General features: G+C 58.1%; 49 protein-coding genes. 23 read left to right on the plus strand and 26 right to left on the minus strand.

Features of this window, described 5'->3' with window-relative positions; genetic code table 11:
- Nucleotides 1-221 precede the first annotated feature (221 nt).
- The 4 genes from BLR20_RS11840 (at nt 222) to BLR20_RS11860 (ending at nt 4806) form a co-directional block, all read left to right on the plus strand.
- Complete coding sequence (locus BLR20_RS11840; protein WP_054993484.1) at nt 222-1538, plus strand: MFS transporter; 1317 nt, start codon at nt 222-224, stop codon at nt 1536-1538.
- A gap of 486 nt (nt 1539-2024) precedes the next feature.
- Nucleotides 2025-2294 carry a helix-turn-helix domain-containing protein gene (locus BLR20_RS11845; RefSeq protein WP_074594727.1) on the plus strand — a complete coding sequence of 90 codons (270 nt, stop codon included), beginning with the start codon at nt 2025-2027 and terminating at the stop codon, nt 2292-2294.
- Between the two features lie 181 nt (nt 2295-2475).
- Nucleotides 2476-3174 (plus strand): hypothetical protein, encoded by a 699-nt coding sequence (locus BLR20_RS11850; protein ID WP_054993485.1) that lies wholly within the window; start codon nt 2476-2478, stop codon nt 3172-3174.
- Between the two features lie 762 nt (nt 3175-3936).
- Nucleotides 3937-4806, plus strand: a complete 870-nt coding sequence (locus BLR20_RS11860; protein WP_054993486.1) for a hypothetical protein — start codon at nt 3937-3939, stop codon at nt 4804-4806.
- Nucleotides 4807-4810: 4 nt separating this feature from the next.
- Here BLR20_RS11860 and BLR20_RS11865 read toward each other — a convergent pair whose 3' ends face one another.
- From BLR20_RS11865 to BLR20_RS11885, 5 genes are all read right to left on the minus strand, one after another.
- Nucleotides 4811-5887 carry a diguanylate cyclase gene (locus BLR20_RS11865; protein WP_054993487.1) on the minus strand — a complete coding sequence of 359 codons (1077 nt, stop codon included), beginning with the start codon at nt 5885-5887 and terminating at the stop codon, nt 4811-4813.
- Nucleotides 5888-6184: 297 nt separating this feature from the next.
- A complete protein-coding gene (locus BLR20_RS11870) occupies nt 6185-7387 on the minus strand; it encodes an MFS transporter (RefSeq protein ID WP_032614733.1) in 1203 nt (400 codons plus the stop codon).
- A 204-nt stretch (nt 7388-7591) separates the two neighbouring features.
- On the minus strand, nt 7592-8179 hold the full coding sequence (locus tag BLR20_RS11875; RefSeq protein WP_010436041.1) for a DcrB/PsbP domain-containing protein: 588 nt from the start codon (nt 8177-8179) through the stop codon (nt 7592-7594).
- Nucleotides 8180-8313: 134 nt separating this feature from the next.
- The gene (locus BLR20_RS11880; protein WP_010436039.1) at nt 8314-9126 is read right to left on the minus strand and encodes an MlaA family lipoprotein; all 813 of its coding nucleotides are present in this window, start codon (nt 9124-9126) and stop codon (nt 8314-8316) included.
- Nucleotides 9119-10417 (minus strand): serine protein kinase PrkA, encoded by a 1299-nt coding sequence (locus BLR20_RS11885; RefSeq protein WP_010436036.1) that lies wholly within the window; start codon nt 10415-10417, stop codon nt 9119-9121. Before BLR20_RS11885 ends, BLR20_RS11880 begins: the two co-directional genes overlap by 8 nt.
- A 1179-nt stretch (nt 10418-11596) precedes the next feature.
- On the opposite strand from BLR20_RS11885, the gene BLR20_RS11895 reads away from it, so the two are divergent.
- The 3 genes from BLR20_RS11895 to BLR20_RS11905 all read left to right on the plus strand — a co-directional run bounded on the left by BLR20_RS11895 (nt 11597) and on the right by BLR20_RS11905 (nt 14651).
- Nucleotides 11597-12451 carry a glycine betaine ABC transporter substrate-binding protein gene (locus tag BLR20_RS11895; RefSeq protein ID WP_003412711.1) on the plus strand — a complete coding sequence of 285 codons (855 nt, stop codon included), beginning with the start codon at nt 11597-11599 and terminating at the stop codon, nt 12449-12451.
- Between the two features lie 233 nt (nt 12452-12684).
- On the plus strand, nt 12685-12996 hold the full coding sequence (locus BLR20_RS11900; protein WP_003314526.1) for a DUF485 domain-containing protein: 312 nt from the start codon (nt 12685-12687) through the stop codon (nt 12994-12996).
- Nucleotides 12993-14651 carry a cation acetate symporter gene (locus BLR20_RS11905; RefSeq protein ID WP_054993488.1) on the plus strand — a complete coding sequence of 553 codons (1659 nt, stop codon included), beginning with the start codon at nt 12993-12995 and terminating at the stop codon, nt 14649-14651. Before BLR20_RS11900 ends, BLR20_RS11905 begins: the two co-directional genes overlap by 4 nt.
- 118 nt (nt 14652-14769) lie before the next feature.
- On the opposite strand, the gene BLR20_RS11910 is transcribed toward BLR20_RS11905, so the two are convergent.
- Entirely contained in the window at nt 14770-14928 is a 159-nt protein-coding gene (locus tag BLR20_RS11910) for a DUF3309 family protein (protein WP_002552554.1), read from the minus strand.
- 315 nt (nt 14929-15243) lie between these two features.
- On the opposite strand from BLR20_RS11910, the gene BLR20_RS11915 reads away from it, so the two are divergent.
- The 4 genes from BLR20_RS11915 (at nt 15244) to csrA (ending at nt 17477) form a co-directional block, all read left to right on the plus strand.
- Nucleotides 15244-15621 (plus strand): DUF2784 domain-containing protein, encoded by a 378-nt coding sequence (locus tag BLR20_RS11915; protein ID WP_054993489.1) that lies wholly within the window; start codon nt 15244-15246, stop codon nt 15619-15621.
- A gap of 103 nt (nt 15622-15724) precedes the next feature.
- Nucleotides 15725-16540 (plus strand): SDR family oxidoreductase, encoded by an 816-nt coding sequence (locus BLR20_RS11920; protein WP_010435549.1) that lies wholly within the window; start codon nt 15725-15727, stop codon nt 16538-16540.
- Nucleotides 16541-16779: 239 nt separating this feature from the next.
- Nucleotides 16780-17112, plus strand: coding sequence for a YnfA family protein (locus tag BLR20_RS11925; protein WP_032613774.1), 333 nt, complete (start codon nt 16780-16782; stop codon nt 17110-17112).
- A 170-nt stretch (nt 17113-17282) separates the two neighbouring features.
- A complete protein-coding gene (gene csrA, locus BLR20_RS11930) occupies nt 17283-17477 on the plus strand; it encodes a carbon storage regulator CsrA (protein WP_010426835.1) in 195 nt (64 codons plus the stop codon).
- A gap of 79 nt (nt 17478-17556) precedes the next feature.
- On the opposite strand, the gene BLR20_RS11935 is transcribed toward csrA, so the two are convergent.
- The 4 genes from BLR20_RS11935 to BLR20_RS11950 form a co-directional block, all read right to left on the minus strand.
- Nucleotides 17557-17784: a YheU family protein gene (locus BLR20_RS11935; RefSeq protein ID WP_003314533.1), complete on the minus strand. Its 228-nt coding sequence runs from the start codon at nt 17782-17784 to the stop codon at nt 17557-17559.
- A gap of 67 nt (nt 17785-17851) precedes the next feature.
- Nucleotides 17852-19048 carry an osmoprotectant NAGGN system M42 family peptidase gene (locus BLR20_RS11940; RefSeq protein ID WP_003314534.1) on the minus strand — a complete coding sequence of 399 codons (1197 nt, stop codon included), beginning with the start codon at nt 19046-19048 and terminating at the stop codon, nt 17852-17854.
- 80 nt (nt 19049-19128) lie between these two features.
- A complete protein-coding gene (ngg, locus tag BLR20_RS11945; protein WP_054993490.1) occupies nt 19129-20877 on the minus strand; it encodes an N-acetylglutaminylglutamine synthetase in 1749 nt (582 codons plus the stop codon).
- Between the two features lie 3 nt (nt 20878-20880).
- Nucleotides 20881-22653, minus strand: a complete 1773-nt coding sequence (locus tag BLR20_RS11950; protein ID WP_010426833.1) for an N-acetylglutaminylglutamine amidotransferase — start codon at nt 22651-22653, stop codon at nt 20881-20883.
- A 284-nt stretch (nt 22654-22937) separates the two neighbouring features.
- On the opposite strand from BLR20_RS11950, the gene BLR20_RS11955 reads away from it, so the two are divergent.
- Both BLR20_RS11955 and BLR20_RS11960 read left to right on the plus strand, forming a co-directional pair.
- Nucleotides 22938-23120, plus strand: a complete 183-nt coding sequence (locus tag BLR20_RS11955; protein ID WP_003393216.1) for a type II toxin-antitoxin system HicA family toxin — start codon at nt 22938-22940, stop codon at nt 23118-23120.
- A gap of 36 nt (nt 23121-23156) precedes the next feature.
- Nucleotides 23157-23561, plus strand: coding sequence for a type II toxin-antitoxin system HicB family antitoxin (locus tag BLR20_RS11960; protein WP_025990771.1), 405 nt, complete (start codon nt 23157-23159; stop codon nt 23559-23561).
- A 16-nt stretch (nt 23562-23577) separates the two neighbouring features.
- On the opposite strand, the gene BLR20_RS11965 is transcribed toward BLR20_RS11960, so the two are convergent.
- The 4 genes from BLR20_RS11965 to mnmC form a co-directional block, all read right to left on the minus strand.
- A complete protein-coding gene (locus BLR20_RS11965; RefSeq protein WP_054993491.1) occupies nt 23578-24657 on the minus strand; it encodes a lipocalin-like domain-containing protein in 1080 nt (359 codons plus the stop codon).
- The gene (locus BLR20_RS11970) at nt 24647-27127 is read right to left on the minus strand and encodes an ABC transporter permease (RefSeq protein WP_054993492.1); all 2481 of its coding nucleotides are present in this window, start codon (nt 27125-27127) and stop codon (nt 24647-24649) included. Before BLR20_RS11970 ends, BLR20_RS11965 begins: the two co-directional genes overlap by 11 nt.
- Entirely contained in the window at nt 27127-27795 is a 669-nt protein-coding gene (locus BLR20_RS11975) for an ABC transporter ATP-binding protein (RefSeq protein ID WP_003418247.1), read from the minus strand. Before BLR20_RS11975 ends, BLR20_RS11970 begins: the two co-directional genes overlap by 1 nt.
- A 148-nt stretch (nt 27796-27943) precedes the next feature.
- Nucleotides 27944-29968 (minus strand): bifunctional tRNA (5-methylaminomethyl-2-thiouridine)(34)-methyltransferase MnmC2/FAD-dependent 5-carboxymethylaminomethyl-2-thiouridine(34) oxidoreductase MnmC1, encoded by a 2025-nt coding sequence (mnmC, locus tag BLR20_RS11980; protein WP_054993493.1) that lies wholly within the window; start codon nt 29966-29968, stop codon nt 27944-27946.
- A gap of 148 nt (nt 29969-30116) precedes the next feature.
- Between mnmC and pap the strand changes: the two genes are divergently transcribed.
- The gene (pap, locus tag BLR20_RS11985; RefSeq protein WP_032613785.1) at nt 30117-31613 is read left to right on the plus strand and encodes a polyphosphate:AMP phosphotransferase; all 1497 of its coding nucleotides are present in this window, start codon (nt 30117-30119) and stop codon (nt 31611-31613) included.
- A gap of 38 nt (nt 31614-31651) precedes the next feature.
- Here the strand turns inward: pap and BLR20_RS11990 are convergent, their stop codons facing one another.
- Complete coding sequence (locus tag BLR20_RS11990; protein WP_032613787.1) at nt 31652-32065, minus strand: YbaN family protein; 414 nt, start codon at nt 32063-32065, stop codon at nt 31652-31654.
- 10 nt (nt 32066-32075) lie between these two features.
- Nucleotides 32076-32663 carry a UPF0149 family protein gene (locus BLR20_RS11995; protein ID WP_003314545.1) on the minus strand — a complete coding sequence of 196 codons (588 nt, stop codon included), beginning with the start codon at nt 32661-32663 and terminating at the stop codon, nt 32076-32078.
- A 176-nt stretch (nt 32664-32839) separates the two neighbouring features.
- Here BLR20_RS11995 and recQ point away from each other — a divergent pair, with 176 nt between their 5' ends.
- The 3 genes from recQ (at nt 32840) to BLR20_RS12010 (ending at nt 37803) form a co-directional block, all read left to right on the plus strand.
- Nucleotides 32840-34969 (plus strand): DNA helicase RecQ, encoded by a 2130-nt coding sequence (gene recQ / locus BLR20_RS12000; RefSeq protein WP_010426825.1) that lies wholly within the window; start codon nt 32840-32842, stop codon nt 34967-34969.
- 93 nt (nt 34970-35062) lie between these two features.
- Nucleotides 35063-35497, plus strand: coding sequence for a MarR family transcriptional regulator (locus tag BLR20_RS12005; protein WP_010426824.1), 435 nt, complete (start codon nt 35063-35065; stop codon nt 35495-35497).
- Nucleotides 35498-35592: 95 nt separating this feature from the next.
- Entirely contained in the window at nt 35593-37803 is a 2211-nt protein-coding gene (locus BLR20_RS12010) for a motility hub landmark protein FimV (protein WP_054993494.1), read from the plus strand.
- 32 nt (nt 37804-37835) lie between these two features.
- Here the strand turns inward: BLR20_RS12010 and BLR20_RS12015 are convergent, their stop codons facing one another.
- Nucleotides 37836-38186: a topoisomerase DNA-binding C4 zinc finger domain-containing protein gene (locus BLR20_RS12015; RefSeq protein WP_010426822.1), complete on the minus strand. Its 351-nt coding sequence runs from the start codon at nt 38184-38186 to the stop codon at nt 37836-37838.
- Between the two features lie 649 nt (nt 38187-38835).
- Here BLR20_RS12015 and eprS point away from each other — a divergent pair.
- From eprS to BLR20_RS12035, 3 genes are all read left to right on the plus strand, one after another.
- Nucleotides 38836-41841 (plus strand): autotransporter serine peptidase EprS, encoded by a 3006-nt coding sequence (gene eprS / locus BLR20_RS12020; protein ID WP_054993495.1) that lies wholly within the window; start codon nt 38836-38838, stop codon nt 41839-41841.
- A gap of 91 nt (nt 41842-41932) precedes the next feature.
- Nucleotides 41933-45049, plus strand: a complete 3117-nt coding sequence (locus BLR20_RS12025) for an autotransporter serine protease (protein ID WP_054993496.1) — start codon at nt 41933-41935, stop codon at nt 45047-45049.
- Nucleotides 45050-45509: 460 nt separating this feature from the next.
- Nucleotides 45510-45800 carry a hypothetical protein gene (locus tag BLR20_RS12035; RefSeq protein WP_054993497.1) on the plus strand — a complete coding sequence of 97 codons (291 nt, stop codon included), beginning with the start codon at nt 45510-45512 and terminating at the stop codon, nt 45798-45800.
- A 52-nt stretch (nt 45801-45852) separates the two neighbouring features.
- On the opposite strand, the gene BLR20_RS12040 is transcribed toward BLR20_RS12035, so the two are convergent.
- On the minus strand, nt 45853-46437 hold the full coding sequence (locus BLR20_RS12040) for a BRO-N domain-containing protein (protein WP_054993498.1): 585 nt from the start codon (nt 46435-46437) through the stop codon (nt 45853-45855).
- 509 nt (nt 46438-46946) lie between these two features.
- Between BLR20_RS12040 and BLR20_RS12045 the strand changes: the two genes are divergently transcribed.
- The gene (locus BLR20_RS12045) at nt 46947-47831 is read left to right on the plus strand and encodes an HNH endonuclease (protein ID WP_235810002.1); all 885 of its coding nucleotides are present in this window, start codon (nt 46947-46949) and stop codon (nt 47829-47831) included.
- A gap of 234 nt (nt 47832-48065) precedes the next feature.
- On the opposite strand, the gene BLR20_RS12050 is transcribed toward BLR20_RS12045, so the two are convergent.
- From BLR20_RS12050 to BLR20_RS12085, 7 genes are all read right to left on the minus strand, one after another.
- Nucleotides 48066-49247: a DUF262 domain-containing protein gene (locus BLR20_RS12050; protein ID WP_082429602.1), complete on the minus strand. Its 1182-nt coding sequence runs from the start codon at nt 49245-49247 to the stop codon at nt 48066-48068.
- 17 nt (nt 49248-49264) lie between these two features.
- A complete protein-coding gene (locus BLR20_RS12055; RefSeq protein ID WP_054993500.1) occupies nt 49265-49801 on the minus strand; it encodes a DUF262 domain-containing protein in 537 nt (178 codons plus the stop codon).
- A 76-nt stretch (nt 49802-49877) separates the two neighbouring features.
- Nucleotides 49878-51125, minus strand: a complete 1248-nt coding sequence (locus tag BLR20_RS12060) for a ribonucleotide-diphosphate reductase subunit beta (protein WP_054993501.1) — start codon at nt 51123-51125, stop codon at nt 49878-49880.
- 669 nt (nt 51126-51794) lie between these two features.
- On the minus strand, nt 51795-52364 hold the full coding sequence (locus tag BLR20_RS12070) for a GNAT family N-acetyltransferase (RefSeq protein WP_054993502.1): 570 nt from the start codon (nt 52362-52364) through the stop codon (nt 51795-51797).
- 99 nt (nt 52365-52463) lie between these two features.
- Entirely contained in the window at nt 52464-53111 is a 648-nt protein-coding gene (locus BLR20_RS12075; RefSeq protein WP_054993503.1) for a BON domain-containing protein, read from the minus strand.
- 132 nt (nt 53112-53243) lie between these two features.
- On the minus strand, nt 53244-53693 hold the full coding sequence (locus BLR20_RS12080) for a potassium channel family protein (RefSeq protein WP_054993504.1): 450 nt from the start codon (nt 53691-53693) through the stop codon (nt 53244-53246).
- A gap of 25 nt (nt 53694-53718) precedes the next feature.
- Nucleotides 53719-54471, minus strand: a complete 753-nt coding sequence (locus BLR20_RS12085) for a helix-turn-helix domain-containing protein (protein ID WP_054993505.1) — start codon at nt 54469-54471, stop codon at nt 53719-53721.
- A gap of 251 nt (nt 54472-54722) precedes the next feature.
- Between BLR20_RS12085 and BLR20_RS12090 the strand changes: the two genes are divergently transcribed.
- Entirely contained in the window at nt 54723-55613 is an 891-nt protein-coding gene (locus BLR20_RS12090; protein WP_054993506.1) for a universal stress protein, read from the plus strand.
- Nucleotides 55614-55648: 35 nt separating this feature from the next.
- Here BLR20_RS12090 and BLR20_RS12095 read toward each other — a convergent pair whose 3' ends face one another.
- Nucleotides 55649-56215 carry a GNAT family N-acetyltransferase gene (locus BLR20_RS12095; RefSeq protein WP_412778626.1) on the minus strand — a complete coding sequence of 189 codons (567 nt, stop codon included), beginning with the start codon at nt 56213-56215 and terminating at the stop codon, nt 55649-55651.
- A 194-nt stretch (nt 56216-56409) separates the two neighbouring features.
- Between BLR20_RS12095 and BLR20_RS12105 the strand changes: the two genes are divergently transcribed.
- Complete coding sequence (locus BLR20_RS12105) at nt 56410-57630, plus strand: acetate/propionate family kinase (protein ID WP_054993508.1); 1221 nt, start codon at nt 56410-56412, stop codon at nt 57628-57630.
- Nucleotides 57631-57671 lie beyond the last annotated feature (41 nt).

Genomic DNA, 57671 nt, shown 5'->3' on the forward strand with positions numbered 1-57671 from the left:
ATCGTTCCGCACGCTCCAGCGTGGGAATGCAGTTCTCGACGCTCTGCGTCGCAAGAGGACGCAGAGCGTCCAGAAAGGCATGCGACGCGGAGCGTCTCACGATAGTTGAGATGATCGTTCCCGCTGCAGGCTTCAGCTCCGTATCAGTGCGCCTGCAAGCTTTGCTATTCTTCGCGCCCTGTGAGCGACAGGCGCTCTTTCAGCCATGTTTCGGATGCCTCATGACGGCCATCGTACGTTCCCCCTCCCAGCCCTTCAGCAAATCCGATTACAAGACCCTGAGCCTTGCGGCGCTGGGTGGGGCGCTGGAAATCTACGACTTCATCATTTTCGTATTCTTCGCGCTGACCCTCAGCCAGCTGTTCTTTCCTCCGGACATGCCTGAATGGATGCGTCTGCTGCAAAGCTTCGGGATTTTCGTGACCGGCTATCTGGCGCGCCCGCTGGGTGGGATACTCATGGCGCACTTCGCCGACCGGCTGGGGCGCAAGCGCGTGTTCAGCCTGAGCATTCTGATGATGGCCCTGCCTTGTCTGCTGATCGGCGTCATGCCCACCTACGCACAGATCGGTTACTGGGCGCCGCTGGTCCTGCTGGCGCTACGCATCCTGCAAGGAGCCGCCGTGGGCGGCGAAGTGCCGAGCGCCTGGGTATTCGTGGCAGAACACGCGCCCAAGGGGCACCGCGGCTATGCACTGGGCGTGCTGCAAGCCGGCCTTACGTTCGGATACCTGCTGGGTGCGCTGACCGCGACATGGCTGGCGCGGGTCTTCAGCCCTGGCGAAATCCTCGACTGGGCGTGGCGTATTCCTTTCCTGCTCGGTGGCGTATTCGGTGTGGTAGGGGTGTGGTTGCGCCGCTGGTTGAGCGAGACCCCGGTGTTCATTGCCATGCATGCCCAGCGTGAACATCTTCCGGCGCTGCCACTTGGGCAGGTCTTGCGCGATCACCGCCAATCCTTGCTGCCTGCTGCACTGCTGACGTTTGTGCTGACCTCCGCGGTGGTGGTACTGGTGGTGATTACCCCCACCGTCATGCAGCAGCGCTTCGGCATCAGCGCCAGCGACACCTTTGCCCTGAGCGCCATCGGCATCGTTTTTCTCAATATAGGCTGCGTGCCGGCAGGCATGCTGGTCGACCGCATCGGTGCCTGGCGCGGCATCATGTTCTACAGCCTGCTGATGCCGATGGGCATCGGCGTGCTTTACACCAGCCTCATCGCGCAATGGATACCGCTGGGCATCGCTTATGCCATTGCCGGGCTGGCGTGCGGGATTGTCGGGGTGGTGCCGTCGGTGATGGTCGGACTGTTCCCCGCGAACATCCGTGTGTCAGGCATCTCGTTCACTTACAACATCGCCTACGCCTTCTGGGCCAGCACCACGCCATTGATGCTGATTGCCCTGATGCCCTGGAATATCTGGGTGTGCGTGCTGTATAGCCTGATCATGGGCGCCACGGGCCTCATTACTGCTGCGGTATTCGGCCTGCACCGGGGCGTGATAGTGGATGACCTGGCAAACGGTAAAGCCGGATAACACCGTGCCGGTTGGCGCGGCGCACGGTGGTTGCGGAGAAATCACGACGCTGGCTGCTCACCTCTGCTGTGGGGTGAGTAGCAACTCAAAGATGGATAAAAAGTTCCTGCTGGTAGACACGCTTAATTGTAACAAGTGATTGTAATTCCGTTTCCTCAAGTCTATCTTGCGCCTGTCTATAGTGTTTGCGTTATTTATCTAATGTGCCCTCAGCCCGTGCCTGCGCAAACTGTTTCGTCAGGAGGAACATGCATAGCTTTGATAAATAGATAGGCGTAAGTATTCTGCATTTCGTGTAGGATTTTTCCTTAGTATTTAATTGCTAGAGATTTTTCTTACAGATTTCAGCTTTGTTGGAGGCTTTGAGGGAGGCGTCTCGCATTTGCGCAAAACAAGACTCAATAAAATGATTTCTGTGCCGATTTACTGTTTGGGTCATGGAAGACGAATGTAAGAAACATCCTACAAATTTGTCTGTTAGGCAAAATGATGGCAAGGGGAAGTATCATGTGGGTGACAATGAGAGAGCAAGAGGTTCTTGGCCTGTTGTTGCAGGGATGTACGAACAAGGAAATCGCCAGGCAGCTCAGTATCAGTGACTATACTGTGCGCGATCATGTCTCTTCGCTGCTCAGAAAGAACCAGGTAAAGACGCGTGTCGAACTCATGGCCAGGTGCGTATCTCAATTGCTTCCCGGAAAAAATACCCGACCCCCTACATCTGTCGGATTGCGTCGCGAGCCAGCACATACATAATGTGTCTTGTCGCATTCTGCAACTTGTTAATGTAATCAGCGCTGCTGACGTATAGCAGTGCCATTCATAATACCGTGCTGCTCTGTGAGTGCCGTCAGGCACTGCTTTCTGGCTGTTTGCAGAAAGGAATATCCAAAACCTGCTCGCACGACGAACTGTAAACAATAAAAAGGAGCCACTCATGACTGTTTGTTTTGTTCGGGGCGAGTCAGGGGCCGACACATCGTTGCGGCTGGATCTGCAGCGGCCCGGTTTTAATATGACAACAGACTTCCATCACCTGGCAATCCGACAGTCTGCGCTTTCGGTGACGCAACTTGCCGAGCAGCAGGCAAAACTGTCCGGCCCCGCTGGCCTGTTTGCCAAGCTCTGCCGGCAGCTTCGTTCGCATGGGCGCCAGTCACCCTTGCTCGAAGACGTTGCCCGGCTTGAGGGCCGCAAGCGTCAGTGGCTGGCCGAGCGCGCAGTACAATTTGTGCTGAGCCTGCACGGCCGTCGGCCAGAAGTCGAGAACCCGTTCAAAGGCCGGGTGCGCGAAGACCTGTGCTGCATCGTTTTCGACGATTCATCGCCGCACACGCTGGTCGAACGTTATGCCGCCAGTGAAGCGCTGCGGGCTCAGGACAGTGAGTACTTCGTCAAACTCATTGCCACTACACGCAACACCGTCGAACGGCGAATCGTGTTCCACGGTCTGCTCGAACACTTCGACCGTCTGTTGCCCATCGAGAAGAGCATCTATCCACTGAACTATCGCACTGTTCAGCAAGCTCATCTCGATCATGAGGAGGCCCTCTATGGTGCCCTGATAATGCAGCAGCCCATCGGCACATTACTTGAGATGCATACGCCTGAGTGGTTGTTGAATAACCTGTCTTAATTTGAACTTTCCATTGACCGGGAATGTGTGGGGTAGGTGGTGGCAAGGCGTATCAATCCGGTGTCAGAAGTAATTTGCATTTAGTAGATATATATACCTGTCGGCTGATGGGGTTCTTGCAAGTGGCTTGAGTTTCTCTGACAAAAAACTTTCAAGCTCAGTGCGCGTTAGCGCGTTCGGTGAATGATAAAAACTAGCGGTTCGTGCGGACGTTTCAAGTCTGCAGCTTTCGCGCGGCCAATACATTTGATTTATAAAAAATTGGAATAAAAATTATGAAAAAACTAGCACCGTTGGCTTTGTTGTTAGTGTCAGCTGCCTGCCAGGCGACCGATTATTCGGTTACGACTACGAGAACGCCGACGTCTATCAATGGACCCGGTCACAGTGCGTTTTCCCGACACCAGTTGAGATTGGCTGATTACCCCCGCAGCGCGGCTAATAACTCTCGGTTGAGAAAGATTTCCTGGACCGCTACGTCTTTTCCGGAGAGTACGGGCGAGCAGACAAAAATATGTTTTAGGCGCGAAGGGGTACACGAGTCGAGCTGTATTCAGATTGATCCGGGTATGCCAGGTGATACTGATAAATTTAATAACCTGGGGTTCAGCTATGCATCAGATGTTTTGATAAAACACCAAGCCGTACATGGGCCATGGCAAAGCAACCTGCCGGGCCGGAAACAGTCACCTTTCATCTAACGTATTGATTGTCAATCCCTGGCGATAACCGTCAGGGATCTTGCAGGCAGGAGCCCACGTCATGCGAGTCATAAGTTCCGGAGCAGATGCACTGATAATCGCGCAACAACTTGATGAAAAAAGGGCGGCGAAAAACATGCCCTCAATTGCCAATCCGGCCCTTCGGTCAACCTCTCCAGACTCTGCGGTGACCATCAGCGGCCAGGCCCTCCTGAAACACAGGGTTTTTGGGTTTGCGGACTCTGTTCGTTCTGCGCCCATGCTCGGGAAAGCCGAATGTGGAATGTCCATGCCCGAGGCGTTTTTTTTAACTCGGGACGATCGAAGGTTGCTGAGTGATGTTTACGAGTGGGCGAGTGATCAAGGCGCTGATCTGGTCTATGTAGATGAACTGGCGTTTCAGTTGGCTTCTTATAGGGAGAGTAATAATGGGGGAATAATGAGTCCTCATAACCAGGGCAAGGTATATGACATGGAAGGCCATAAGGTTTTCTACAGTTTTACCGAGCCGCACGCGGCCATTGCCAAGCGTATTACCGAAAGTGATGGGTTAAAAACAACGCGACTGGACCAGGGGTTTGTTCGCTTCATCACTGACAAGGACTACGGGTCTATAGGTCACAATAATTTCGAGTTCATGGAAAAAGTCATCAACAGGTTTGCAACGGCGGGGGAAAGCGCTGAGCAGCTGGGTACAGATTTCGCTACTTATAAAAGCCAGAAGAGTGACTATATAAGAACGCTGTCCAAGGAAAAATACACTCCCGGCGAAGGAGACACTCAAGAAAAGGCCTCCGCAAGGAAATCCGCTAAACCCAAGGACATAACCCTGGAAAGCCTGCGTGCCGACAGGCGCGAGACGTTCCTGAAAGCGATGGGGGTCAAGAGTCTCTCGTCCCTGTTCGACATGCTGTTCAAGAGCAAGCGTTGATGGATCAGGCCTGTGCGCCAAGCGACTGGAGCTCTAGCGCCGCATCCTGAGGGCTGGCGACGCGGTTGCGGCCGGTGCTTTTGGCCAGATACAGCGCCTTGTCTGCCTCATGCAGCCACGAAGAGGCATCCGGCATTTCAGGGGAGTAGGCGGCAATGCCGATACTGAGGCTGACTTTCAGATCGCGTTGCAGGGTATAGGTCATTTCATCTATCGCCAGGCGCAGGCGTTCAAGGATTTCCTTTGCCTGAAACAAGCCGGTATTGGGCAGAATGACGCAGAACTCATCGCCGCCACAACGCCCGATCAGGTCTGAATCGCGCAGGTTTTCTATCAGTGCTTGGCTGATACTCTGCAGCACCGTGTCGCCCATCAGGTGGCCGTAAGTGTCATTGATGACCTTGAAGTGGTCGATATCGATCAGCGCAATGACGCACTCCTGATAGGCGTTCTGACTGCTTGCGTACTCCAGATCAAGCAGGTCCTTCCATGCGCCGTGATTGAGCAGACCGGTGAGGCTGTCGGTACGGCTCACCTTGCGCAGGATGTTGCGGTGCTCCCACAGCTTGAGTGTGACCTGATGGCTCAGCCAGCCAATGAAAATAGGGTAGGTCACCAATACCGGAAGGCAGGCGTAGATCTGCGCCATGTTGCCATGCAGATTGACCACAGGGTCGAGCGCGGCCAGCGAAATCAGTACGCCCAATGCCTGCATGCACAGGCCTTGCAGCATCAGGCGTGGACCGGCCGCTGCCATGTTATGCATGGCCATCATGGCGAGGACCGTGACCCCGGGAACTGCGCTGAAACCCATCGCGCCAACCCAGAAACCGCCCATCATCGAATCGAAAAGCAGATTTCGCCATTCAGCCTGGTAGGGCTCGCGCGACGTTTTTGCCAGCTGGTAGGCAAGGTGCGGCCATACCAGGCTGTAGAGCAGTGCCAACAACCACGCCCAGTGTGCTGTATTCACGTAATACAAAGAAACAGCGACCGTCACAAAGCCAACGCTTACACCGAAGCATCTCGGGGCGTAGATCCGCTTGGCGAATGCCATCCCTCTGCGGTGATAGGTGCTCATAGATTCTTACCGGACATGACTTTCGAATCGGCCAGAAATCGACACCGCTTGACCGAAAGGCTGGAGTTTGAGCGTTCACTAGTGGCAAGGGAAGAGTATTTTGCCGAGGGGTGTCAAATAACTACATATTGATGAAAGGTCACTGTTTAAAAGTCAATTAAATGACAGAAACAGTGATGAAACCTGTTCAAAAATATGACGAAACATACAATCTAATACACCGTGAATAACCGGGACAGGGTGTCTGGTGTTTGCAGACACACTGCCCGGCGAGTTCAATAAGGCGACGTCACTCCGTTACAGCGCTGCCCTGTTTTTCTGCATGCTGGTCATCCATGCAACGGCAATGGACAGCAACGCGACAACAGCCGCGACATACCCTACGGCACCCAGGCCCAAATGCTCGATGGTAAGGCCTCCTATGATCGATCCCAGACCGATGCCGGCATTGGCGGCCGAGACATTCAAGGTTCCTGCCAGTGCCTGGGCCTGGGGCGCTGCTTTCATCACCCTGATCTGGCAGATCGGAAACAATGCGGTATGAGCAATGCCCCAGATCACCAGAACCATGGCCAGCAACGGCATGGAGCCTGCGGCCGGTACGCTTGCGGTCATGCCTAGTGCGAGCAGCAGCGCAAATGCCATGGTCGAGCCGAGCGGGCTGCGGTCCACATAACGTCCACCCAGGGCATTACCGATCAGGCCGACCGCGCCGAAGCCCATCAACCACCAACCCACTTGAGCCGGTTCGATGCCCGCGATGCGTTCCAGCGTGTCAGCCAAGTAGGTATAAGCACCGAACATGGCTGTGAACAGCAGGATGGACAGCAGCAGGTTGGCGAGGAAAAACGGATCCCGGAGAATTTTGGCCTGCTCGGCGAGGCCGACCTTTGCGGTAGGTTCGATACGCGGCATCGACAGCGCCAGCAACAGCGCCATCAACGCAGACAGCAGCGTCAGAGCCCAGAAGGCCCCGCGCCAGCCCACGGCATCGGCAAATACCGTACCCAGCGGGATACCGAACAGCATGGCCGCCGAGATGCCGAGGTAGACCTGCGCAACGGCTTTGCCTGCGCGCTTTGGTCCGGCCAGCAGGCTTGCCGTTTCACTGGCGGTGCCCCAGAACACCGGCAAGGCCAGTGCCGGAATGAACCGCGCCAGCGCCAGCACCCAGATATTGCTCGATACCGCTGCCAGTGCGTTGGAGGCGGCGAAGATCAGCAAAATGACGATGAACGTGCGCTTGCGGTCCAGGTGCGAGAGCATCGCCGTCAGCGGTGGGCCAAAAAGCATCACCGTAAAGGCGAATAGCGTCACCAGCAAACCGGCAGTAGAGATGGAAATTCCCAGATCGCGGGCCATTGAAGGCAACAGACCGATGATGAGAAATTCAGTGGTGACGATCACGAAGCCGGCCAGGGCCAGAATCGCGATGGACAAGCCGGCGCCGGTCGAGCTTTCGCTGCGGGCGCCGGAGGCAGTGGTTTCCAGAGAAGGCATTGTGCAGACCCATTAAAAATAAGTCCGCCAGCTTATTGCAGAAAAGAGCTTCTATCTTTGCCAAGTTTTCTCTTTATTGTGGACTGGAATTCACTAATAAGGAGGGTGTGAGTCTTCTGCCCAAGGTTCAGGCTTTGGTCAATCGATTGTCCGGCGTGTCGCAGGCGGATTGAGTCGCATCGCACCGGCTGGCCGCTCCGCAGATCATTGGCCGATGACAGTCTTGACCAGCGCGGCGTGCTCTTTCGGATTCTTTGCATTGGAGACCACGTTAAGCACGGCTGCGCGGGTACCCGATGCAGCGACGATCGACGTGCTCAGCACCTGAGCGTCGCTCATGGTCGCCGAGGTGTCCAGTTGGCGCACACCAAGACCGTTCTTCTTGACGATCTTCTTGTCACCCAGCTTTTTGAAATCCTTGTAGCCGGTACTCTGTTGGGCAAGGATGCCGGTGACCAGCCCATCAAGTACCGCGCCGTCATTGTCGTTGGCCTGCACGCCCATTGGCATCGGCGTTTCGGTAACGATCAACACACGCTTTTCAGCTGCATTGGTGTAGAGCGATCCTGTGACACCCTGAGCCTTGGCTTTTGCGTCAATCTCGGGCATTTCGCCCTTTACGTAGCCCGCAGGAATGGTGAAGGCCAGTTTGCCGCCCAGCAGCGAAGCGTTTTGCACCGCAGCGGCGGGCGCAGCGGCCTGCGGCTTGGTGGCAGCCTGAACGCTGACCATGCTCTGACATGCTGCCAGTGCGACACACACAGCCATTGCCTTGAAACCGAAAGAGCGCATGGAAATTCCTTTTTGTCTGTTAATGACGGAGGCGTTTGCGCCTCAGCCATGTGATTGACCAGGCAGGTAAAAGTGCCCATAAAAAAACGACCAGCCCGATCACTCCGGCTGGCCGTCGTTTTGCTGCGTTACGCTTATTCGGCGATCTGCAGTTTGCGCGACTCGGTGTAGACGTAGCGCACTTTTTCATACTCGAACGGCGAGTTGAGCTGGCCGTAACGGAAGCTGGTGACGTAACGGCGGTCAATGGCGCGCAATACGGTTATTTCCGGATGGTCGTTGCTGACTTCAGCCACGTTCAGGAAGTTGATCTGGTTTTCAGCCGTGTAGTCGAACAGCATGCCGCCGGTGTCACGCAGGTTCGATGGGCCGAACAATGGCAACACCAGATAAGGCCCGGACGGCACGCCGTAGAAACCCAGTGTCTGGCCGAAGTCTTCGCTCTGGCGCGGCAGGCCCATCATGGTCGCCGGGTCCCACAGACCGGCGATGCCGATGGTGGTGTTGAGCAGCAGACGGCCAGTGGTGTCCAGCGAGCGCTCGCCCTTGAACTGCAGCAGGCTGTTCAGCAGGTTGGAGACGTCACCCAGGTTGCTGAAAAAGTTGCTCACGCCGCTGCGCACGAAGCCAGGGGTGATGTAGCGGTAGCCGTCCACGACCGGCAGGAATACCCACTCATCGAAACGGTAGTTGAAGTGGTAGACCCGGCGGTTCCAGGATTCCAGCGGATCATAGACTTCCAGTGCGTTGATGGAGGCGCGCTCGAACTCACGCTGATCCAGCCCCGGGTTGAATTGCAGCGACTTCAGCGGCTGAGTGAAACCGTCGGCATCGGTCTGACGGGCCACAGTGGCCGGGTGCTGAGCCTTGTTGCTGGTATCCGCGTCAGCGGCCTGGACTGTGCCGGCACAGAGCAGAGCGGCAAGAAGTAAAAGACGTTTAGCCACGGAAAAACTCCAGCATGGCGTCGGTGTTGACGCGGTAATTAAGGTTGCCGCAATGCCCGCCGTATGGATAAACGGTCAGGCGATCTCCAAAGGTCTTGCGCAGGAAGCCGAGGTCACCCGAGCCCAGGATCACGTCGTCAGCGTTGTGCATGACGGCAATCTTGGTGTTGCTGTGCAGGTAATCCTTGAGTGCGTAGAGGCTGACCTGGTCGACCAGTTGCAGCAGGCTACCGCCGTCGGTGCGTGCGCGCCACATCGGGATGACCTGTTCGGTCAGGTAGCAATCGAAGTCGCACTGCAGGGCACGCTTGAGGAACGGCGTCAGACTGGTGCCTTCGGTGATCGGGAATTTCGGTGGCGTGATCAGACCGCGACGGTTGATCAGGTCGGAGGTGAACGCGATGTCCGCCGACGAGAAGCGGAACGAGGTACCGATCAGCATCGCCATCTGTTCATTGGTCAGGTGCTGCTTGGACTGCTGGAAGTCGAACAGCAGTGCATCGTTGAGGTCGATGTAGCCCTTCTGGCGGAAGTAGCGGGTCAGCTTGGCCAGCACCAGTTCATAGAACGTGGTGGTGTTGTTGATGCCCTTGACGTTGGTTTGCACCAGTTTGTCCAGGTTGCTGATCGACGTGTAGAGATTGACCGGCGGGTTGAGCAGCAGCACTTTCTTGAAGTTGAAGCTGCGGCGGGTTTCATCCAGCTTGCTGACGAATGCAGCATTCAGTGCGCCGAGGCTGTAACCGGTCAGGTAATAGTCGGTTACCGGCAGTTGCGCCTGCTGGGCCCGAATGGCCTGCATGACGCGATAAATGTCTTCTGCGTCGTCGGTGGAAACGCCAGGAGTCGCAAAGCGCGAGGCCGAGCTCATGAAGTCATAGCTGGTGGGCGAAGACAGCTGCACGACGTGGTAGCCCGCGCCGTAATAGAGCTTTTTCAGGAACTCATTGATGGTGCTGTTATACGGCGCGCCGGTGCCGGCGATCAGGAAGATCAGCGGGGCAGCGTGGTCCTGCTTGGCCAGGCGATAGTGCAACTTCTTCACCGCCCAGAAGTTGTCGGGCAGGGTGAACTCGCGCTCGGGATGCAGGTTCAGGGTATAGACATCCTGATCGATATCTTCATCGTCAGGCAGGTCGGGGCGCAGAGCGGGCGGTGTGGTCGCAATGGTCGCTTCAAACGGATTAGTCAGCGGGTAGCCATAGGTGGCGGAGTCGACGTTGGTTGCCAGAGCGGACGCACTTAAACACAAGCCACCTATAACGGTGGCGAGGCGCAGAAAACGGAGCATGACTAAATCCCTTGGGAAAGAAGTGCTGATGAGATACGCAGGCTATGACCAAGGTGTAGTGCCAAAGTGCCCCATCCACCGGTGAACCCTGTAAATATGACGGAACAATACACGTTCTTTGGATTTTGCAATGCAGATATACGGTTTATTTTTGTATGACTAGCGTATTTGCTGCCCCGGAGCGACGTTTGCGCTGCTGGTGATGGTGAGCAGACCATGGCCTGGAAGCGAATTTTCCGGCTTGCGGAAAGCACAAAGGAGAGCCGTAGCTCTCCTCCAATGTGGTTCACGTGCTCTTTTTATTGTTATAGGGCGGCCTGTTATTGTTGTTGGCGACCAGTCCCTTTACAGCGTTGTTGTGCGACCCCATCCGGGGTCAAGAGCAAACGTATTTTTTTGAGCGCTGATTCGCTTTAATCACCTGTCTGCACAACGGGGTGATCCCACCGGTTCTGGAGCTACCTGACGGTAGTTTTATTGTTCTCGGTCCGGTCGCGAGGCCTTTCATTGAAAGGTCCCTGTAAAGCTGATCCACTCCAAAAAAATCTGTTAGCTGCGCCTCTGTCCGTTTTGTTCTTGTTGTGTCAGAGCCGTTACGTCTTGTTTTTATTGGTTTGCCGCATCATTTGTTGTTTTTGTTGTACCAGAGACATAGCAGGACCCGTGCCAGTTTTTAAAATACCTTTTGAATCAGTGGTTTATGGATTCTGATGATTATCGGGGGGTGATAGAGCCGGAAAAAATGTTTCCGTGTTACCCGTTCGCAGTGGTGATCGTAAAGCTGCGGTAACACATCGTGTTCCCTTCGTAGCATGGGCCAGAGTGGTGCGCTGCAGGTCTTCGCCGTCTATACGACGATGGTATGGAGAAGGCGGCTCCCCCTTGGGCATAAAGATGGACCCCCTGTCGTTGATTGCCTGATCACGGCGTTTTTCGCTGTGCGTTGTCGTGGATGGTTCGTTGTTGTCGTTTCCCATTGCCCCAGTGTCGCAGACAGAGCATGCCTGCCTGTCCGTCAGGTCGATGATCAGGGTGGCGTTGCGGTGCGTTTGATTGCGCGTGGCAGCGATAAAAACGTGCAAGGCGCCGCGTGCCCCAAGGTCGGGCGCGGGGGCGGTCTGGAGAACAACGTTAACCATGCCCCGACAACCGTCGGTGCAGACTTCCGGGGAAGCGACAATGATGATGCGAAAAATACTGGGGGCGGGTGCCGCTCTGGTACTTGCGGTCAGCTCCACGCTGGCGATTGCCGAAACCAAGACCCTGACCATTGGCTATGTGGAAGGCTGGTCCGACAGTGTCGCCACCACCTTCGTGGCCTCCGAAGTGATCAAGCAAAAGCTTGGTTATGACGTCAAGTTGCAGTCTGTCGCCGCGGGGATCATGTGGCAGGCGGTGGCAACCGACAAGCTGGACCTGATGCTGTCTGCGTGGCTTCCGGGCACACATGGCGAGTACTACGCCAAGTACAAGGATCAGGTCGTCAACTACGGCCCCAACTTCAAGGACGCCAAGATTGGCCTGATCGTGCCTGAATACGTGAAGGCCAAAACCATCGAAGACCTGAAGACCGATGCTTCCTTCAACAAGAAGATCACCGGGATCGATGCGGGCTCGGGCGTGATGCTCAAGACCGATCAGGCCATCAAGGACTACGGTCTGGACGGCTATAAGCTGCAGGCGAGCTCTGGCGCAGGCATGATCGCCGAGCTGACCCGCGCGGAGAAGGCGAAGAAATCCATCGTCGTCACCGGTTGGGTGCCGCACTGGATGTTCGCCAAGTGGAAACTGCGTTTCCTGGACGACCCGAAAGGTGTCTACGGTGAGGCTGAAACCGTCGACAACGTTGGCAGCCTGGGGCTGGAGAAAAAAGCCCCTGAAGTGGTGGCCTTCCTGAAAAAATTCCAGTGGGCTTCCAAGGATGAAATCGGTGAGGTGATGCTGGCAATTCAGGACGGTGCCAAACCTGAAGCTGCAGCGAAGGACTGGGTCGCCAAGCACCCGGACCGCGTTGCTGCATGGACTGCCAAATAGTCCCAGGTGTCTGAACAGCACTTCTCAAGGCCGTCTGGTGTTATCGCCAGACGGCCTTTTGTTTTTCTGCCCCGGAGTATTTTCCGTGCGGCCGACTGCCGGCGGGTCCAGGCCGTGCGAGAAGAGGTATCTACAGCTAATGTCGTTCTAATACTAAGGTCGTCTGGAGTGCGCGCCGGACCCGACTAAAGTGCGTTACGTGACATCTCATCTGTGCTGCGAGGACAAAAACAATGAACGACAGCATTTACCTCTCGATTCAAAACAGCCCCCGTTTCAAGGAGCTGGTCTCCAAAAGAGAGCGTTTCGCCTGGATTCTCTCGGCGATCATGCTTGGCCTGTATGCGGCCTTTATTCTTTTGATTGCTTACGGACCCCATATTCTGGGGGCCAAACTAAGTCCTACTTCAACCATTACCTGGGGAATGCCAATAGGCGTAGGGCTGATCCTTTCCGCGTTCATATTGACCGCCATCTATGTTCGCCGTGCCAACGGTGAATTCGATGACCTGAACAACGCGATCCTGAAGGAGGCTCAGCAATGATCCGGCGCCTATCAGCAGTACTTGGCCTGACCGCCTTCGCGCCGACCCTCTGGGCGGCAGACGCGTTGACTGGCGCAGTGCAGAAGCAACCCCTGAACGTCGCCGCGATTGTCATGTTCGTGGTCTTCGTAGCCTTCACGCTGTACATCACCTACTGGGCGTCGAAAAAGAACAAGACCGCGTCGGACTACTACTCGGCAGGCGGCAAGATCACCGGTTTCCAGAACGGTCTGGCGATTGCCGGTGACTACATGTCGGCAGCGTCCTTTCTGGGGATTTCCGCGCTGGTCTACACCTCCGGCTACGATGGCCTGATCTACTCGATCGGCTTCCTGGTGGGCTGGCCGATCATCCTGTTCCTGATCGCAGAACGCCTGCGCAACCTGGGTAAATACACCTTTGCCGACGTGGCCTCATACCGCCTCAAGCAAAAGGAAATTCGTACCCTGTCTGCCTGCGGCTCGCTGGTGGTGGTGGCGTTTTACCTGATTGCGCAGATGGTCGGTGCCGGCAAGCTGATCCAGTTGCTGTTCGGTCTGGACTACGCCGTTGCGGTGGTGCTGGTCGGTATCCTGATGTGCCTCTATGTGCTGTTCGGCGGCATGCTCGCCACCACCTGGGTGCAGATCATCAAGGCGGTGATGTTGCTGTCCGGTGCGTCGTTCATGGCACTGATGGTCATGAAGCACGTCAACTTCGACTTCAACATGCTGTTCTCCGAGGCGATCAAGGTTCATCCCAAAGGTGAAGCGATCATGAGCCCTGGCGGGCTGGTGAAAGACCCGATCTCGGCGTTCTCGCTGGGTCTGGCCCTGATGTTCGGTACTGCGGGCCTGCCCCACATCCTGATGCGCTTCTTCACCGTGAGCGATGCCAAGGAAGCCCGCAAGTCGGTGCTCTACGCAACCGGCTTTATCGGTTACTTCTACATCCTGACCTTCATCATCGGTTTTGGCGCGATCCTGTTGGTCAGCACCAATACGGCGTTCAAGGATGCAGCAGGCGCTCTGCTGGGCGGTAACAACATGGCGGCGATTCACCTGGCCGATGCGGTCGGTGGCAGTCTGTTCCTTGGCTTTATCTCGGCAGTAGCCTTCGCCACCATTCTGGCAGTGGTTGCCGGTCTGACCCTGGCGGGTGCTTCGGCGGTTTCCCACGACTTGTACGCCAGCGTCATCAAGGCAGGCAAAGCCAACGAGAAGGACGAGATCCGTATCTCGAAAATCACCACCATCGCCCTGGCGGTCGTGGCGATCTTTCTGGGTATTGCCTTTGAAAGCCAGAACATCGCGTTCATGGTGGGCCTGGCGTTCTCGGTCGCGGCAAGCTGCAACTTCCCGATTCTGCTGCTTTCCATGTACTGGAAAAACCTGACCACCCGTGGCGCCATGATTGGCGGCTGGATGGGCCTGATCAGCGCAGTGGTGCTGATGGTGCTGGGTCCGACCATCTGGGTGCAGATCCTGCATCATGAGAAAGCCATTTTCCCTTACGAATACCCGGCGCTGTTTTCCATCGCCATCGCCTTCGTAGGTATCTGGTTCTTCTCCATCACCGACAAGTCGAAAGCGGCGGAGGGCGAGCGTGCTCTGTTCTACCCGCAATTCGTGCGGTCGCAGACCGGCCTGGGTGCCAGCGGTGCAGTTTCGCACTAAGGCATGGTTGTTATGAACTAAGCAGCCTGCGGGCTGCTTTTTCATGGGCAATAAAAAACCCCGCTTGAAAAAGCGGGGTTTTTTACTGGCTACATGCTCTGCTGCGTTAAGCAGCAGGTCATATCTTGCCGAGCAACACCAGAATCAGCAGGATCACCAGGATCGTACCGATGATGCCCGACGGACCGTAGCCCCAGCTGCGCGAGTGCGGGAATACTGGCAGACCGCCAACTAGCAGCAGAATCAGAACGATGATAAGAATAGTGCCGATGCCCATGGTGAGTTCCCTCTTTCATTAGTGTCAATTAACAGATGCAGTTGAAACGTCACACCAGACGGTATGAAGTTGGCCTGCTTGACTCATCCGACTGTAGGCGTTGAAAAAAGGTTCGATCTATTTTAAATAATTTATTACAAATTTGAAAATCATTGAAAATCAGGGGTTTGTCGTATTTTTGTCCGACAATAACTCGGTCTTTTTTGAATTTTTACGTCTGAATCGATCTTAAAAACAATTGAACTAAAAGCCCTGAAAAGTCTCGCCGCTATTTGCACTTTCCACCTGATGCAGGGGCCACAAGAGGACGCGAGGATGGTTTATCGAATGGCGGCGGATGCCGTGGTCGTGTTTCATCTGTTGTTCATTGTGTTCGTCCTGTTCGGCGGACTGCTGGTATTGAGAAAGCCGTGGCTGGCGTTACTGCACGTTCCAGCGGCGGCCTGGGGGATTGCGGTCGAGTTTCTGCACCTGTATTGCCCGCTGACACCGCTGGAAAATACCCTGCGCAGCAACGCCGGGGGGCAGGGCTATACCGGGGGCTTCGTTGAGCATTATCTGATCCCGCTGATTTACCCGGCCGGGCTTACCCCTGGCCTACAGCTTTGGCTGGGCGGTATCGTCGTGCTGCTCAATGTGTCGGTGTATGGCCTGTTGCTGGTGCGTTATGTAGTCAGAGCCAGGCGTCCATAGGGCTGCGGTTTGTTCCAGGCATTCAGCGTCTTGATGGTGGGGTTGTGGCGCTTCTACTGTGATTACACTCAGGCAACTCCTGCACATCACAAGGCTCTCGGCTATGCAAAACCGCATCATGATTACTGGCGCCGGCTCAGGTCTGGGTCGTGAAATTGCACTGCGCTGGGCGCGCGAAGGGTGGCGGCTGGCACTGTCGGACATCAACGATGCCGGTTTGCAGGAGACCCTTGCACTGGTACGCGAGGCGGGTGGTGACGGCTTTGTGCAGCGTTGTGATGTTCGCGATTACAGCCAGCTCACCGCATTTGCCCAGGCGTGCGAACAACGCTTTGGCGGCATCGACGTCATCGTCAACAATGCGGGCGTGGCCTCCGGTGGCTTCTTCAACGAATTGTCGCTGGAGGACTGGGACTGGCAGATCGCGATCAACCTGATGGGGGTGGTCAAGGGCTGCAAGGCGTTCCTGCCGATGCTGCTGGCCAGCAAGGGCAGGATCATCAACATCGCCTCTATGGCAGCGCTGATGCAGGCGCCGGCGATGAGCAATTACAACGTTGCCAAGGCCGGGGTCGTAGCGCTTTCCGAGAGCCTGCTGGTCGAACTGCATGATCAGGGGGTTGGCGTTCATGTGGTCTGCCCGTCGTTCTTTCAGACCAACCTGCTGGATTCCTTTCGCGGCCCCACACCCGCGATGAAAGCGCAGATCGGCAGGTTGCTGGAGAAGTCGCCCATCACCGCCGGGGATATCGCCGATTACATCTTCAGGCAGGTTGGCGAAGGCGAATTCATGATCCTGCCCCACGAAGAAGGCCGTATGGCCTGGGAGATGAAACGCAAGCAGCCGCAGGCGATGTATGACGAAATGACCGTCATGTGCGCCAAGATGCGCGCCAAGGCGCAGAAGGGGCATGCCTGACTAACCCGGACGCTCTGCGTCCTCTTGCGACGCAGAGCGCGCGACCTGCATTCCAGCGCTGGAGCGTGAGGAACGATAACCTCGACTATCGTGCGACGCTCCGCGTCGGCATGCCGTTCCTGACGCTCTGCGTCCTCTTGGGTGGCGCGACGTTGCGTGTTCAAGGTTATCAAGGTCATGAACGTACTGTTTTCTGATAGGGTTGCGCGCATCTTGCAGCCCTGTCCCGAGAACCTTTCATGCTCAATTACCTGTGGTTCTTCCTCGCCGCCCTGTTCGAGATATTCGGTTGCTATTCCTTCTGGCTATGGCTACGCCAGGGCAAGAGCGCGTTGTGGGTGATTCCTGCGCTTGTCAGCCTGACAGTGTTTGCACTGTTGCTGACACGTGTGGAGGCGGCTTACGCGGGCCGAGCCTATGCGGCATATGGCGGGATCTACATTGTCGCGTCGATTGCCTGGCTGGGGCTGGTCGAGCGGGTCAGGCCGCTGGGTACGGACTGGCTGGGTCTGGCTTTCTGCGTCATCGGTGCGACCATCATTCTGCTGGGGCCGCGTTGGTCCGCCGCTTGATTAACCACAACTGTCAACGACATTTCCCACGGATCTGGCTGGAAAGTAAGACGTTTCCTTCAGTCCTTTCCGATGCTGTTGCAGGACGTTACTGATTTGCCATCAGCGCATTGAAGCGCTCTGCCTGCCGATGCACCCTGCCTCTTTTGCGCAACGCAAGGGTGGGAAAAATGCTGGTACTGACGCGGGAAATTGGCGAAACGTTTTCCATCGGTGATGACATCACCGTGCAGATTCTGGGGATCAACGGCAATCAGGTCAGGCTCGGGATCAATGCCCCGAAAGACATCAAGGTTCACCGCGCCGAGGTCTACAAGCGAATTGCCAGGACGCTTGCGCAACAGGCAACAACGCCGCTTCAGTGAGCGGCGTTGTCAGCGGGCGATATTTTCGCTAAATGACCTGACTCGCCCTGTCGAAGGCCCGACTCAGGCGCTGAAGGGGTTATTCGAAAAACTCCTTGGGCACGTCGTGCTTGAGCATCAGTTGGCACTGCTGGCTCTCAAGGTCGAAAAAGATCACCGCCTGGCCCTTGGTCAGCGCATGGCGCACGCGCAATACCCGGGTTTGCAGAGGCGTTTCGTCGCCATTATCGGTCCCCTCACGGGTGACGAAATCCTCGATCAGGCGAGTGAGGGTGTCAGGTTCCAGTTGGTCGTAGGGGATCAGCATGGCGGTTCTCGTGTCGATGAGCGGCGATGATAGAACTGCGGTGCCACGCACCGCAATTCACAGGGCCTCAACTCTCTTCGCGATTCTGCCCGATCAGGCTGTCGACGGGTGGCACGCGGGTATCGGATTCCATCTGCGCGTCATGCTCGATCTGATGGCTGAAGCGCTCCAGCGAGCTCTGCGCAGGTTTGGCATCGCTGGCGAATACCGGTGGACTGAGGATGTAGGCCCCCAGCAATTTGCTCAGCGCTGCCAGACTGTCGATGTGCGTGCGCTCGTAGCCGTGCGTCGCGTCACAGCCGAAGGCCAGTAGGGCGGTGCGGATGTCATGCCCCGAGGTAACCGCCGAGTGCGCATCACTGTAGTAATAGCGGAACAGGTCACGACGTACCGGAAGCTCGTTGTCCACGCCCAGCCGCAGCAGATGGCGGGACAAGTGGTAGTCGTAAGGACCGCCCGAGTCCTGCATGGCCACGCTGACGGCGTGCTCGCTGGAGTGTTGACCCGGGGCAACCGGCGCAATGTCGATGCCGACGAACTCGCTCACGTCCCAAGGCAGCACACCGGCTGCGCCCGTACCGGTTTCTTCGGTGATGGTGAACAGTGGGTGGCAGTCGATCAATGGCTCGGCACCGCTTTCGACAATAGACTTCAGGGCGGCGAGCAGTGCTGCCACACCAGCCTTGTCATCCAGGTGACGGGCACTGATGTGTCCGCTCTCGGTGAACTCCGGCAGCGGGTCGAAGGCCACGAAGTCACCGATGCCGATACCCAGCGACTCGCAGTCGGCGCGGGTGGTGCAATAGGCATCCAGACGCAGCTCGACGTGGTCCCAACTGATCGGCATTTCGTCCACGGCGGTGTTGAACGCGTGACCGGAAGCCATCAGCGGCAGAACGCTGCCACGGATCACGCCGGTGTCGGTGAACACGCTGACCCGGCTGCCTTCGGCAAAGCGGCTCGACCAGCAGCCGACCGCAGCCAGCGCCAGGCGGCCGTTGTCTTTGACTTCCCGAACGCTGGCACCGATGGTGTCCAGGTGCGCCGATACGGCACGGTCGGGGCTGTTCTGCTTGCCCTTCAGCGTGGCGCGGATCGTGCCGCGGCGGGTCAGTTCGAACGGGATACCGAGCTCTTCGAGTCGCTCGGCCACGTAACGCACAATAGTGTCGGTAAAGCCGGTAGGGCTTGGGATCGCGAGCATTTCCAACAGAACTTTCTGCAGGTATTTCAGATCCGGATCGGGGATATTTGCAGGGGTCATGAATGCTCCTTATGGAACAGTTGCAAGCCACAGGCTGCAAAGGCGGATGCGCCGTTTGCAGCCCGTGTCCGCAGCTGCGATCAGATATGCACAGGCAGGCTGTGCGGAAACAACAGATCGACGAAACGTTCGGCGGTGGGTTGTGGTTCGTGATTGGCAAGACCTACGCGCTCATTGGCTTCAATGAATACGTACTCAGGCTGATCGGCGGCCGGCACCATCAGGTCCAGGCCGACGACAGGGATGTCCAGCGCCCGCGCGGCACGCACTGCGGCGTCGCTGAGCACCGGATGCAGAATGGCCGTGACATCCTCCAGGCAGCCGCCGGTGTGCAGATTGGCGGCACGGCGCACGGCCAGGCGTTGATCCATCGGCAGAATATCGGCGTAGTCAAAACCGGCCTCGCGCACAGTGCGCTCGGTTTCCTGATCCATCGGAATACGGCTTTCGCCGTCCGTTGCCGCAGCACGGCGTCGGCTTTGAGCTTCGATCAACTGTTTGATGGTGTGGCGACCATCACCAATGATTTCGGCCGGGCGACGTATCGCCGCCGCCACGACCTGAAAGCCGATGACCACGATGCGCAGGTCCAGACCTTCGTGAAAGCTTTCCAGGATCACGCGAGTGTCGAACTGGCGGGCCTGTTCGATGGCGCTCTGCACGTCTTCGATAGTACGCAGATCAACCGCGACGCCCTGGCCTTGTTCACCGTCCAGCGGCTTGACCACAACTTGCCCGTGCTCTTCGAGAAACGCCAGATTATCGTCCGCATTGCCCGCCCGTTGCTGTGCGGGCAAGTGCAGACCGGCAGCCTTCAAGGCGCGGTGGGTCAGGCTTTTGTCCTGGCACAGGGTCATGCTCACCGCGCTGGTCAGATCGCTCAACGACTCGCGACAGCGGATGCGACGGCCGCCGTAGCTGAGAGTAAACAGCCCGGCATCCGCATCATCCACCTGCACGTCAATGCCGCGCCGATGGGCTTCCTCGACAATGATCCTCGCGTACGGATTGAAGTCCGCTTGTGGGCCAGGGCCGAGAAACAATGATTCGTTGATGCCGTTCTTGCGCTTGATGGCGAAGGTCGGCAGGTTGCGGAAATTCAACTTGGCATACAGCGCCTTGGCCTGATCGTTGTCATGCAGCACCGACAGGTCGAGGTAGCTCAGGCCGCGACTCATGAAATGCTCGATCAGATGCCGCACCAGCACCTCGCCCACACCTGGTCGTGTGCATTGCGGGTCGACCGCCAGGCACCAAAGGCTGCTGCCTTTTTCAGGGTCGTTGAAGGCCTTCTGATGATCGAGCCCCATGACGCTGCCGATGATGGTGTTGCTGCTCTCGTCCTCGGCCACCCAATACACCGGGCCACCTTCGTGGCGTGGGGTCAGCAGCTCATGGTCGATGGGCAACATTCCGCGCGCCAGATACAGGTTATTGATGGCCTGCCAGTCGTTTTCATTGTGCGCGCGACGGATACGGTAGCCGCGAAACACACGATGCGCCGGGCGGTAATCGCTGAACCATAGACGCAGCGTGTCCGACGGGTCGAGAAACAACTGCTGCGGCGACTGCGCCAAGACCTGTTGCGGGGCTGCCACATAAAGGGCGATGTCGCGCTCGCCGGGTTTTTCGTTGAGCAGGTCCTGAGCCAGCGCGGCCGGATCAGGGTAGGTGTGACCGATCAGCAAGCGTCCCCAGCCACAGTGCAGGGCCAGAGGGTCTGCATCTATCTGGCTGCCGTCTTCAGCGAGTCGTGCCTGCAGACGTTCGTACGAGGGCGACTGGCCGCGCAACAGGCGCTGGCTATAAGTCGTCGCGTTCTGTTTCATCAATCACAGTCCTTGTTCGCTGAGCCACAGGTTCAGCGCTGCCAGTTGCCACAGCTTGGAGCCGCGCAATGGCGTGAGCTGGCCCTCGGGGTTGGTCAGCAACTTGTCGACCATGGCAGGGTTGAACAGACCGCGGTCCTGACTGGAATCGGTCAGCAGTTCGCGCACCCAGTTAAGCGTATCGCCCTGCAAGTGTTTGAGGCCAGGCACCGGGAAGTAGCCCTTTTTGCGGTCAATCACTTCCGAGGGAATGACCATGCGCGCGGCTTCTTTCAGCACCTGCTTGCCACCGTCGGGCAGCTTGAATTTACCCGGGATGCGAGCCGACAGTTCGACCAGGCGATAGTCAAGGAACGGTGTGCGCGCTTCCAGGCCCCAGGCCATGGTCATGTTGTCGACACGCTTGACCGGGTCATCGACCAGCATCACGGTGCTGTCCAGACGCAGTGCCTTGTCAACCGCAGCGCTGGCGCCTGGCTGGGCAAAGTGATCACGAACGAAATCACCGGCTGCATCGTTGGCGGTGCGCCATTTCGGCTGCACGGTTTCGGCGTATTCCGCGTAACTGCGGTCCACGAATGCGTCGCGGTAGGCCGCAACCGGATCGCTCGCGCCGTCGACTTGTGGGTACCAGTGGTAACCGGCGAACAATTCGTCGGCACCTTGGCCGCTCTGTACCACCTTGCAGTGCTTGGATACTTCACGCGACAGCAGGTAGAAGGCGATGCAGTCGTGGCTGACCATCGGTTCACTCATGGCGCGGAACGCCGCAGGCAACTGCTCGATGATCTCGCTTTCCTGAATACGCAGCTGGTGATGGCGCGTGCCGTAATGCTTGGCGATCAGATCGGAGTACTGAAATTCGTCGCCGCGCTCGCCGCCGGCATCCTGAAAACCGATAGAGAAGGTCGACAGGTCCTCGACGCCCACTTCACGCAACAGACCCACCAGCATGCTTGAGTCGACGCCGCCGGATAGCAGCACACCGACGTCCACCGCAGCACGCTGACGGATCGCTACTGCTTCACGCGTGCTGTCCAGTACGCGGTCGCGCCAGTCTTCGAGGGTGAGGTTTTTCTCGTCTTCGTGGGGGCCGTAGGGCAGTGTCCACCAGACTTTCTGCTCGACCTTGCCGCTTGCGTCGATACGCATCCAGCTGGCCGGCGGAAGTTTTTCGACGCCTGCGAGCAAGGTGCGCGGCGCAGGCACCACAGCGTGGAAGTTGAGGTAATGGTTGAGCGCCACCGGATCAAGCATCCCGCTGATGTCACCACCCTTGAGCAGGGCAGGCAGCGAGGACGCGAAGCGCAGGCGCTTGTCGGTTTTCGACAGGTACAACGGCTTGACGCCGAGGCGGTCACGGGCGATGAACAGCTGCTTGCTGTCACGTTCCCAGATGGCAAAGGCGAACATGCCATTGAGCTTGGGCAGCATGTCTGCGCCCCAGGCGTGGTAGCCCTTGAGCAACACTTCGGTGTCACCGCCGGAATGGAACTGATAGCCAAGGCTTTCCAACTCGGCACGCAATTCAGGGAAGTTGTAGATCGCACCGTTGAAGGCCATGGACAGGCCCAGGTTGCTGTCGATCATCGGCTGCGCCGAGCCGTCCGACAGGTCCATGATTTTCAGGCGACGATGACCAAGGGCAACCGGCCCCTGGCTGTGAAACCCCCACGCATCCGGGCCGCGAGGCGCCAGCTCATGGGTAATGCGTTCAACAGCGGCTAGGTCCGCTGGTTGATGGTCGAAACGTAATTCACCTGCTAATCCGCACATAAGTCCTTACCGGGTTTCCGTTGGGGAGGTGACTGAGAAAGTGCAGTCACCCAGAAACTGACCCAGTGAGGGCATGGTAGTTTTAGATCAAAAAGTTATAAGCGTTTGTTTTCAGCTGGTCTGACTGCATTGGCTGGCCGCTCTGTCGAGATGGGCGAGCACGATCTCTTCTTCGCGAAATAAGTTGTGATGGAATAAAAAAGATAACTCTGGGTGCCTTTTTTAAGTTGTTTTAACATGCGCCCAGGGTTATATTTTTTCACGTCGAATCACTGGAGGTGGGGGTGCAAAGCAGGCAATTGATAAAGGAGCTTGAAGCTGATGGATGGGTTCTTGATCGTGTTTCGGGCAGTCACCCTATGTTCAAGCATCCTGAAAAACTTCAGACAGTCCCCGTGCCGCATCCCAAGAAAGACTTGCCATTCGGAACGGTGCGGGCCATCAAAAAGCTAGCCGGGCTGGTTTAGTCCAGTTTTGCCCTGACACCCTGTTGGAGAAAGAAAATGAAATACCCAATGTGCATAGAATGGGGAAACGACACCACTGCGTTTGGTATCCAGATTCCCGATATTCCCGGTGCCGTAACGGCTGGCGATACGTTCGAGGAAGCGCACGCTGCGGCGGTTGAGATTGCTCATATCATGCTGCAGGAGATAGCAGCCAGCGGTGGAACCATACCCAAGGCCGGAAACGTTGCCGAGCACGCCAGGAATCCCGATTTCGCAGGGATGGGCTGGGGAATGATCGAGATTGACGTAACGCCTTATCTCGGCAAGACGGAGAAGGTCAACGTCACACTGCCTGGTTTCGTGATCAGGCAGATCGATCGCTATGTGCGGGATCACAGCATCAAGAGCCGCTCGACCTTTCTGGCCGACGCGGCGCTGGAAAAACTGGGTCGAGCATGACTGCCAATCGCAGCGCTCAATACCCGGTCATCTCCAGATACCCCACACCTTCCTGACTTCCGCTGAACCTCACCGGCCCCTCCCAGTAGGGAATACTCACGCCCATCCAGGCGGCGGGGTTCAGCGCTTCGGTGGTGATGTCCAGGTTTCTGTCGGGGACCCTGACTCTCCAGCGGGTGGGCACTTTATGCTCCCCGATCAAGGTTTCCTTCAATGGCTCCAGACTGATTTCGTTGGCGTGCAGCATCCGGGTGCTGCCGTCGGCGCTGATCCAGTTACCGGTCAGGTAGGGGGCGCCGTTCTTGTGACGGATGCGATACAGCATCAGGCGATCGCCGTCTGCCAGTTGCAGCGAAAACCAGTCCCAGCCGCTCTGGTTGGCGGTCAGTGGCTGACTGCTCCATTCCCTGTCCAGCCAGGCGTTGCCGGTAACCTGATAGGTCTTGCCCTGTATTTCCACGCTGCCTTTGGCGTCGAAGAAGGGCTGGCTGTAATAGTACGACGCCTGGCCCGCCTCCGATTTCTGGCTGTAGCCCTGTTCGCCCTGCAGCACCAGCGGTTTGCTGGATGTCAGGCTCAGGTCGTAGCGAAAATCCTTGCCGCTGGCCTTTAACTGCATGGCAGTCAGCGGATCAGCGCTGCGAACATTGCTGGTAAATGCCCAGTCATCAATCCATGCCGAGAAGGGGGCCAGGGTCACGTCGGCCTGACCGATACCGCCGCGTGCGTAACGCTCTGCTACATAGTGGCCGCTGCTCGTCGTTGCCGCCGCATGGCCCAGCCAGATCGTGCCGTCATTCCAGCCGCTGCCGGTATGTTGACCGGGGCGCAGGGCATTGCGAAACAACGTCCACTGCACGCCGAACTGCTGGCCTGCGTCATCCTTGAGGGTGGCGGTGATGTACCACCACTCGATACGAAAGCCGGGATGCTGGCCGTGGTCTTGCGGGAATGAAAAGACCTTGCCCGGCGTCACCTGCGCGTAACTGTCGGCGGTATTGCCCAGTCCGGCGAATCCGCTTTCAGGTTGTGGTTTGTCGTCGCAGGCAGCGAGCAGCCCGGCGAGGACCAGCGGCATCAGCCATTTACTGTTCATTGGCGAATGTCCTGAGTAGATCCGCTGGACGGCTGCGGTACAGCTTCAGCAGCGGCCAGGCCGAGGCCAGCAAAGTCGCCAGCATCGCCAGCGCCATCAATTGCAGCAGTTGCAGCGGGAACACCTGCAGCGGCAGACGCCAGCCAAAGGCTCGAACGTTGATCACTGCATCCAGGCACCAGGCCAGCAGCAGCCCGAGTGGCAGCGCTAGCACCAGTGTCAGGACCGCCAGCAGCCAGGTCTGCCCCAGGTTGAGCAGCATCAGTTGCCGTCGCGTGACGCCCAGCGCCCACAACGGGGCGAGCTGCCCGAGGCGGCTCTGGCTTTGAGTCAGCAGGCTGATGAACAGCGCCACGCCAGCGACGCCCAGTGTCAGGCTGTTGAGTGCGGCAGTGGCGGCAAACGTACGTTCAAAAACCTGGCTCGACCAACCCTTGAGCTGGCTCTGATCGATGATGTGATTATCGTCCAGCTTGAAACGCGCTTGCAGCCGGGTGACCAGCGACGGGATTGCCGCCTGATCGACCCTCAGGTTGAAACGCACCGGCACCGATTGCGGCCAGTGAGCGAGCAGGTGTCGGGAGTTGACCAGCAAATGGCCCTTGGGATTGCCATAGTCGGCGTAGATCCCGACGATGCGCGGGGTCCACTTGCCATTGGGTACCGGGATGTTCAGCGTGTCTTGCAACCCCAGTTGGAGGCGGCGTGCCAATTGTTCGCTGAGCATCACCGTGTCTTCATCGCGCAAAACATTCCACGGATCACCGGCGACCGATTCCAGCAACGCCCAGTGCTGGCGATAGGTGCTGTGATCGATCACGCCAAACAGGTCCGCAGGCCAGCCCTGGACTTGCACCGGCACCTGCCAGTTGGGCAGCACGGCGCCGACATCCTGTTGCTGGCTCAGCCAGGTGTTCAGCGGCGCTGCCTGCTCCGGGTTCTGCGGGCTGACATACAATTCGGCGGTCAGGCGTTGCTCCAGCCAACTGTTGAAGGTCTGGCGAAAACCCGAGGTCATGCTGCCTGCGCCGATGTTCGCGGCCATCGCCAGCAACAGGGCCATCAGCGCCAGGCTCAGGGCGGGCAACTGCTGACGACAGTCCGCCAGAAACCATTGCCCGAGCACCGAGCGGCTGCGCTTCAACAGACCGCCAAGCATGGCGTTCAGCAAAACCGGCAGGGCCAGCGCGGCACTGAGCAGCAGGGCGGACATCATCACGAACCCCAGCATCAGACTGGTGCCGAACAACAGCGCACTCACGCCAACCACCGTGCCCAGCACGGCCACCCACGCCTGACGCTGCAACCATCGCGCATGAGCTTGCTGCCATGCCTGGGCATCGGCCAGTGCCAGCAACGGCAAACGCGCAGCCCGCAACAGGCTATTGGCACCGGCCAGCAATGCGCCAAGCAGACTCAGGCCGATACCGCTCAGCCACCACCAGAGACTGAGGTTCAACTGGCCGGCGACTTCCGCGCCATACAAGCCGCGCAAGCTGGCCGCGACATCCGGCAATAACAGGCTGGCCAGCAGATAACCGCTGAGCACACCAAAAATACCGCCCAACAGAGCCAGTGCGCCCAGCTCTACGCCCAGCGCAGCGATCAACAGACGTGCGCTGACGCCACAGGCACGCAGGTTGCGCAGCAGGCCGCGACGCTGTTCGAGGGCCAGGCCAATTGCGGCGTGGACAATGAACAGGCCGACGATGAAAGACAGCACCCCCAGGGCGTTCAGATTCAGGTGGAAGCTTTCGGTCAGGCGCTCCAGATTGTTTTCTTCGCCGCTTTTCTTGATCACCAGCAGGTCATTCAGATCTGCCGGTAGCGCAGGGTTCTGCCGGGCAAAATCCTTGGCCAGCAACAGTGCGGACAATTGCCCCGGCTGACCCAGCAACGGTTGCGCAAAGCCTATGTCAGTGAGCAAAACGCCGGGCGCCATGTCGGGTTTGGCGTGCAGGGGGGGCAACGGTACGCCGGTTTCGGTCAGTGGCTGCTGGCCTTCCTTGAGCCCCAGTGCTTGCAGGGTCTGCGGCGCAACCCAGGTCATGCCCGGTGGTGTGAGGAAGTCCACGACCTGTTCGGCGTTCAGCGTCTGCCCGGCGAGTGCCGAGCCGGTCGGCAAGGTCACTGGCTCGATACCCATCAGTTGCAGGCGACGGTCTTCAAGCCCTTGAAGCACGATGCGCCCTTGCAGCATGGGCGACACGGGCCAGCCTTCGCGGCGCAGCTCGATAAACAATGCCTGCGGGAACAGCCCGCCGCTGCTGGCTGTGATACGGGTCTGTGGCTCGCCGCCAATCAACTGGCTGGCGCGCTGGTAGCTTTCCCGCGCCTGACTATTGAGCGCCTGTACACCGGTGAGCAGCGCGGTGGCCAGCCACAAGCCTGTCAGCACACTGAAAAACTGCACCGGATGACGGCGCCAATGGCTCAGCAGGGCGCGCAGCGTCCAATAGAAAACCCGCATCAGCGTTCGCCTTCGTCAGCCAGACGCCCCAGATGCAGCACCACTTTGCGCGATAGCCGCTGCGCGACGCGCGGGCTGTGGGTGACCATCAGCAGACTGGTGGGGCTGTCGGCGAGGATATCCAGCAGCAGTTGCAGCACCTCGTCGCTGGTGGCTTCGTCGAGATTGCCGGTGGGTTCGTCGGCCAGCAGCAGGCCGGGTCGGGAGGCGAGGGCGCGGCCTATCGCTACACGTTGCTGCTGTCCGCCAGAGAGTTGTTCGGGATAGCGATCCAGCAGCGCGGCCAGGCCCAGTCGCTCGATCAAGTGCGCCTGCCAGGCTGCATCAACGCGCCCGGCCAGCCGGGCCTGAAACGCCAGGTTGTCGGCTATTTTCAGGCTGCCGATCAGGTTGAACTGCTGAAACACCAGGCCGATCTCGGTACGCCGCCAGTTAGCCAGCTGGCTTTCGTTCATCAGGTCCAGACGCTGGCCTGCGACTTCGATGCTGCCGTCGTCGACCTGATCGAGGCCTGCCACCAGATGCAGCAAGGTGCTCTTGCCACTGCCGGACTCACCCATCAACGCCAGGCTTTCGCCCTGTGCCAGATGCAGATCGACACCACGCAAGACATCCAGCGGTCCCTGTGCCGTGGTGTAGCGCTTGAATACGTTTCGCACTTGCAGCATGAGCAGCCCAATTGTTCTGACAGACGTTCAAGAGTAGCGCCTGAGCGTGCTCGTAGGAAATACCGTGCGACGCGCCGCGTCGTCATGCCGTTCAGGACGCTCTGCGTCTTCTTTTTGATCCCACGCTGGAGCGTAGGGAACGATAATCTCAACTAGCGTGCGATGCGCCACGTTGGTCCTGCTTTTCAGGCTGCTTCCCGCCGCCGCGAATCAGCGCGCGCAGGGCAAAGCGGTTGGGGTGACAGGCCTCGGCCACGCTGCGTGGCAAGGGCAGTGGTTCGTTGTCGAGCCAGGCGGCGATCAGTTCGCCACACAGCGGCGCGGTGATCAGCCCGCGCGAACCGTGGCCGCTGTTGACGTACAGGCCGTCCAGCCACGGGCAGGCGATGTCCGGCACCTGACGTGCGTCCTTGCCCAGCGCGGCATAAGCCTGCATGAACGCCTCGCGGTCTGCCAGCGGTCCGACGATGGGCAGGTAATCCGGGCTGGTGCAGCGAAACGCCGCGCGTCCCTGCAATTGCTCGGGCGACAAATCGGCGGCTTCAAGGCGCGAAGTGAGGTCTTGCGAAATCTCCCGCAACAGCCCCAGATTGTCCAGGTGATCGGCGAGGTTGGGCGTCAGATCGGTACTGTTGAAATCGAAACTGGCGCCCAGCGTATGTTCGCCCAGGCGCGCCGGAGCCACATAACCTTCGGCACACACCACGCTGCGCAATGCCGCGCTGGCCTGAGTCTGCGGCAAACGGGTGATCTGCCCACGGATACGTTTGAGCGGTAAGTTGGCGCTCTGCGAAAACTGCCGGATATCAGCTGCCCCGGCCAGCACCACGACCGGTGCGCTGTCGATCAACTGCTCGTTACTCCAGACCTGCCAATGATCATCGACACGTCTCAGTTCCAGTGCCTGCTGATGAGTGATCAGGCGGATATTCGCGTGCGCGGCCTGTGCGTGACACAACGCAGGCGGATGAACCCAGCCGCCCTCGGGGTAAAACAGCCCGCCACTGTTCAGCGCAATGCCGCTCTGCGCTTCTGCCGCAGGCTGGTCCATCAGGTGCAGGAGTGATTCGGGGAACGCATCGGCCAGTTGTTTCTGACGCAGCGCTTCCTTGTCGTCGAAGGTCAGTTGCAGCACCCCGCAAGCGTCCCAGTCGACTCCGCGCTGCAAGCGTTCAAGCAGCCTTCGCGTATGGCCGAAACCGCTGAGGATCAACTGTGACAGCGCCGTACCGTGCGCCGACAGTTTCAGGTACAGCACGCCCTGCGGATTGCCCGACGCTTCCTGCGCCGGTGCGGCGTGGCGCTCCAGCAGGCTGACCTGCCAACCGCGTTGCGCCAGACTCTGTGCCGTGGCGCAGCCGGCCAGGCCCGCGCCAATCACCAGCGCTTTGCGCTCGCCGCCCATTGGTGCGGGGCGGGCGAACCAGGGCTTGGCAGCAGGCGGAGGCGCCACGTCCTCTGGCCAGGCGATAAAAGTGCCGCGCAGCACTTCCCATTTGTGGCCGATGCCCGGCACGCGCTTCATCTTGAACCCTGCCGCATTCAGCGAGCGGCGCACCCAGCCGGTGCTGGTGAAGGTGCCAATCGTGGTGCTAGATGTGGACAGGCGCGCCAGTTCGGCAAACAGCTCGGGGGTCCACATTTCCGGGTTTTTCGCTGGCGCAAAACCGTCGAGAAACCAGGCGTCCATCTGCCCGTCCAGTTGCGGCAGCATCTGCAGTGCATCGCCGATCAGCAATGTAAGCGTCACGCGGCCGCCAGCGAACACCAGACGCTGAAAGCCTTCATGCACAGCCACATATTGATCGAGCAATTGACCCGCGAACGGCGACAGCTCTGGCCACAGCGCGAGGGCTCGCTGCAGGTCAGCGCGGCTCAACGGGTATTTCTCGACACTGACGAACTGCAGGCGTGCATTGGAGGGTGCGCACTCGTCGAACAACTGCCAGGCACAGAGGAAATTCAGCCCGGTGCCGAAGCCGGTTTCACCAATGATCAACCGGCCGCCGTCCGACAACTCGGTGAAGCGCCGACGCAGGTCGTTCTGCACCAGAAACACATGGCGCGTTTCGTCCAGACCGGACTCGGTGGAAAAGTACACGTCGGAGAAGTCGCGGGAACGCGGGTTGCCGTGTTCGTCCCAGTCGATCTGGGCGTGGCGGGTAATGGTCATGTCGGGCTCAGCAAAGGCAGTGGCGGCATTTTAGCCGTCTGCGCACAGAAAAGTGCTATCAAGGATGTGCGGATTGACCGATGCCTGCAATCAATGGTCACAATCCCCATCAGGCGTTCTCTGAGCCAACATCAATCAGGAGCTGTGCATGTTTGAATCCGCTGAAATCGGTCATGCCATTGACGATGAGACTTACGAGGCTGCGTTGCCGCAACTGCGCGAAGCCTTGCTGGAAGCGCAGATAGACCTGCACGAGCAGGCCGGTCGCCAGATCATCGTGTTGATCAACGGCATAGAAGGCGCAGGCAAGGGCGAGACCGTCAAGCTGCTCAGCGAGTGGATGGACCCGCGCCTGATCGAGGTGCGCACCTTCGATCAGCAGACTGACGAGGAACTCGCTCACCCGCCTGCCTGGCGCTACTGGCGGCAATTGCCGGCCAAGGGCCGCATGGGTATTTTCTTCGGCAACTGGTACAGCCAGATGCTCCAGGACAGGGTTCACGGGCGCTTCAAGGACGCCGTACTCGATCAGGCCATCAGCGGCGCCGAGCGACTGGAAAAGATGCTCTGCGATGAAGGCGCGCTGATCTTCAAGTTCTGGTTTCACCTGTCCAAAAAGCAGATGAAGCTGCGCCTCAAAACTCTCAAGGATGATCCGTTGCACAGCTGGCGCATCAGCCCGCTGGACTGGCAGCAATCCAAGACCTACGACAAGTTCGTGCGCTTCGGCGAACGGGTTCTGCGTCGTACCAGCCGCGAATACGCCCCTTGGCATGTGATCGAGGGGGTAGACGCCAACTACCGCAGCCTGACCGTCGGCCGCCTGTTGCTGGAGGGCATGCAGGCCGCGCTGAACAAGGGCGAGCCCGAGACCGCTGCGCTGACTGTCGGGCCGCTGGCGATTCACAGCAACGAGCTGACCCTGCTCGACAGCCTCGACCTGAGCCTGAACCTGAGCAAGGACGACTATCAGCAGCAGTTGATTACCGAGCAGGCGCGGCTGTCCGGCAACATGCGCGACAAGCGCATGAAAGGCCATGCGCTGCTGGCGGTGTTCGAAGGCAACGATGCGGCAGGCAAGGGCGGGGCGATCCGACGTGTAGCGGCGGCGCTGGACCCGCGTCAATACGCCATCGTACCGATCGCCGCGCCGACCCAGGACGAGCGCGCGCAACCGTATCTGTGGCGTTTCTGGCGGCAGATACCGGCGCGCGGCAAATTCACCATCTTCGACCGCTCATGGTACGGCCGCGTGCTGGTCGAGCGGGTCGAGGGTTTTTGCAGCGAGTCGGACTGGAAGCGCGCCTACTCGGAAATCAATGACTTCGAAGAGCAGCTCACCGAAGCAGGCGTTGTGGTGGTCAAGTTCTGGCTGTCCATCGATCAGCAGACCCAGCTGGAGCGCTTCAAGGCGCGCGAAAAGATCCCGTTCAAGCGCTACAAGATCACCGAAGACGACTGGCGCAACCGCAAGAAGTGGCCTGACTACCGCCAGGCAGTCGGCGACATGGTGGATCGCACCAGCACCGAAATCGCGCCGTGGACATTGATCGAGGCCAACGACAAGCGCTGGGCCAGAGTCAAGGTGTTGCGCACCCTCAATGAAGCGCTGGAAGCCGCGTTCGCCAGGGACAAGAAGAAGTGACGGTCTGAGTGTTGCGGTGGCGTCGGCTTCGCTCGGCGCTACCTCGTGCGGCGGCCCGGCGGGCGTGTCTTCTGCCTGAGAATATAGATCGTCACCAGCACTGCGCTGGTGAGCATGAAGACGCGTGCCCAGGGTGAGGGCACCAGGTAACAGGACAGGCTGATGCTGAGCCACATCAGACCGATGGCGTATACCTTGCCCTTGAGCGGGATGCCGTTGCCTTCGAGGTAATCACGAATCCACGGACCGAGTTGCGGGTGGTTGACCAGCCAGTCGTAGAAGCGCGGGGAGCTGCGCGCGAAACAGGCAGCGGCCAGCAGCAGAAAAGGCGTGGTGGGCAGCACCGGCAGAAAAATACCGACCACGCCCAGTACCACGCTCAGCCAGCCAACCGCTACAAGCAGATAGCGCACCGACCGGTGACGGCTGGTGCGCGGTGAGCCTTGCGCCATAGGCGCCGACTCAGTGATGGCGGGGCTTGAGGATAGCCGGCTTTTCGTCCGGTGCCTGGCAGAGCAGGTACAGGGCGGTCAGCGCTTCGGGGATCTGCACGATCATGTCGTCCATCAGATTGGCGTCCTGGGCGATGTCGGCAAACTCCGGCTGCTCGTCGAACAGGCCCGAACCGACCATGATCGGCAGGAGCATTTCGCTGACTTCTTCCTCGGCACTTTCGAACCAGGCGTTTTCACGCAGGAACACGCCTTCCATGAAGCCGATGCACCAGCCGCGCAGGTCGGAGTCATCCGGGTCGTCGCCCAGATCCAGATCGCAGGGCAACTCGAACTCTTCGTCCGAGGCCAACTGGCGGGCAATGTGTGCCTTGAGGGCAATCAGCGTCGCTTCGACTTCTGTCTGTTGCGCTTCGCTGGAGTACTGCGGCGGCTCGGAGAACAGCGCGTCGATCCACTCGCGCTCCGGCACCTCTTCGGCGCAGATGGACAAAGCGGTCAGGTAGCCATGCGCGGCCACGTAGTCCAGTGCTTCTTCGTGCAGTTCATCTGCATCGAGGAAGACTTGCAGGCGGGTTAATTGCTCAGCGAAGGACATGGAAGCGCTACCTTGAAAATAAACGATGCTGGATTCTAGGCCCTGAGCGTCCGTGGCGCCAGCGCGCAGGCCAATTGCAGTTAATTTCGACCGCTCATGTCCCAGTCATCCATTGCTCCCGAGCGCTCGGGTATACTCCCCCGTTTTGCAGTGCAGCAGGATATTCCGGGGTTTTTATGCTTGAGCAGGCACAACGCGTACTTAAAGACATCTTCGGTTACGACAGCTTTCGTGGTCGCCAGGGTGCCATTATTGAGCGTGTAGCCAGCGGTGGTGATGCGCTGGTGCTGATGCCCACCGGTGGCGGCAAATCCCTGTGTTTCCAGGTGCCGGGGCTGTTGCGTGACGGGCTGTGCGTGGTCGTGTCGCCACTCATCGCGCTGATGGATGACCAGGTTGCCACGCTGGATGAGCTGGGCGTGTCCGCCGCTGCACTCAACTCGACCCTCAGCGCCGAGCAGCAGCGCGACTTGGCCAATCGCATTCGTCTGGGCGAAGTCAAAATGCTGTACCTCGCTCCGGAGCGTCTGGTCCAGCCGCGCATGCTGTCATTCCTGCAAAACCTAAAGATCGCCCTGTTTGCCATCGACGAAGCGCACTGCGTGTCGCAATGGGGTCATGACTTCCGCCCTGAATACCTGCAACTGGGGCAACTGGCCGAGCTGTTTCCGGACGTGCCGCGCATCGCGCTGACCGCCACCGCAGACAAGCGCACCCGTGAAGAAATCGTCACGCGTCTGCACCTGCAGAACGCCGAGCGCTTTCTGTCCAGCTTCGACCGGCCCAACATCTTTTATCGCATCGTGCCCAAGGAACAGCCGCGCAAACAGCTGCTGGCTTTCCTTTCCGAGCGCCGCAGCGACGCCGGTATCGTCTACTGCCTGTCGCGCAAGAAGGTCGATGAGGTCGCTGTCTTTCTCAGTGACAACGGCTATCCGGCGCTGCCTTATCACGCCGGTCTGCCGTCCGAAACCCGGGCGGCCAACCAGAAGCGCTTTCTCAACGAGGAAGGGCTGATTATGGTCGCGACCATCGCGTTCGGCATGGGCATCGACAAGCCCAACGTGCGGTTCGTCGCGCACATGGACCTGCCCAAATCGCTCGAGGCTTATTATCAGGAAACCGGTCGGGCAGGGCGTGACGGTCTGCCCGCCGATGCCTGGATGGCCTATGGTCTGCAAGACGTGCTGATGCTCAAGCAGATGCTGCAGAACTCCGAAGGTGACGAGCGCCACAAGCGGCTGGAGCAGCACAAGCTCGATGCCATGCTCGCCCTGTGCGAAGAAACCCGTTGCCGCCGGCAGACCCTCCTGGCCTATTTCGACGAAGACATGCCCAACCCGTGCGGCCATTGCGACAACTGCGTCGATGGCGTGCAGACCTGGGATGCCACTGAACCTGCGCGTCAGGCGCTGTCGGCCATCTACCGTACCGGCCAGCGTTATGGCGTCGGTCATCTGGTCGACGTGTTGCTCGGCAAGTCCAACGACAAGGTAGAAAGCTTCGGCCATCAGCACCTGTCGGTGTTCGGGGTCGGCAAGGCGCGCACCGAGGCCGAGTGGCGTTCGCTGTTCCGCCAACTGGTTGCGCGTGGTCTGGCGGACATCGACCTTGAAGGCTATGGCGGCCTGCGCCTCAGCGAGACGTGCCGCCCTCTGCTGCGTGGCGAAGTTTCTCTGGAGCTGCGCAAGGACCTCAAGCCACAGACCACGTCGCGAAGCAGCTCCGGCAGCCCGGCCAGTCAACTGGTGCGTGGCGAAGAGCGCGAGCAGTGGGAAGCCCTGCGCGCGCTGCGCCGCAAGCTGGCCGAAGAGCACGGCGTACCGCCTTACGTTATTTTCCCGGACTCGACCCTGCTGGAAATGCTGCGCAGCAAACCCGGATCGATGGCCGAGATGGCCAAGGTCAGCGGCGTCGGTGCGCGCAAGCTGGAGCGTTATGGCGAAGCCTTTCTCGAAGTGCTCAGCGGCAAGGCCGAGGCGCCACGCGTGGTCGCCGATGTGCGTCACGAGCTGATCAGCCTGGCGCGTGCCGGGATGACCCCGACGCAGATCGCCGGTCAGTTGCAGTGCTCGGAAAAGAATGTCTACACCCTGCTGGCCGAAGCCATCGGCAAGCAGCAGTTATCCATCGAGCAGGCGCTGGACTTGCCGGAAGACCTGCTGGGTGAGGTGCAGGACGCCTTTCTCGATGGCGAAGGAGAACTGCCGCCGGTGTCGGCGATTGCCGAGCAGTTTGCCGGGCGGGTGCCGGAGGGCGTCTTGTATTGCGTACGTGCAGCGCTGCAATCGGAGTTTGAGGTATAACAGCGTGCGACGGAGCGTCACCGTCCCGTGCTTGCTTGAACATAAGGACCATGCTTAGCTCGCTAATAATTAGTTTGAATCACGAGTTTCCTTATGCCATTGACTGATGAACATCGTTTCGGGATGCAACTCGGACACCTCACGCGAGGCTGGCGTGCCGAGCTGGATCGTCGGCTGGCCGATCTTGGCCTGTCTCAGGCTCGCTGGCTGGTTCTGCTGCACCTCGCGCGCTTTACCGAACCGCCTACCCAGCGCGAGCTGGCGCAGAGCGTGGGCGTAGAAGGCCCCACCCTGGCGCGTTTGCTCGACAGCCTTGAAAAACAGGGCCTGGTTCAGCGTCAGGCGGTGCTCGAGGATCGACGTGCGAAGAAGATCCTGCTCAGCGACACGGCATTGCCCCTGATCGAAAAAATTGAAAACATCGCCAATGTATTGCGTATCGAGCTGTTCGAGGGCGTGAGCGAAGAGGATTTGCGCGTCAGCATGCGCGTGCACGCGCAGATTCTGGCCAATCTGGAAAGATCCTGAGACGAAGCTGCGCATTCTCAACCATAATCGTTAAACGGATACTGACGTCCATCTGATTACGTGAGAAGCCTGCCGTGGTTTCCATAAGGGTTCGCATGCTGAAGAGTTCACTGGCTGCTGTCGAAGGTGCAGGCCGCAAGGCGCGCGAGGCGTTTGGCAAGGGCGTGTTGGCGGTCTCGTTGCTGACCTGCTCTACGCTGGCGTCTGCGTTGGGCCTGGGTGAAATCACCTTGCACTCGGCGCTCAACCAGCCGTTGAATGCCGAGATCCAGTTGCTGGAAACCGGCGGTCTGAGCAATGAAGACGTGGTCGCCCGACTCGCATCGCCTGAAGCATTCGCCAAGGCGGGCATAGAGCGTGTGTTCTTTCTCAACGACTTGCGCTTCACGCCGGTACTGCGCGGTGACCGCGGCGTGATCCGGGTGGTTTCCAACAAGCCGGTCACCGAACCCTACCTGAGTTTTCTCGTCCAGCTGGCGCGGCCGAATGGCGATTTGCTGCACGAATACACGCTGCTGCTCGATCCTGCCACGTCGGCACAAGGCCTGGCCGCCACGCGCAGCCGCAACCAGCAGCGCTCGGCCGCCTCGTCTTCGGAAAGCCGCATGCCGGTCGCGCCACCGGCCGCCGTTCAGGGCAAACACTACACGGTGGCCAGTGGCGACACGCTGAATGGTATTGCCAGTCGCTTGCAGGGGCCGGGCAACAAGGTGTCGGCAAGCCAACTGGCGGACGGTATTCGTTCGCTCAACCCGCAGGTCTTCGCCGCAGGTGCCGGTGCCGCGCTTAAAGTCGGTCAGGACCTGTTGCTGCCGGACGTCGCGGTGCTGCCTGTCGCCGCAGCGCCTGCCGCAAGCGCTGTTGCGCCGTCGCCAAAGCCTGCCGAGTTGCAGCGTACCGCCGAGCAGTTGTCGGCCGCTGCCATCGAAAACCAGCAGTTGACTCAGTCGCTCGAGGCGCTAAAGGCCCAGACTCAGGAACTGCAGGAGCAGATGAGCGGCAAGGACAAACAGATCATCGCCTTGCGCAGCGATCTGGCCTCTGCGCAGTCCGCCGCCGCGCCAGTTGCAGCTGTACCTGCAGCCCCCGCACCTGCCACACCTGCTGCGCCTGCCGCTCCTGCTCAGCCTCTTGCTGCATCGGGCGGCGACTCATTCCTCAGCCTGCCGATACTGCTCGCTGCCGTATTGATTGTGCTTCTGCTGGTGGCGTTTGCTTATTCGAAACGGCGTCAGCAGCGCAAGGCGTCAGCAGCACCCGCCGTCACCCCGGATGACCCGCTGATCAAGCCCGCTCAGGCAGCCATGCTTCCGGTGTTCGAAGTTCCTGCCGTGGCGCCGCAACCCCCGGTGCAGAACCCTTCGACACCGGCACCGGCCAAACCATCTCCAGCGCAACGTTCGTCCGGCACTACTCCGGATGCTCTGGATGGCGTCAGCATTTACATCGCCTACGGACGGTTCACCGAGGCGATGGGTATTCTGCGCACTGCCCTGGAAACCCAACCTGAACGCGATGACATTCGCATCCGCCTGCTGGAGTTGCTGGCGGAGCAGGGCGACGGCAGCGGTTTCGTTCGCGAAGAAAAGGCCGCGCTGGAGCATGGCGTCGACCCGCAGACCATTCAGGACATTCGCGATCGGTTCCCGCAGCTCAAGGCTGCCGAGATCGCCCCCGTGGCGGCAGTCGTCCCGGCTGTCGCGGTGGCAGCCAGCACACTGTCTTTCGAGAAATCCGAGCCCGAGCCTACGGCCTACCTGCAGCCAGAGACCGAGCCAAAACCCTCGGCGCAGCTGGATGAAAGCGCCGCTGAGGCGCTGAATCCACAGCACGCTGACGAATTTCAGTTGAACCTGGATGACCTGTCGATGGACGCCGACTGGGATCTGGTCGACCCGTTCGACAGCCCGCCGCCGCGTGCCAAGCCTGCCGCTGCGCCAGCGCCCGTTGAAGTCGACCCCGGTTTTTCTTCGGACCTGACCCAGCTGCCGGAAGTCTTCGAGCTCTCCGACGAACAGTTCCTCAGTGATTTCTCCGAGCCCGAGGTCATTGAGCCTGTTGAGGTACTTGCACCATCTGCCGCTGACGGCTTGAGTGACGATTTCCTCGACAGCTTCATGAACGACGACGCCGATTTCGACCTGCTGGACCTGGAAGAGCCGCCGCTCAGCCAGATCAATCAGGCGCAGGTGCTGATCGAGGACGGCGATCTCGAGTCGGCCCGTGAGATCCTCCAGCAGGTGATTGACGAGTCCGACGAAGAGCATCAGCGCATGGCGCGCGAGCTGTTGGCCAACATCAGCTAAGCGCAGCGTGTAAGGGGCGACCGGTCCTGCGTTCAGCGAAAGATCGGTCGGATCCCCCGGCATTTCGGGTAGGCCACACAACCCCAGAACTCCCCGGCGTTCTTGCCGGTGCGGGCCACCTTGATCACCATGGTTTTCCGACAGTGCGGGCACGCAGGCGCCGCCGGCTTTGCCGTGGGTGTCGGCGGCGCAGGCTTGTGGGGCTTTTTGCCGGGTTTGGCGCGGCGTGTTCTGACAGGCGCTTGCGGTTCAGGCAATTGCGCTGCAGGCGTAGCGGGCTCCGGGTGCTGTCGCTGGCTCGCTGTGCCTCCTGCAACCCGGCTCAATACTCCGCGCAGTTTCTTGATAAGTGCTTTCAGCGCAGAGGCCGTGTTGTGTGCCATGGGGTTGCCTTGGGTCGGGTCGCGATCAGGGCGGCATGGTGCAGGCATCCTCGTCGCAGCGCAAACACCTGGCTCAGCCGCTAAGCAGGCCACTTCTTTGGACAGGACGCGGAGCGTCCTGAACGGCATTACCACGCGGAGCGTGGGAACGATGGTGAGCACACCACTTATCGTGCCCATCGCTCTGCGTCCTGGTGCCGTGCTGGGGGGCTTGATGGTGTGTTCACGCAAGCCCCAGCCCACCTCTATCGTGCCCATCGCTCCGCGTGGGCATGCCGTTCATGACGCTCTGCGTCATCTTTTTTCCGGGAATCTCCGAATGGACATTTGTTATTACCGGACAAGTTTTGGTGCTTTCAGGCAAGTAACGCCGTTGGCAACTGTCACTGGAAACAGTGGGTAGAGCGCGAGAAACATAAGTCGCGTGCAATTAAATGGCCACTACGCAATAATTCAACGGCATAATAAAATCCAAAATAATCTCAATAGATTCAAGCGCCTATCAGCGATATATATGTCCTGCGATGCGTTTTCCTTATGGTTTTAATCTTTGTAACAGATTTGAAACAAATAGGTTGCCAAGTTTCAAACTGCGGACTATGTTCTGGAATCGCTCAATCAAGAGCCAACCAGTATCAGGTGTGCAGGGATGCAAAAGTCGAAGTGCGTGAGTGTTGTCCGTTATTCGTTCAAGCCTGTAGCAACCGGCGCACTTTGTGCGCTGTCGTTTACGTTCGGCTGCTCGGCCTATGCTGACTATGTCGAGCAGGGCAAGCCAGGGGACGCTGCCAGTTGGCGTTCTGCAGAATTCCAGAGCGACTGGGGGCTGGGCCGTATCCAGGCTGATCAGGCTTACGCCGCTGGCATCACCGGGGCAGGCGTGAAGATCGGTGCGCTGGACTCGGGTTTCGACCCGTCCCACCCGGAAGCCACGCCGTCCCGCTACCACGCAGTCACCGCCAGCGGCACCTACGTTGATGGCTCGCCGTTCAGCATCACCGGTGCCATCAACCCGAACAACGACACCCACGGCACGCACGTCACCGGCACCATGGGCGCTGCGCGCGATGGCGTCGGCATGCACGGCGTGGCGTATAACGCGCAGATCTACGTCGGCAACACCAATCAAAACGACAGCTTCCTGTTCGGCCCTAACCCCGACCCGCAGTACTTCAAGGCGGTGTACGGTGCATTGGCCGATGCCGGCGTGCGCGCCATCAACAACAGCTGGGGCAGCCAGCCGGCCGATGTGACCTACGCCACTGAAGCGGGCGTGCGCGCTGCCTACGCTCAGCACTACAACCGCGGCACCTGGCTGGACGAAGCGGCGAATGTCTCGCGCAAAGGCGTGATCAACGTCTTCAGCGCAGGCAACAGCGGTTATGCCAATGCCAGCGTGCGGGCGTCGCTGCCGTATTTCGAACCGGATCTCGAAGGCCACTGGCTGGCCGTGTCGGGCCTCGACAGCAGCAACGGTCAACGCTACAACCAGTGCGGCCTGTCCAAATACTGGTGCATCACCATGCCCGGTCGGCTGGTCAACAGCACCGTGCCGGGCGGCGGTTACGGCATCAAATCCGGCACCTCCATGTCCGCGCCGCATGCCACCGGCGCGCTGGCGCTGGTGATGGAGCGCTTCCCGTACATGAACAACGAGCAGGCGCTGCAAGTGCTGCTGACCACCGCCACCCAGCTCGACGGTTCGATAACCCAGGCACCGACCAACAGCGTCGGCTGGGGTGTGGCGAACCTGGAGCGGGCGATGCGGGGTCCGGGCCAATTGCTCGGCACCTTCGACGCCAATCTGGGCGCAGGTTTGACGGATGTGTGGAGCAACAATATTTCCGATCAGGCGCTGATCCAGCGTCAGGCCGAGGACAGCGCCGAGCAGGCCACCTGGCAGCAGACGCTGATCAGCAAAGGCTGGCAGAACGGCGTTGCCAGCACCGCCAGCCAGCAGGATCAGGCCGATTACGCCACCGGCACCGCTCGCGCCGCCGCAGCGGCACAGCGTCAGTACCAAGGCAGCCTGATCAAATCCGGCTCGGGTCGACTGATTCTGCAGGGCGCCAATACCTATCGCGGTGACACGCAGGTCAACGGCGGTTTGCTGTCGGTCAACGGTTCGCTGGTGTCAGCCGTGCAGGTCAATGCGGGCGGCACGCTGGGCGGCAATGGCCAGATCGGCGGGCTGACGGCGCGCAACGGCGGTATCGTCGCGCCGGGTAATTCCATCGGCACATTGCAGGTCAATGGCGATGTGACCCTCGAATCGGGTTCGACCTACGCCGTGGAGCTTTCACCAACCGCCAGTGACCGCATCGTCGCTACCGGCAGCGCCACTGTGTCAGGCGCGAACATGACGCTGGCGTTGGAGAATGCGACGCCAGTGGCCTTGAATTCCGCACCGATCCAAAGCGTGGTAGGTCGCCAGTACAACGTGCTGCAAGCCGCCAATGGCATCAATGGCCAGTTCGGCAGCGTGTCCTCCAACTACGCCTTCCTCGGTGGCCGACTCGACTACGCGGCCACGGGCGTGGCACTGAACGTCGAGCAAACCGCGGCTTTCAACAGCGTGGCGCAAACCCCCAATCAGGCGGCTGTGGCGACTGCCGCCGAGCAACTCGGTGCCGGTAACGCGGTGTATGAAAACCTGCTGCTTACCCAGAGCGCTGCCTCGGCACGCGACAGCTTCCAGCAATTGTCCGGCGAAATTTACCCGGCGATCGGCAGCGTGTTGATCAACGACAGCCGTCAGGTCCGCGATGCCGTGGGCGAGCGCCTCGGCGCCAGCGTGTTCGGCACCGATGGCAACACTGCCGCACAAGACAACGTCTGGCTCAAGGCGCTGGGCGCCTGGGGCAAGACCGACTCGGGTGACGACACCGCGAGTTACACCACCTCGATTGGCGGGCTGCTCGCAGGTGTCGATGGCAACCTTGCCGATGACACACGTCTGGGTGTCGTTGCAGGCTACAGCGACAGCTCGTTGAACATGGGCTCCGGCACGCATTCCCGGGCTTCGGTGGACAGCTACCACTTGGGCGCGTACCTCGGCCATGAAATCGGCGCGCTGCGGCTGACCCTCGGCGCCGCACACAGCTGGCATCGCATCGACGCGCAACGCGATGTGCAGGTCGGCGGCGCAGCGGGCAAGGAGAAAACCAAACACGATGCGCAGAGCACCCAGGTGTTCACCGAGGCGGCGTATCGCATTCACCTGCAACCCGCGACGCTTGAGCCGTTCGCCAATCTGGCCTACGTCCACCTGAACACCGATGGCTTCACCGAGAAGGGCGACGCTGCAGCGCTGTCTGCCGGTAGCGACAACCGTGATGCGGTGCTGAGCACCCTGGGGCTGCGTGCCCTGAAGAGCATCGCGATCAGCGACCGTCAGAAGGTCGACCTGTCCGGCAGCCTCGGCTGGCAGCACAACCTGAGCAACACCGACTCCGAACAGCATCTGGCGTTTGCCACCGGTGGCAGCAGCTTCGGTATAGAAAGCTCGCCACTGGTGCGCGACGCCGCGCTGGTCGGTGCTCACGCCAGTCTGGCGTTGAGCAAGGAGGCGCGGATCAGCCTCGATTACAGCGGCCAGCTGGCCAGTCATGAGAAAAGTCACGGTATCGGCCTGAGCCTCAACTGGCAGTTCTAAGCAGTACGCAACCCTAAACCCAAAAGAACGACGCGCATGCAGATGCATGCGCGCGGAGATTCGTGCGCGTTAACTAAGGACGGTAATTTTCATGAAAGATGCATTCAACACCCGACACACCTCGGTCAAACCCCTGGGCCAAGCCATTCGGGCGATCAATCGCGCGTCCTGCGGCGCGCTCGCCTGCTACCTGGCGACACTGGGCGTGGCTCATGCCGCACCTTATGTGGAAGCGGGGCAGGCGGGCAATGCCGCCAGCTGGCGTAGTGCCGAATTCAACGCCGACTGGGGGCTGGGCGCGATCAACGCTGATCAGGCCTACGCCGCAGGCTACTCGGGCAAAGGCATCAAACTGGGCATCTTCGACCAGCCGGTCTATGCCCTGCATCCGGAATTCGACAGCCCCGACAAGGTGATCAATCTGGTCACCAGCGGCATCCGCGAATACACCGACCCGTACATCCCGGTGAAGGCGGGCGATGCTTTCCGTTACGACGGCGCACCGAGCCTGGACTCCGGCGGCAAACTGGGTAACCACGGCACCCACGTCGGCGGCATCGCCGGTGGCAATCGCGACGGCGGGCCGATGCACGGCGTGGCCTACAACGCGCAAATCATCAGCGCCGACAACGGCGACCCGGGCCCGGAAGACGGCATCGTGCTGGGCAACGACGGCGCGGTGTATCAGGCCGGCTGGAATGCACTGGTCAACAGCGGTGCGCGGGTCATCAACAACAGTTGGGGCATCGGCATCACCGACCGCTTCGACAAAGGCGGTCGCGATCCGGCGTTCCCGCACTTCACCGTGCAGGACGCGCAAGTGCAGTTCGACCAGATCCGCCAGATCCTCGGCACGCGTCCGGGTGGCGCCTATCAGGGGGCGATCGACGCGGCACGCAGCGGCGTGGTGACCATCTTCGCCGCAGGTAACGACTACAACCTCAACAACCCCGACGCGATGGCCGGGCTCGGCTACTTCGTACCGGAGATCGCCCCCAACTGGCTGACCGTCGCCGCCCTGCAACAAAACCCGGATGCCGCAGCGGCCGCTACCACGCCCTACACGCTGAGCACCTTCTCCTCGCGCTGCGGCTACACCGCCAGCTTCTGCGTCTCGGCGCCGGGCACGCGTATCTACAGCTCAGTGCTCAACGGCACCAGCCTTACAGACCTGACCGTCGGCTGGGCCAACAAGAACGGCACCTCGATGGCCGCGCCTCATGTCGCCGGCAGCATGGCTGTGCTGATGGAGCGCTTCCCGTACATGACCGGCGCGCAGGTCGCCGACGTCCTGAAAACCACCGCCACCGACCTCGGCGCGCCGGGCGTCGACGCGCTGTATGGCTGGGGCATGATCAACCTCGGCAAGGCAGTCAACGGCCCGAGCATGTTCGTTACCGAAGCGGACATTCCTGCCGAGTTTCGTATCGACGGCGCCTACGGCGACAGCCAGTTCGTGGCTGACCTGCCCGGCGTCGGAGCGATTGTCGATGCCGGCAAGCCGACCCAACGCACCTGCAGCGGGCCGCAATGCGGGCTCGACGTATGGAGCAACGACATCTCCGGCCACGGCGGCCTGACCAAACAAGGCATCGGCACCCTGGTGTTGACCGGGGCCAACAGCTACAGCGGCCCGACGCTGGTCAATCAAGGTCGCCTGGCCATCAACGGCTCGCTGGCCTCTGCGGTTACCGTCAACAACGGCGGCATTCTGGGTGGCAATGGCAGCGTCGCGTCGTTGACCGCCAATCAGGGCGGCACCGTCGCGCCGGGCAACTCCATCGGCACCCTGCAAGTGGCGGGCGACCTCAACCTGGCGCCGGGCTCGACTTACGCGGTTGAATTCTCGCCCACCGTCAGCGATCGCATCGTGGTCGGCGGCATCGCGACCGTGAGCGGCGCCAACATGGCCCTGTCTCTCGAAAACGACAACCCCGCACTGCTCAGCAGCAACCAGACCAGCAGCGTCCTCGGTCAACAGTTCAACGTGCTGCAGGCGGCTGGCGGCGTTCAGGGTCAGTTCGGTTCGGTGACCGATAACTACGCCTTCCTGGACGGCAACCTGGCCTACACCGGCAGCGGCGTGACACTGGCCCTTGCGCGTAACGGCGACAGCTTCGCCAGCGCGGCGCAAACGTCCAACCAGCGCAGCGTGGCCCAAGCCATTGAGCAACTGAGTGCGGGCAACCCGGTCTACGAGAGCATCATCCTCAGCCAGGACACTGCCAGCGCACGCCGTGCATTCACGCAACTGGCGGGCGAAGTGCACCCGGCCATCGCCACGCAACTGATCAACGACAGCCGTCAACTGCGCGACGCCGTGGGTGATCGTCTGCGCGTTGAAGGCTTGTACGACCAACCGGCACCGGGCAGTGAAGACAACTCGGTGTGGGTCAAGGCGCTGGGGGCCTGGGGCAAAAACAGCGGCAGCAGCGACAGCGCCAGCTCGACCTCGTCGCTGGGTGGCTTGCTGGCAGGCGTCGACGGCCTGATCAGCGAGCACACCCGGTTGGGCGCGATGGCAGGTTATAGCGACACCTCGCTGAGCCTGGGCGACGACACCCACTCGCGAGCCTCGGCAGATAGCTACCACCTGGGCGCCTACATCGGCCACGAACAGGGCGCACTGCGCCTCACCGCAGGCGCATCACACAGCTGGCACCGCATCGACGTGAAACGCGACCTGCAATTCGGCGCGTTTTCCGACCGTCAGAAGGTCAAGCGCGACGCCCAGTCGAGCCAGGTGTTCACCGAAGCCGCCTACCGCCTGAACCTGCAACCGCTGGCTCTGGAGCCATTCGCCAACCTGGCTTACGTACACTTCGACAGCGACAGCTTCACCGAAAAAGGCGGCGCCACGGCCCTCAAAGGCAGCGACGACACACGCGATACCGTGCTCTCGACCCTGGGCATGCGTGCCGGAAACCGCTTCAACCTCAACGACACCCAAAAACTCGACGTCTCCGCTACCCTCGGCTGGCAGCACAACCTGAGCGACACCTCGTCGGAACAACACCTGGCCTTCGCCGGCGCCGGTAACAGCTTCAACGTGCAAAGCGTCTCGATGGACCGCGACGCCGCAGTAGTCGGCGCCCGCGCCAGCCTGGCCCTGGGCAGGGACGCACGCATCAACCTGGACTACAACGGTTTGCTGGGTGCACGGGATAAAAACCACGGTGTAGGGCTGTCGCTGGATTGGCAGTTCTGATGTACGCCGCCTGCGGGGTGCAGTAGCCCCGCAGGCTCTCGCCACTTATCGTGTCCATCGCTCCATGTGACTATCGTGCCAATGCTCAGCGTTGGCACGCATTTCGTGACGCTCCGCGTCATATCCAAGCCATCAGGCAAATGCCTGATCACTCACAACTCCGGCTTCTGGCCGGAGGCCGTGGGGCGCACCGGTCGACGTTTCGCTGACCCGCTTCTGCCCGTAGGGCGTAGGAGCGAACTTGTTCGCGATCTGCCGGGAACCGGCAGCAAAACCTGTGTATACGTTACGTCCTTGGCAACCAAATCTCAGATTGGCCTAGCCATGCCTCATTGCCAAATAGGCTCACCGAACAACCCGAATCCCCAACAACCACCTCAACAAACAAAATTTGATGGCTCAATACCATCATGGTAAAACCTTGCAACAGACACTCGTCTGCACTCGCTAAGGAATAGCCATGAAAAAGACAGGGACAGGCCTCTTCGCCACACTCGCGTTGCTCTGCGCTTTCACCGTGCAGGCCAGAGAAACCCAGGTAACAGATACCTCAATCGTCAAAGCCATCATCCAGGAATCCATAGACAGCTACCCCGGCCGCTGCCCGTGCCCCTACAACTCTGCCCGCAATGGCAGTCAATGTGGCAAACGCAGCGCTTACAGCCGCAAAGGCGGCTACGCGCCCATCTGCTACAAGGATGACGTCAACAAAGAAATGATCAACGACTACCGACGCCGCCTGAAAGGCTGATCCGACTAGACACAATGGCCGTCACCCACACGTCACGGCCATCACCACGCATTCAACCCAGCCGAGAAGCAGGCAGCACTGCCCGCCACCAAGACCTGCCTGAACTGCGCGGCCGCGCCTCAACCTGCATCTGCGGATGCGCCAACAGCATCGGCATATCCCGCAACCGTATCCACGGCTCGCTGTGCCAGTGCAACAGACTCACCGACAACCCCGGCCACTGCAGCATGCTCAGGTTCGGCGTGCAGTCATCGAACGGCACCTGCCCATCCCGCAACGCAGGCACCACCTCATGGGTAATCCACTGCCGCAACCCGCGATTCTCCGCGTGATAGTGATGCACCATCATCGCGTACGCCCCTGACTCACTGACCATCAGCTCTGACTGTGCTTCGCCATGCAGGTCGAGCGTGATCATCCGGTGCTGGTCGGCGTCCAGCTTGCGCAGCGTCCGCTCGTTCAAAGGCCAGCCGATCATGCGACCCAGATCGCGGGCGCTGAACCAGGGTTGGTTTTCGAGGAGTAGGGCGAGGAGTTGGCGGTTGTGGCGGTGAAAGGGGGTTGGGGTGAGGAGTTTAGGTGCTTTAGCCTCGGCAGGGCGGGGCGTGTGATTGCTCACTAACCGGTTTTTAAACATTTACGATGATCTCTGTTTGATAGCTTCTTAGGGCTAAGGTGTCGGGAGCTAAGAAACCCCAAACAGAAGGCCGGACATATTCCCCTTGCAGGTCTTGTATTAGTCCACTCCCGACATGACAGAAAATTCAGGACGTGCAGCCGAAAGCCGCACGTACCAAAGCCGCATTGTATCGGAAGCGGTCATCCCGCTGTTTGAAGCGTTTCTTAGGCGCGGCACAAGTGTAGGCTCCGACTCGCATCGCTGCAACAAGCCACTCTGTAGGATATTTCTGAAAAAACTTCAAGTCTAGGTGTAGTCGTTCTTTACCTGTAGTGGTTATCTGTTTATCGTGTAGGAAACCTCCTGTAGGGTGCCATTTTTTCAATTAGGTCATTCACCTTCACAGGCAACAAAAGAGTATCCGCCCAAATTTAGGCGAGCCATAGGTATGCACAATGCGATATTGGTGGGTCAATCATAAGCAGACGTCCCAATATGAGATATCAGGCGGTTTTCTTTGGTCTCCGATGTATAAAGCTGACGGCAAGAGCAATTACTTTTACAATACTTTGCGACAAGCTTCACCTGGGGATCTTGTAATTTCATATGCAAACTCTCAGATTCGCTATGTAGGCTTAGTAACTAATTTTGCATCACCTGCGCCAAAACCCCCTTCATTTAGGCAGGCTGGTGAGAATTGGGACAAAAAAAATGGTTGGGTTTTACCTGTTGAATGGAGAGCTTTAAAAACGCCAGTATTTCCAAAGCAATATATAGAGGTTCTTAGAGATACATTGCCAAAAAAATATTCACCTATCAGTCCCGTGACTGGTAAAGGCCATCAAGGAGTTTATCTAACTGAAGTTGGCGAGCAGGTTTTTAATGTCTTAAAAGTGGGGTTTGTTTCTGAGCCTATTGCAGTTTTTTTTGACGAAAATAGAAAAGATAAAGTTCTCGATGATATTGATTTTGCCATCGAGAAAAATATATTGGTTGATCAGAGTCTTAGTGAAACTGTCAAGCAGGCAACTATTAGTGCGCGTAGAGGTCAGGGGTTATTTAGAAAAAGAGTATCTGAGTTCGAAAAGTCTTGCAGGCTAACTGGTGTAGATACACCCGAGCTATTGATTGCGAGCCATATTAAGCCTTGGAGAGTTTGTGAGACTGCAGAACAACGACTCGACGGTGCAAATGGATTATTGCTAACCCCTAATGCAGATCTATTGTTTGATCGTGGATTAATAAGTTTTGGTGACGATGGGGATGTCTTAATCTCTAATCTCATAAAGGAATTAGACTTAAGAAAACTGGGGGTCGAACAGGCGTGCTTGCAAAAAGTAGGTGGCTTTCATGATCGTCAGAAAATATATTTAGAATATCATCGTAAAAGAGTTTTTATAGGGGGCGTCTAACGCTTTGTTGGATGGAGGGGTGAGGTTTTATTTTAATATAATTTGTTGATTTTTCTTGGGTTGATATATGGCTTGTAATTTGCTTGTGTTTTTTTTGGTTTTTGATAAGCGTCAGGAATAATAAGGCTTTGTACGTTTTCCTAAGTTCTAGATTTTTAATTGCTGTGGGGTTTTGTTGTGGGGTAATTAAACTCAGCGTCGATTATCGATTATAATCGATGCTGAGTTTGATGTTTATACTTTGTCGATCGTGATTATAGAATTGTATAATTCATGTCCTAGAGCACTTGTTCTTTTGTCAATCTGCGTGTCTGTCCATACAGAGATTTTATTTTCTGAGATGTGTTTTGTTAGCGTTGAGACGGTTTTAAGTGCTGATTTATTGTAATAGGATAATTTTTTAATTAAGTTACTGTCTTTGGGGATGTTGTTGTTTATCTTGGCTGCTAGAGGGACTAAATTGCCTACTTTTCCCATGGCGTCACCTCCAAGACTTTGGTCCTGAATATGTTCTAACGAGAACTCGTCTAGCTTTAATTCATTGTTTCCTTGGTGGAATGCCTCTGCCTTCGAGAAAAGATACTGTATTAGTTTTTTGTCTTTCTCATATTCTTTGCAGAACCATAGGTTAGAAAAGCTTTCAATGAAGACAGTTTCACTAGGGAGTTTTTGTATCAGACTTTCTATAAGGTCGTTTAGTATTTTTTTGCTTTCATTTTTTGAGCCGGAAAAGCGTATTTCTTTAGCTGATTTAGCGTATTTTCCATCGAGACCTGATGCTCTGCTCGAGCAGACTGCAGTAAATATAAAGTGAAAATGCTCCAAAGATCTTAAGATTTGTATCAGATGTGTCGTATTTATGTTTTTTCGATTTTCCAACAGCGCCAGTAGAAATGGCCTAGTTTGAGTTACTTTAAAAAGATTCATGGCTGTCAAGCTTGAGTATATGCTTTTTTCGGCTTGTCCTTTCCAATCACTTTCTAATGGATTGCAAATTTTGTTGTACGTGCTAGCTTCAGATGTTAAAGCTTCTAAGAAAGTTTTTGGATCACCAATTTCTTTGGATTTAACTAAAAGCTTGAAGCTTTTGTAAATTCGATCCTCACTGGAATAACCATATTTTGAGTTCCAGTGGTGCCGAAAAAAAGTTTCTATATCGACAGGTATTTGCCGACTTCTCAATGATTCTCCCATTTTTTTCCAGGTGCTTTTTGTGTTGTCATGGGGATGAGTTCTTTTGAGGTTTTTAAATATCCAATTTTTTATGAGGTCCACAGAAGAAAGACTCATGCCGCGAGCATTTAGAGTCTCAAAAATTGAATATGCGTCATCCTCTTTTTTTACGTTTATATAAATAAATTTTAGATGATTAAGAGTCTGCTCCCTTACAGCTTTTAAGGAGTCTATGTATGTTATTTCTTTGAAGGTAGTAGTTAGTGATTTTTTTCAAGCTTTGTTTTGAAGAAGATGAAGGTATCATTTAAAAGTTTTTCTTCGTCGCTAGATGGCGTGCTATTGTTTTCAGGCTTTATGTATTGTATTTCATTTTGGAAAAAAGGCTTGGGGGTTTCGTTTATTAGCTTAAAGTATGTAGCTCCGTCATTGTCTGTGCCCTCTATATAGTTTTTATACAATGCTTGTCCGATGCTAGCTTCACCGGCTGTGTTAAAGGCTTCAGCCAAGGCGCGAAGTAATATAGTTAGCGTAGTTAAGCGTTGTTGTCCATCAACTATACTGTGTTCGAATGATGCGTCATCGCCTATTAAAACTAATGAGCCTATAAAGTAATCTTCATTTTTTAAAGATTTGCTGCCTTTTCTTAGTGGTGATATGCAGGCGGTGACGTCTTCCCAAAACTCTCCAACTTCCTCCTTTGTCCACGAATATTCTCTTTGGAAGCGAGGTACCACATATTTTTTATTAAGTGAGAAAATTTCGTTAACATTCTTTGTATACGCGTGTAATTCCATGGATATAATCCTAAAGAAAGGCCCCGTATTCTACGAGGCCTTAGGTGGTTTTATGAAGTTGCCACTATGTTATGCATCAATCCCAGCTCAACGCCCCACCAGTCTGATACTCAATCACTCTCGTCTCAAAGAAATTCTTCTCTTTCTTCAGGTCCATGATCTCGCTCATCCAAGGGAACGGGTTGGTCGTCCCTGGATACTCTTCCTTCAAGCCAATCTGGCTCAAACGACGGTTAGCGATGAATTTCAGGTAGTCCTCCATCATCGCTGCGTTCATGCCGAGTACGCCGCGAGGCATGGTGTCGCGGGCGTATTCGATTTCCAGCTGGGTGCCTTGCAGGATCATCTGCGTGGCTTCTTCTTTCATCTCGGCATCCCACAGGTGCGGGTTTTCGATTTTGATCTGGTTGATCACGTCGATGCCGAAGTTCAGGTGCATGGACTCGTCGCGCAGGATGTACTGGAACTGCTCGGCGACGCCGGTCATCTTGTTGCGGCGGCCCATGGAGAGGATCTGGGTGAAGCCGCAATAGAAGAAGATGCCTTCCAGTACGCAGTAGTAGGCGATCAGGTTGCGCAGCAGCTCTTTGTCGGTTTCGACGGTGCCGGTTTCGAACTTCGGATCGGAGATCGAACGGGTGTACTTCAGGCCCCAGGCTGCTTTTTTAGCGACCGACGGGATCTCGTGGTACATGTTGAAGATCTCGCCTTCATCCATGGCCAGCGATTCGATGCAGTACTGGTAGGCGTGGGTGTGGATCGCCTCTTCGAAGGCCTGGCGCAGGATGTACTGGCGGCACTCCGGGTTGGTGATCAAACGGTACACGGCCAGTACCAGGTTGTTGGCAACCAACGAGTCGGCAGTGGAGAAGAAGCCCAGGTTGCGCATGACGATGCGGCGCTCGTCGTCGGTCAGGCCTTCCGGGTTTTTCCAGAGGGCGATGTCGGCGGTCATGTTGACTTCTTGCGGCATCCAGTGGTTTGCGCAACCGTCCAGGTACTTCTGCCAGGCCCAGTCGTACTTGAAAGGTACGAGCTGGTTGAGGTCGGCGCGGCAGTTGATCATCATTTTTTCATCAACGGCGACGCGGGCGGCGGCGCCTTCGAGTTCGGCCAGACCTTCAGCAACGTCCAGTGCGTCCAGCGCTTTCTTGGCACGGATCAGTGCAGCGGAGTCGGCGGCGGTTACTGCGCGGGCTTCCTGTGCAGCCAGGCCACCGGCGCTGTCGAGGCGGTCCATGTTGGCTTCGTTGGCATGACCGGCGTTGGTCGCTTTGGCGACTACTTCGCCGTCTTCCTTATCGAATTCGTCCCAGCTCAGCATGGTGTACGTCTCCTGCCTGAGGGGTTGCCTGTGGCACCCCTGTTGGATTTTCAAAGTATGGGCTGCCAGCGTCGCGCTGAACGTGCGCTGGCAATGGAATTTTTTACTCGGGGTCTGTTGTCGCGATCGGCCGGCTTATGAGTGTGCCGGTCGCTCTTTGAATGTGCTGCCGAGGCTGTGCCTCACAGGCGAGCAGATCGAAAACTCGAGGTTGCTTTCAGACAAGCCAGGTTTGCTTTTGCAAATGGTCATTTGAGTACCCTTGAGCGAGCGCGGATTATACAGATTTTCTCCGGCTCTTGTGCGTGCGTGACTGACTTTGATGCGGGAATTACACCTGTTTTTCGATAGTCTCGCCGTCCGGTGAACCGGCTCGTGAATGCTCGATGTCGAGGCGTAAATCCCTTATGTAGTGTTTTTTTCGAATCTGGGGCGCAGCATATAGTGATGCGAGAATTGCTGCAATCGGCCCGGCAAGGAGATTCGAGGTCATCCTTCAGGATGTGATGTGCGTCAATGCATCCCTGCTGCATGCAGATCGGGGGCTGTGAAGGACAAGGGCTGATCGCAGGCATGGGATCGGCCTGAATGACAGGCGACGAATGGTTATGGGCGGTGCAATTGTGCATCGCTCATAACCGGCGCGTTGGTCATGCCTGACGTGCTCGCTCACAGCGCCAGAATATACTCATGAAAAACTCTGGGCCCGTGTTGTTCATCCTTGAAACGGGTGAAGCCTATGCTCGTGGCCAGCCCGTCCATAGCCAGATTTCCGGACGCGTCCATCGACGATATTTTGCTGAAACCCTCACTCGTCGCCGTTTCCATGAGGTGCCTCATCGACGCTGTCGCCACGCCGCGACGTTGCCAGCTTTCGGAAACCGCAATGGCAAACTCGCAATGAGCATCGCCTTCATAGGCACCGTAGCGCGCTACGCCGATTTCGGTCAGCTCATCGTTTTCAAAGGCCAGTGCGATGTAGGCCACGCGATTGTGCAAATCGACGTCCATAAGTTGATCGTGCACTTTTGCATATTTGCTGAACGACCCCAGAAAGCGAAAATGCGCCATGCCCTTTCCCAGGTCATTCAGGAAGGAGAACTCTCTGTCACGGTCCTTATCCGCCAACTGACGAATCAGCATCGGGGTGCCATCGCGTAGCTTCTCGACCCAGAACCCGTCGACCAGATCGTCAGTGTCTTCGTTGAAGCGTTTGAGGATGTCTGCTGTGTAGGGCATGCGAGTAGCTCCGGATGAAAGAGGGGAATGTCCATTGCAGCCTGGTCCGGCCAACGCACCGCGGTTATCGGCTCGCTAAACCGGTCTGCAGACAGTCGGTCAATTGATGAGCAGATGGTTGTCCACGTTCTTTACACCTGGTACTGCCCAGGCGGCATGTTCGACCGCTTTGCGTTCACGCCAGCGGTGAACGTAGCCTTCGAGCTTCACTTGATTGCCTTCGGCGGTAACGCGAATTGTGCTGGCATCCAGTTCCGAGCTTCGTGCCAGGGCCTGCTCGATCAGTGTCTTGATGTCCAGGGTTGCGGCTTTCGGTTTGACGGTCAGCCTGTTGTCGAGGCCAGTGACCCCAGCAAGGGTGTTGATGGCTTTTTGTGCGGCTTCTTTCTGGTACTGCCACTCCACATCGCCTTCAAGCGTTACACGTCCCTGCTGCACTTTGACCTGTATGGCCAGGTCGGGCGATATCGCGTTCCAGCGAATCAGGTCCAGACAGCGCGCTGCGATCACGCTGTCGTCGATGTAGAGATCACTCGGCACCCGCACTTCGAGTTCCTCAGCCACAGCTCTTACGCCTTTGACGCTTTTGACTGCGCGCTCGGCCGCGATTTTTTCAGCGAAGCTTTTCACATGCCCGCTGAGGACCACCACGCCGTTATCTATCGCAACGCCAATCGCGCCGGCATCGATGTGAGGCAGAAATTCAAGCTCGTCCAGAATCGTTCGGCGTAACGTCAGGTCGTTCATGCTCAATCCTCTTGATGATGGACGGCGCGGCTATTTTTTTCGTGCCGCAGTCACAGCAGTGAATACCCTTCTGCAGGTCAAACATTGAGTTTTGTCAGTTAAAGCTGCGTTGCAGCACAACGGCCCGTCTGCTTATCGGCGTCGCTCCATGCGGTTGGCGTGTGTGCCCCAGTACTTCTGCATCTCGATAAACAAGAAGGAAGCCGTCCAGGTGATGAGCACCAGCCCTGTCAGGGCTTCGAGTCCTGTGAGGTATTTGAGCGGGCCAGTGGGCGTGATGTCGCCAAAACCGATGGTGGTGAACGTGGTGAACGAGAAGTACACAGAATCCATGAAACTGCCGTCGAAGTTGCCCGTCAGGCGACCGAGTGAGTCGGAGCGGTTCATCAGGTAATAGCCCAGTGCGAATATCCAGACTTCAATGGCATGGGCGGCCAGCGCGCCCAAGACGGCGAATACCATCCTGAACCGGTGCCAGAGATGCAGTCTGGGCATCAGTTGGTTCAGGCGCATCAGGCATTCGTAATGAACAATGACCACCGTGGTGATGATCAGAATATTGATCAGTGTGATGGCGATCATCGGAGGATTTCCCGCCCAGGCTGATTCACAGGCTTTTTGCGCGGTAGCTGCACCCGTGGATCAATGCCTGCAGGCGGTGCAGGTCGAGGATCTCTACCTGGCGTCCGGAAATACTGACGATGTGCAGACTGCGCAGATTGGCGATGGCGCGGCAGATGGTTTCAAGTCGTAGCCCCAGGTAGGAACCGATGTCTTCTCGGGTCATGCGTAACACAAACGCTGTCGCTGAATAGCCTCGGCTGGTCATTCGGCCAGACAGGTTGAGCAGGAACGCGGCCATGCGTTCTTCTGCGTTGAGGTTGCCCAGCAGCAGCAACATCTCATGGTCGCGAACGATCTCTTTGCTCAGTACGCGATTGAGGTTGTGTTGCAGTGAGGGCAGTTCTCGCGACAGCTGTTCAAGATGGGTGAAGCGAATAGGGCACACTTCGCTGTCTTCCAGCGCGATGGCGTCGCACACGTGGCGGTTATCGCTGATTGCGTCGCAGCCCAGCAACTCTCCCGACATCTGAAAACCGGTCAGTTGGTCCCGCCCGTCCTGCGAAGAGATCGTGGTTTTGAAAAAACCGAAACGCACCGCGTACAGCGATCGCAACGGATCACCCGCGTGATAAAGCGCCGCGCCTTTCTTCACCTTGACGGGCTGAGGAATGATTGCGGACAAACGATCCGTGTCTGTATGGCTCATGCCGACTGAAAGACACAGCTCTCGAACACCGCAACTGGAGCACTCTGCCTTGAGACGCAAACCGTTGATGGCTGCCAGATGGGCGGTCATAGGATGCTCCTTGTTCAAACCAGCATAGGCGCGTCGAGGGTGCAGTGATAGCAGGCATTTCAAATGTGGATGAGCGGGGTCCTGTGTCCTGCTTTTATTGGTTTGTGACCTTTTCGCCGTTCTTGATTTAAGTCAAACAGCCTTGTGATGGGCCATCGAGAATGAACGGGCAGTACTCCCACGATCCCTTTTCAGCCGTGTGATCGCCACCCGTGTCAGTGAGGTGCTCCGTGTTTGAGCCAGAGCGTTTAATGTTGATTGCGTCGCCCTTGATGAGCAGGACCCCGGCGTTCGAACGCGCCGGGGCGCTGGCTCGGGCTAAAAGTGCGGCATTGCATATTGTCGCCTTCGATTACGTCGAGGGTCTGGCCGCGGCTGGACTGCTCAACGAGAGGGCGTTGAACGAGATGCGCGATGGGTATCTGACCAGCCACCGACAATGGCTGGAGCAGCAGGCACAACTGATACGCCAGTCGGGTGTGGAAGTGACCACAGAAGTCGTCTGGGTCATGCGCCCACTGGACGAAATCATGGCGCATGTGCATGAGATCAAGCCCTCGATGGTGATCAAGGACCTCGGGCACGAGTCCTGGCTAACGCGTGCCATGTTCACTTCGCTGGATATCCGGCTGCTGCATGACTGCCCGGTGCCGTTACATCTGGTGTCGAAAGTGGCCCATGCGCTGCCGCGCAAGATACTGGCAGCCGTCGATCCTTACCGGACCGAGGAGCAGTTCTGTAACGTCAACGAAGTCATCATCAAGAGCGCCGAGAAGCTGGCCGCGCAGTGCAACGCTCAATTGCATCTGCTTTACGCCCATGACATGACCTACATCTTTGCTTCGGCAGGTGATCTGGGTCTTTCAACGAGCCTGGAGCACACGTTGTATGAGACCGAGCAAGAAGCCTTTGATCAGTTGGCAGACCGGTTTGGTGTGCCCGATGAATGCAGACACGTGATCCTGGGCAGCCCGGCGAAGGTGATCAGTAGGTTTGTTCTGGCCGAGGGCATCGATGTGATTGTCATGGGCACGATGCACCGTAATCGTGTCGATACGTTGCTGGGCAGCACCACCGAGCAGGTCGCTCATCATCTGTCAGGCAGCCTGCTGGCGTTGAACCCGCGCCTTTCTGCGCTTTGAGTTCTGCTTCGATACGCAAGTAGCGGTTGCCGTTATCAGTTCAGCTTCAACCGGTACACCACTTGAGTGGCGTCCAGCGGGTCACCGCCGGACGTGAAACCCAACGCTCTGGCCAAGTGACGCATGGGTGAGTTGCTGGCGGAGTCCATGGACGTCATGTGCTGAAAACCATTGAGGCGCGCAGCGTTGATCAAGTGCCCCATCAGTTGTCTACCGAGGCCCTTGCGCTGCCAGGCGTCAGCAACGGCTATCGCTGATTCGCACTGCGTGCTGTCGTCTGCGGCGTAGCGGGCCACGCCGATCTCCGTCAACAGGCCATCATCCATGTGCAGGGCGATATACGCCATGCGTTGCTGGTAGTCGATGTCCATCAGTTGATCGAGCAATGGCTCCCCCGGCTCCTTCATCGTGACCAGAAAGCGAAAATGCCGCGACTCCGGCGACAGGTTCTTGATGAATGCAAACTCACGTTCTCTGTCTTCGGCCTTCAGCGGGCGAATCAGCACGTGGCTGCCATCATTCAGGGGCACGACCCAGTGATCGACGGCAGAGTTTTTTCGTGTGGTGTTGCCTTCGGCAGAAGAGGGTTGAAGGGGTAGCACGCTCATGGGGCGCTCCTTGGAAGGTCGATACGCAAGTGAAAACAGTTCGTCCTTCCTATCTCTACGCCCAGTGTGTCGTGGCTTTCTGATCCAGATCAATACCGCCGTGATTACGACGATCAGACTGGCTCCGGTTGTTTGCATTGAGCAAGGTTTCGCCGGTGCGAATCCCCAAGCCATTGACGGAGTGCTCCATGACGGATCGATCGCAGCCTTTGCTGCTGGTGCTCAATACGGGTTCCTCCAGTATCAAGTTCTCTCTGTACAGCGCGGCTCCGCTGGCAGCGTTCGAGCCTCAGTGCTTGGGCAACGGCAGTTTCGAGGTGCGCAAGGACACTGAAAGGCTGATCTTCCAGAACACTGGCAGCGCTGCACAAAAGCACGAGGAGTGGCCGCGCAATGGTGCCTCACCAGACAGCGGCACGCTGGCCAACCTTATGGGCTGGATCGAACGCCACACAGACGGGCAGCTTTGCGCCGCCGCTCCTCGTGTGGTGCATGGGGGCAGCCGCACGCAAGTAGCCGCGCGGGTCGATGCTGCGCTCATGGCTGAAATGCAGGCGCTTGTTCCGCTTGCGCCCTTGCATCAGCCGTTGTGTCTGGCACCCATGACCTATTTGAGTCGTGAGCATGGCGGCCTGGTGCAATTTGCCTGTTTCGATAACGCGTTTCACCACAGCCTGGACGCGCTCGAAACCCGTTTTGGCTTGCCTGCGTCGCTCACCGCGCAGGGCCTTCGCCGCTATGGCTTTCACGGTTTGTCTTATGAATACATCGCCAGCGTGTTCCCGCATTACGATCAGCGTGCAGCCGAAGGGCGGACGATCGTTGCGCACCTGGGCAATGGCGCGAGTCTGTGTGCGATGCACAACCGGGTCAGTCGCGGCACCACCATGGGCTTCAGCACCCTGGACGGTCTGTTGATGGGGACGCGCCCCGGTCGCCTGGACCCCGGCGTGCTGCTGTACCTGCTGCGCGAGCAGGGCATGAGTGTGCAGGCGCTGGAGCATTTGCTGTATCACGAATGCGGGCTGTTGGGCGTCTCCGGTGGCATCTCCAGTGACATGCGCGAGCTGTCTGCCAGCCAGGCTCCCGAGGCCCGAGAGGCCATCGCTTTGTTCGTACGCAGTGTAGTGCGCGAGATAGGCAGCCTCGCCGCGATTCTTGGGGGTGTCGATGCACTGGTCTTTACCGGTGGCATCGGTGAGCACGCCGCCGAGGTGCGCAACGCGATTCTTGACGGTTGCGCCTGGCTGGGGCTCAAGCGCGACAGGTCTGTAGCGACTCAACCCGCATCTCAACCCGCGGCCCGGCTGTCGCTTCCCGGCAGCGCTGTTTCGGCCTGGACGATTGCCACCGACGAGAACGCCGTCATCGCCCGTCATGCGCTCGGGCTGCTGCACGACCGCACCTGAACCCGTTCACGCACTTCCACACATTGAAACCTGCGAGTCGC

Source organism: Pseudomonas congelans, from assembly GCF_900103225.1.
Lineage (GTDB): Bacteria > Pseudomonadota > Gammaproteobacteria > Pseudomonadales > Pseudomonadaceae > Aquipseudomonas > Aquipseudomonas congelans.

Bases quoted from the DNA above. Each gene is read 5' to 3' on its own strand.
- BLR20_RS11840 (WP_054993484.1), top strand. From the start codon at position 222: ATGACGGCCATCGTACGTTCCCCCTCCCAGCCCTTCAGCAAATCCGAT.
- BLR20_RS11845 (WP_074594727.1), top strand. From the start codon at position 2,025: ATGATGGCAAGGGGAAGTATCATGTGGGTGACAATGAGAGAGCAAGAG.
- BLR20_RS11850 (WP_054993485.1), top strand. From the start codon at position 2,476: ATGACTGTTTGTTTTGTTCGGGGCGAGTCAGGGGCCGACACATCGTTG.
- BLR20_RS11860 (WP_054993486.1), top strand. From the start codon at position 3,937: ATGCGAGTCATAAGTTCCGGAGCAGATGCACTGATAATCGCGCAACAA.
- BLR20_RS11865 (WP_054993487.1), bottom strand. From the start codon at position 5,887: ATGAGCACCTATCACCGCAGAGGGATGGCATTCGCCAAGCGGATCTAC.
- BLR20_RS11870 (WP_032614733.1), bottom strand. From the start codon at position 7,387: ATGCCTTCTCTGGAAACCACTGCCTCCGGCGCCCGCAGCGAAAGCTCG.
- BLR20_RS11875 (WP_010436041.1), bottom strand. From the start codon at position 8,179: ATGCGCTCTTTCGGTTTCAAGGCAATGGCTGTGTGTGTCGCACTGGCA.
- BLR20_RS11885 (WP_010436036.1), bottom strand. From the start codon at position 10,417: ATGCTCCGTTTTCTGCGCCTCGCCACCGTTATAGGTGGCTTGTGTTTA.
- BLR20_RS11895 (WP_003412711.1), top strand. From the start codon at position 11,597: ATGATGATGCGAAAAATACTGGGGGCGGGTGCCGCTCTGGTACTTGCG.
- BLR20_RS11900 (WP_003314526.1), top strand. From the start codon at position 12,685: ATGAACGACAGCATTTACCTCTCGATTCAAAACAGCCCCCGTTTCAAG.
- BLR20_RS11905 (WP_054993488.1), top strand. From the start codon at position 12,993: ATGATCCGGCGCCTATCAGCAGTACTTGGCCTGACCGCCTTCGCGCCG.
- BLR20_RS11910 (WP_002552554.1), bottom strand. From the start codon at position 14,928: ATGGGCATCGGCACTATTCTTATCATCGTTCTGATTCTGCTGCTAGTT.
- BLR20_RS11915 (WP_054993489.1), top strand. From the start codon at position 15,244: ATGGTTTATCGAATGGCGGCGGATGCCGTGGTCGTGTTTCATCTGTTG.
- BLR20_RS11920 (WP_010435549.1), top strand. From the start codon at position 15,725: ATGCAAAACCGCATCATGATTACTGGCGCCGGCTCAGGTCTGGGTCGT.
- BLR20_RS11925 (WP_032613774.1), top strand. From the start codon at position 16,780: ATGCTCAATTACCTGTGGTTCTTCCTCGCCGCCCTGTTCGAGATATTC.
- csrA (WP_010426835.1), top strand. From the start codon at position 17,283: ATGCTGGTACTGACGCGGGAAATTGGCGAAACGTTTTCCATCGGTGAT.
- BLR20_RS11935 (WP_003314533.1), bottom strand. From the start codon at position 17,784: ATGCTGATCCCCTACGACCAACTGGAACCTGACACCCTCACTCGCCTG.
- BLR20_RS11940 (WP_003314534.1), bottom strand. From the start codon at position 19,048: ATGACCCCTGCAAATATCCCCGATCCGGATCTGAAATACCTGCAGAAA.
- ngg (WP_054993490.1), bottom strand. From the start codon at position 20,877: ATGAAACAGAACGCGACGACTTATAGCCAGCGCCTGTTGCGCGGCCAG.
- BLR20_RS11950 (WP_010426833.1), bottom strand. From the start codon at position 22,653: ATGTGCGGATTAGCAGGTGAATTACGTTTCGACCATCAACCAGCGGAC.
- BLR20_RS11960 (WP_025990771.1), top strand. From the start codon at position 23,157: ATGAAATACCCAATGTGCATAGAATGGGGAAACGACACCACTGCGTTT.
- BLR20_RS11965 (WP_054993491.1), bottom strand. From the start codon at position 24,657: ATGAACAGTAAATGGCTGATGCCGCTGGTCCTCGCCGGGCTGCTCGCT.
- BLR20_RS11970 (WP_054993492.1), bottom strand. From the start codon at position 27,127: ATGCGGGTTTTCTATTGGACGCTGCGCGCCCTGCTGAGCCATTGGCGC.
- BLR20_RS11975 (WP_003418247.1), bottom strand. From the start codon at position 27,795: ATGCTGCAAGTGCGAAACGTATTCAAGCGCTACACCACGGCACAGGGA.
- mnmC (WP_054993493.1), bottom strand. From the start codon at position 29,968: ATGACCATTACCCGCCACGCCCAGATCGACTGGGACGAACACGGCAAC.
- pap (WP_032613785.1), top strand. From the start codon at position 30,117: ATGTTTGAATCCGCTGAAATCGGTCATGCCATTGACGATGAGACTTAC.
- BLR20_RS11990 (WP_032613787.1), bottom strand. From the start codon at position 32,065: ATGGCGCAAGGCTCACCGCGCACCAGCCGTCACCGGTCGGTGCGCTAT.
- BLR20_RS11995 (WP_003314545.1), bottom strand. From the start codon at position 32,663: ATGTCCTTCGCTGAGCAATTAACCCGCCTGCAAGTCTTCCTCGATGCA.
- recQ (WP_010426825.1), top strand. From the start codon at position 32,840: ATGCTTGAGCAGGCACAACGCGTACTTAAAGACATCTTCGGTTACGAC.
- BLR20_RS12005 (WP_010426824.1), top strand. From the start codon at position 35,063: ATGCCATTGACTGATGAACATCGTTTCGGGATGCAACTCGGACACCTC.
- BLR20_RS12010 (WP_054993494.1), top strand. From the start codon at position 35,593: ATGCTGAAGAGTTCACTGGCTGCTGTCGAAGGTGCAGGCCGCAAGGCG.
- BLR20_RS12015 (WP_010426822.1), bottom strand. From the start codon at position 38,186: ATGGCACACAACACGGCCTCTGCGCTGAAAGCACTTATCAAGAAACTG.
- eprS (WP_054993495.1), top strand. From the start codon at position 38,836: ATGCAAAAGTCGAAGTGCGTGAGTGTTGTCCGTTATTCGTTCAAGCCT.
- BLR20_RS12025 (WP_054993496.1), top strand. From the start codon at position 41,933: ATGAAAGATGCATTCAACACCCGACACACCTCGGTCAAACCCCTGGGC.
- BLR20_RS12035 (WP_054993497.1), top strand. From the start codon at position 45,510: ATGAAAAAGACAGGGACAGGCCTCTTCGCCACACTCGCGTTGCTCTGC.
- BLR20_RS12040 (WP_054993498.1), bottom strand. From the start codon at position 46,437: ATGTTTAAAAACCGGTTAGTGAGCAATCACACGCCCCGCCCTGCCGAG.
- BLR20_RS12045 (WP_235810002.1), top strand. From the start codon at position 46,947: ATGTATAAAGCTGACGGCAAGAGCAATTACTTTTACAATACTTTGCGA.
- BLR20_RS12055 (WP_054993500.1), bottom strand. From the start codon at position 49,801: ATGGAATTACACGCGTATACAAAGAATGTTAACGAAATTTTCTCACTT.
- BLR20_RS12060 (WP_054993501.1), bottom strand. From the start codon at position 51,125: ATGCTGAGCTGGGACGAATTCGATAAGGAAGACGGCGAAGTAGTCGCC.
- BLR20_RS12070 (WP_054993502.1), bottom strand. From the start codon at position 52,364: ATGCCCTACACAGCAGACATCCTCAAACGCTTCAACGAAGACACTGAC.
- BLR20_RS12075 (WP_054993503.1), bottom strand. From the start codon at position 53,111: ATGAACGACCTGACGTTACGCCGAACGATTCTGGACGAGCTTGAATTT.
- BLR20_RS12080 (WP_054993504.1), bottom strand. From the start codon at position 53,693: ATGATCGCCATCACACTGATCAATATTCTGATCATCACCACGGTGGTC.
- BLR20_RS12085 (WP_054993505.1), bottom strand. From the start codon at position 54,471: ATGACCGCCCATCTGGCAGCCATCAACGGTTTGCGTCTCAAGGCAGAG.
- BLR20_RS12090 (WP_054993506.1), top strand. From the start codon at position 54,723: ATGTTGATTGCGTCGCCCTTGATGAGCAGGACCCCGGCGTTCGAACGC.
- BLR20_RS12105 (WP_054993508.1), top strand. From the start codon at position 56,410: ATGACGGATCGATCGCAGCCTTTGCTGCTGGTGCTCAATACGGGTTCC.